Here is a 56032-nt window from a genome sequence, read left to right on the forward strand (position 1 = left end):
CACCCGTCCCATGGATGGCATAGCCGCCATGGAAGAACACCGAATAAGGCATCGGCGACATATGGTATTTGCGCGAATACCACATCCGGGCCAGGCGCTGCGGCCGATAGGTGCCACGCGGCGTGAAATAGCCGGGACGCGCCGTGGACACGGTCCACCGGTAAACCGACAGGCCATATCTGACCGTCATCGTCTGCGACGACACGTCGATATTCGCTTCCAACATGGCCGCATGGCTGGCGGCCGGCGCGCCAAACAGCGCGGTTGCCAACATCGCCGCTGCGACTAGAAAAGACTTCTTCATGCGACCAAACCCCTTTGATTGCCCTTGCCTGTCTGCCCTCACGATGTTTTTCATCTTTTTAATGGCAGGTGAACGGGATAACACACACTCCTTGATCAATTCCCCAATCCAAAGCAGCGAATTTGAACGATTTCCCGCGATAGTTGCCGCAACGACACGTCGCACGGACTTGATTGCCGGCGGGCTTGCAATGCAGCGCCGATCGCTGCTCAACTCTCCCGATGAACGAACGACTCTTGCAAGCAATCGATGAAAGGCGCGACGACGTCGTCGCGCTGACCACGGACCTAATCCGGTTTCCGACCATCAATCCGCCCGGCGAAGCCTACCGGCCATGCGCCGAATATCTTGGCGCGCGATTGAAGAAGAGCGGTTTTGAGACCGAGTTCATCCGCGCCGAGGGTACGCCCGGCGACAGCGATCGCTACCCGCGCGTCAATGTCGTGGCCCGGTTCGACGGCCGCTCACCCGGCGCCTGCGTTCACTTCAATTCGCATATCGACGTGGTCGAGGCCGGCGACGGCTGGACAGTCGATCCCTTTGCCGGCGTCGTCAGGGACGGCAAGGTCTATGGACGCGGCGCCTGCGACATGAAAGGCGGCCTCGCCGCCTCGATCATCGCCGCCGAGGCCTTCATGGAGGTCTATCCCGATTTTCCCGGCGCCATTGAGATATCGGGCACGGTGGACGAAGAATCCGGCGGCTTCGGCGGCGTCGCTCATCTGGCTGGGCTCGGCTATTTCTCGAAGCCCAGGGTCGACCACGTCATCATCCCCGAGCCGTTGAACAAGGACCGCATCTGCCTTGGCCACCGCGGTGTCTGGTGGGCCGAAATCGAGACCAAGGGCGAGATCGCGCACGGCTCGATGCCGTTTTTGGGCGACAATGCGGTGCGCCATATGGGTGCGGTGCTACGGGCTTTCGAGGACGAACTGTTTCCGGCGCTCGACCGCAAGATGACGCGCATGCCGGTCGTGCCCGAAGGTGCAAAACGCTCGACCATGAACATCAATTCCATCCATGGCGGCCAGACCGAGGATTTCCGGCCCGGCCTGCCCTCGCCCAACGTGCCCGATTCTTGTAGGCTGACCATCGACCGCCGCTTCCTGCTCGAGGAAGATCTCGCAACGGTCAAAGGCGAGGTGACCGGCATTCTCGAACGGCTGAAGCGCGACCGCAAAAAGTTCGACTATGAAATCCGCGACCTGATGGAAGTGTTGCCGCTGATGACCGAGCGCGACGCGCCGGTGGTCAAGGCTGTTGCGCAAGGCATTCATGCGATCTTCGACCGCGAGCCCGACTATGTCATCTCGCCCGGCACCTACGACCAGAAGCACATTGCCCGCATCGGCCATATCTACGACTGCATCGCCTATGGACCCGGGATTCTCGACCTTGCCCACCGGCCGGACGAATGGGTCGGGATTTCGGACATGGTGGAATCGGCCAAGGTGATGGCGATCGGGCTCAACGTGCTGCTGCGCGGCACAACCGGATGAGTGGCCCGCGGCGCAAAAACATTTCTCCTGGCGCGACGCGACAGCACGAAACGCAATTTACTCCCGCGCGAAATCACGCTTCTATCCCAAGGCTTGAGCATTTGAGCACATGGGGAGTTCAGCGATGAAACTGTGGAAGACCCTTCTGGCCGCTGCCGTGCTGGCGGTCGCAACCGCGACCTCGGCGTTTGCCGCCCGGACCGACCTCGTCATCGGCATTCCGCTTGAACCCCCGCATCTCGACCCGACGGCGGGAGCGGCCGCGGCCATCAGGGAGGTCACCTACGCCAATGTCTTCGAGGGCCTTACCCGCATCGGCCCCAACAGCGAGGTCCTGCCGGATCTGGCCGAGAGCTGGACCATTTCCGATGACGGCAAGGTCTACACCTTCAAGCTGCACACCGGCGTGAAATTCCACGACGGCGCCGATTTCAGCGCCGACGACGTGAAGTTCTCGCTCGACCGTGCCCGCGCGGAAAACTCCCTCAACGCGCAAAAGCAGCTGTTTGCCGCCATCGACAAGGTCGAGGTGGTCGACCCCGCCACCGTGAAGGTGACGCTCGCCCACCCGCAGGGCTCGTTCCTCTACAATATGGGCTGGGGCGACGCGGTGATCGTGTCGCCGAAATCCGCCGATACCAACAAGGAGAAGCCTGTTGGCACCGGCCCCTTCAAGTTCGACAGCTGGGCCAAGGGTTCATCAATCACCCTGGTGAAAGCTGAGCATTACTGGGGCGCCCCTGTTTTCCTTGAAAAAGTCGAGTTCCGCGTCGTTCCCGATGCGGCGGCGGCCGTGCCGGCGCTGCTTTCGGGCGACATACAGGCTTTCCCCTTCTTCGATCCCGACAGCGTCGCTCAGGTCAAGGATGATCCCCGCTTCAAGGTCGTGGTCGGCGCGACCGAAGGCGAGACCATCCTGTCCATCAACAACAAGCAGCCGCCCTTCGACAAGCTGCAGGTGCGGCAGGCAATCTCCTACGCGCTCGACCGCAAGGCGATCATCGACGGCGCCTCGGCCGGCCTCGGCCTGCCGATCGGCTCGCATATGTCACCGGCCAACAAATATTATGTCGACCTCACCGGCCGCTATCCGCACGACGTCGCCAAAGCCAAGGAATTGCTGAAGGAGGCGGGACTGGAGAACGGCTTCAAGGCCACACTGAAGCTGCCGCCGACGTCCTATGCCCGACTCGGCGGCGAGATCATCGCATCGCAGCTCCGCGACGTTGGCATCAACCTCGAAATCATCCCGGTCGAATGGGCGCAGTGGCTGGATCAGGTGTTCACCAAGAAGGACTACGACCTGACCATCGTCTCCCACACCGAGCCCAACGACATCGATATCTATTCGCGCAAGGACTACTACTTCAATTACGACAACCCCACCTTCAACAAGGTGATTGCCGATCTGGACGTGACGTCCGACGAGGCCAAGCGCAAGGAATTGTATGCGCAAGCGCAAACAATCCTGGCCGACGATGCGGTGGTCGGCTTCCTCTACGAACTGCCAAAGGTCGGAGTCTGGGACGCCAAGCTGCAAGGGCTCTGGGAAAACGCACCGATCCCCGCCAACGACCTGACAAAGGTGAAGTGGAGCGAGTGAGGGTGGTAGCCAAAGGGCGCCGCTTGCGCTCCGTCATACCCCCCTCTGCCCTGCCGGGCATCTCCCCCTCAAGGGGGGAGATTGGCAATCTCAACGTTGCCGCCGACCATGCAACGTTGGCGATTGGTGAAAGTCGTGGTGAGAGAGTGATCTCCCCCCTCGAGGGGGAGATGTCCGCCAGGACAGAGGGGGGCGCCGTAGAACTCAACCGTCACCGGTTGTTCGCCTTAGACGACGCTCCGGCCCCTCACCTCCCATGACCGCCTACCTCCTCAAACGCCTGGCCATCTCCCTCGCCACCCTGCTGCTGGCCTCTATGGTCGTCTTCGCCGTGCTGGAGATCCTGCCCGGCGACCCGGCGCGGCTGATGCTGGGCATGAACGCCAGCGCCGACCAGGTGGAACTCCTGCGCAACCAGATGGGGCTCAACGCGCCGATGGTCTGGCGTTATCTGCACTGGGTTGGCGGCCTGCTCAGCCTCGATTTCGGTCGCTCCTACACCTATTCGGTGCCGGTCATCGATCTCGTGCGGGAGCGGCTTGCCGTCTCGCTGCCCCTGGCGCTGATCGCGCTGGCGCTCTCCACCATCATCGCGATACCCGTCGGCCTGTTTTCCGCCAGCCGGCGCGGCCGGGCCGGCGACACGATTTCAATGGGTGCGGCCCAGCTTGGCGTCGCCGTGCCAAATTTCTGGTTCGCGCTGATGCTGATCTATGTCTTCGCCGTCTGGCTGCGGCTGGTCCCGGCCGGTGGCTTTCCCGGCTGGGGAGCCGGCGCCTGGCAAGCCTTGAAATCCCTGCTTCTTCCTGCGGTGGCCCTTGCCTTGCCGCAAGCAGCCATCCTGGCGCGCGTCACCCGTTCGGCGCTGATCGAGGTGCTGAACGAGGACTATATCCGCACCGCCCGCGCCAAGGGCCTGCCCTACCGCACTGTCCTGTGGCGCCACGCGCTGCGCAACGCCATGATCCCGGTGCTGACCATTCTGGGCCTGCAATTCGCCTTCCTGCTCGCCGGCACCATCATCATCGAGAATGTTTTTTATCTCCCCGGCCTCGGCCGGCTGGTGTTCCAGGCGATAACCCAGCGCGACCTGATCGTCGTCGAAAGCGTCGTCATGCTGCTGGTCGCCGCCGTCATTGCCGTCAACCTCGTCGTCGACCTCTCCTATGCGGTCGTCGATCCGCGTCTGAGAAGCCGGCAATGACCCTCCACGTCGACATCCCCGAAGAGACATTCAGCTCCATCCTGGCCAAGGCATTCAGGAACACAGCTTTCGTCACCGGCTTCGTCATCACCTTGCTGATCCTGGCGATGGCGGTCGTGTCCTATATCTGGACGCCTTACGACGTGACGAAGCTGGTCATAGCGGACAAGACGCAAGGCCCTTCGCTGGCGCATTGGTTCGGCACCGACCATTTCGGCCGTGACATCCTGTCGATGATCATGGTCGGCGCCCGCAATTCGATCGCCGTGGCGCTGGTCGCGGTCGGCATCGGCATGGGCGTCGGCGTGCCCCTCGGCGCCTTTGCCGCCGCACGCAGCGGCTTGGTCGACGAAGCGCTAATGCGCATCAACGATCTCGTCTTCGCCTTCCCGGCGCTGCTGTCGGCCATCATGATAACAGCCATCTTCGGGCCGGGCGCCGTCAACGCCATCCTCGCCATCGGCATCTTCAACATCCCGGTCTTTGCCCGCGTCGCCCGCGCCGGCGCGATGGCGATCTGGCCGCGCGAATTCATCCTTGCCGCTCGTGCCGCGGGAAAGAGCAGCACGCAGATATCGATCGAACATGTGCTGCCCAACATCGCCACGCTGCTCCTGGTGCAAGGCACCATCCAATTCGCGCTGGGCATCCTCGCCGAAGCCGGACTTTCCTATCTCGGCCTCGGCGCGCAGCCGCCCATGCCGAGCTGGGGCCGCATGCTGTTCGACGCGCAGACCCGCATGGTGGTCGCGCCATGGATGGCGATCTTTCCCGGCATGGCGATCGTCATCACCGTGCTCGGCCTGAACCTCCTTGGCGACGGCATCGCCGACATTCTCGACCCGAAATCGCGGCGGCAGCGATGAGCTTGCTGGAGATCGAGAACCTGTCGCTGGCGATCGGCGACACGCCGATCCTAAAGGGGATCGAACTCTCCGTCGCGCCCGGAGAGGTGCTGGGACTGGTCGGCGAATCCGGTTCGGGCAAGTCGATGACCGCACTGACGCTCATGCAACTCCTGCCGCATGCCGCACGGGCCACAGGCCGCGTCGCATTCGACGGCATCGACATCCTCGCCGCAACCGAGGACCAGATGTGCGCGCTGCGCGGCTACGACATCGGCATGGTGTTCCAGGAGCCGATGACGGCGCTCAATCCGGTCAAGACCATCGGCGAGCAGGTGGCCGAAGGCATACGCTGGCACACCAAGGCCACGCGCGCGGCCGCCGAAGAACGGGCGCGACAAATGCTCGACCGCGTCGGCCTGCCCCAGGCAAAATTCCCGCTGTCGCGCTATCCGCACGAACTCTCCGGCGGCCAGCGCCAGCGTGTCGTCATTGCCATTGCCTGCGCGCTGAAGCCGAAGCTCTTGATTGCTGACGAGCCGACGACAGCGCTCGACGTTGTGCTGCAGGCACAGATCCTCGACCTCTTGCGCGACCTTGTCGCGGAGAGCCGCATGGGCCTGCTGCTGATCTCGCATGACCTGGCCGTGGTGACCGAGATGGCGGACCGTATCACCATCCTGCGGCGCGGCGAGGTGATGGAGGCCGGCGACACGGTGCGCACGCTGTCCGAACAGCTCCACCCCTACACACGCCAGCTGGCGCAGGCTTCGATGCATGTGCCGGCGCGCGCCAAGGTTCACGCCGTCGGATCGGCCAAGCCGCTGCTTGAGGTCGAAGGCGTGACGCGCGATTATCCGGGCCGGCGCACCTCTCTGTTCCAGCGCGCGCCCGCTATCCGCGCCGTCGACGATGTCTCCCTGTCAATGGCGCCGGGCCAGTCGGTGGCGCTGGTCGGCCGCTCCGGCTGTGGCAAGTCGACGCTCGCGCGCATGATCCTTGCGCTGGACCGGCCGAGTTCGGGCACCATCCGGTTTCGTGGAGAAACCATCACCGGCAAGAGCGAAGCCGAGTTGAAGCCGGCCAGGCGCGACATGCAGGTCGTCTTCCAGGACCCCTACGGCTCCTTCGACCCGCGCCAGAAGGTCGAAAGACTGGTCGCCGAGCCCTTGCATTTGCTGGAGAAGAAACCGACGCGCGCCGATTGTCGCGAAATGGTGGCGCATGCGCTGCACGAAGTCGGTCTCGATCCGCGCGACATGGACAAGTACCCACACGAATTCTCAGGCGGTCAGCGCCAGCGCCTGTCAATCGCCCGCGCCATCATCACCCGACCGAAACTGGTCGTCGCCGACGAGCCTGTCTCGGCGCTCGACGTCTCGATCCGCGCGCAAATCCTCGATCTGTTCGCCGAGCTCAACCAGAAGCTCGGCATCGCCTATCTCTTCATCACCCATGACCTGACCGTCGCCCGTGCCATCACCGACGAGGTCCTGGTCATGCATGACGGCAAGATTGTCGAGCGCGGCAAGACGAACGAGGTGCTCGACCATCCGCAATCCGAGGCCGCCAAGGCACTTGTAAATGCCGCGCCTGACCTGCACCGGGCGATCGCCCGAAAGATTCAAGAGCAAGGATGAGTGAGGTGTTAGGCCCTATTCTTCCGGCTTCACCACATCGACGGGACTGATATCGAGCAGGTCGAGCGTGCGGCGCAGCAGGCGCACCTCGCTCTCGGCCAGTTGCGAATCCGCCTTGGCGATCTCCGCCATGTGCTGCGCCAACTGCTTGCGCCGTTCGACATCGAGATCGCGAAACAGCGCAATCGCCTGCGAGCCATTGGTCTCGTAGCCGAACTCGTTGAGATATTCGATGACCGCATCGATGCTGGTTTCCGGAATGTCGAACGCATCCTTGCAGATGCGCCGGAAGGCAATCATCTCGCTCTCGCTGACGGTCCCGTCGGCCAGGATCATGCGAAACAGCATCAGCAGTTCCGCCGAGAGCACCGGATCGTCCGCGACCTTGCGCACGCCCGGGTCGCCATCGAAGATCGAGCGTATCTGGTCCAGCAATGCGAATGCCATCAGGGCCTCTTTCCGGTCAATACAAATCCAGGCGCGACGCGCTGGAATAGAAGTAGCGCGGAATCGGCCTTGCGCAAACAGGGCGGTCGTGGTCGAACGCCACTATCCAGCCGACCGGACGTCTCCGCATATCAGATGATCGACCTCACCACCCAGACAATCGCCATGCTCGCCTTCGCCGCCTTTGCCGCGGGCTTTGTCGATTCGATTGCCGGCGGCGGCGGGCTGATCACCATTCCCGCGCTGCTGCTCGCCGGTTTCTCGCCTGTCGAGGCGCTTGGAACCAACAAGCTGCAAGGCATGTTCGGCTCCGGGTCGGCGACCATCCACTATGCCTCAAAGGGGCATGTCGACCTGCGCCGGCAAGTGCCTTCGGCGCTGCTGGCACTGGTCGGGAGTGCCATAGGCGCCTTGCTGGCAACCATCGTGCCTGGCGACGTCCTGCGCGCCCTCTTGCCCCTGGTGCTGATCGCCATTGCGCTCTATTTCGCGCTCAAGCCGAACGTGAATGACGTTGACCGGGCCGAGCGCCTGTCGCCATTCCTGTTTGGACTGACCCTTGTGCCGGCGATCGGCTTCTATGATGGCCTGTTCGGCCCCGGCGCCGGTTCCTTCTATATGCTGGCCTTCGTCGCGCTTGCCGGCTACGGCGTGCTCAAGGCGACGGCGCACACCAAGCTGCTCAACTTCGCCTCCAACATCGGCGGCTTCATTGTCTTTGCCGCCGTCGGCGTCATCTCCTGGAAGATCGGCCTGATGATGGGCGTTGCCCAGTTCCTGGGCGCCCGCCTCGGCGCCAGCCTTGCCATGCGCATCGGCGCCAAACTGATCAAGCCACTGCTGGTGGTCGTCTGCCTGGCTCTAGCGGTGAAGCTGCTGGCCGATCCCGCCAACCCGCTGCGTGTCATGATTGGTGTGTGATCACGCGCCTGTTACAATGCCGCTGTTCGAATCATGTTGAGGAGGAGCCAAGCATGAATCTCAGCGCACCCACACAGATCGTTTTCATCATTGCAGTTGTTATCGCCATCATCGGCGTTCTGGCAGCTCTCGGCATTGTGGCGTTCATTCCCCTGGCCTCGGTCTGGATCGTGACCATCGCATTCGTCGTCCTGGCCATCGGCTGCCTGATGCGCGGCGCCTGACAGAGTTTCCCTTGAAGTGGGGACGGAGAGCGCCCGGCCAAAAGCCGGGCGCTTTTGATTCTGAGCAAGGGTCTGCTAGATTCGCCGGGCAGAAGGATGGCCAATGCCGATCGAGATGGAGCACCGGAAAGAACAGGACCGCTCCATAGCAGGGCGTTTCGAGATGCGCCGGCGCCTTCCCGATGCAGCGCTTGATGGTATCGTCACCGACATTTGCGGCTATCGCGAAACCGCAGTGGGCCATTTCCGCAATGTCGAATACGCATCGCTGACCGTTCCGCTGGTCATCAGCTTCGCTGAACCCTTCGCCATCGGCCTCGGCAAGGCGCCCGGGGACAATGACCGCTTCGCCAGTTTCGCCGCCGGCCTCTTTGCCGGGCCGGTGCTGATCGAATCCTTCGGTGCCGCCTGCTGTGTCCAGGTCAACTTCACCCCGCTTGGGGCGCGCCGCTTCTTCCGCCTGCCAATGAGCGAGTTGACCGACAGCATGGTCGTGCTCGACGACGTCTTGGGCACCGAGGGCATGGCGCTGCGCGAACAGCTTGGCAATGCGCCGGACTGGGCAGCGCGTTTCGACCTTGCCGAAGCCTTCGTCGCCGCCCGTCTTGCGAATGCTGCCGAAACGCCGCTGGAAATCGCCTGGGCCTATGACCGCATCATCACATCGGGCGGCCGGACCCGCATTGCATCGCTCGCCGAACGACTGGGCTGGAGCCGCAAGCATCTCGCCGAAAAATTCACCGACGCAACCGGCATCGGTCCCAAAACCCTGTCGCGCATCGTGCGCTTCAACCGGGCGCTCGGCCTGTCGCGGCAGTCGGCTGTCGACTGGGCGGATATCGCCGCCGATTGCGGCTACGCCGACCAGGCGCATCTGGTGCGCGAGTTCCGAGTGCTTGCCGGCGAGACGCCAACAGCGCTTGTCGGCAGGTAACATTTCTTCAAGACCCTGGAACGGCCTTTGTCCAGAGTGGGTTATCGACCAACCCAAATGAAGGAGGTTCCCATGCCCATCACCACTGAAGCCCCTCGGCTCTACCCTGCTTTGCGCTACAAAAATGCGGCGAAAATGATCGACTGGCTCTGCAAAGCCTTCGGCTTCAGCGTCCGCGCCCGCTACGGTGAAGGCGATATCGTGCACCACGCCGAACTGGTCTTCGGCTCCTCGATGATCATGCTGGGCACGGTGCGCGACGACGATTATGGCAAGATGGTCGGCGAGCCCGGCACAGGCGGGGGCAAATCGATCTATATCGCCGTCGACGATGCCGATGCCGCCTATGCCAAGGCCAGGCAGGCCGGCGCGACGATCATCCAGGAATTGATCAACCGTGACTATGGCAGCCGCGAGTTCATCTGCCGCGATCCGGAAGGCGGTGTCTGGTCGTTCGGCACCTACTGGCCGAAGGCGGGCGAAAAGGCATAGGTCCTAACGAGCCAATGCAAAAATCGCGTCGCAGTCGAGATGGCTTTCCAGCTCGGCGGCGACCTCGTCAAGCGCCCGCTCGACCTCGGCGCGATAGTCGATGCTGCCGCCTTTGATGCCGAGGCTTTCAAGGAATTTCCCGCGAAAGGCGTCGGCGCCGAACAGGCCGTGCATATAGGTGCCGATCACCTTGCCATCGGCCGAGATCGCGCCGTCATCGATGCCATTGATGACGGCGGATGGCCGCAGTGTATCCGGTCCGGTGGTGCGGCCGAGATGGATTTCGTAGCCCACGAGCGGCAGGCCGAACGGAACCGAGCGCGCGCTGACATTGCGGACCGTCTTCTCCGGCTCCATCACCGTTTCGATATCGAGCAGGCCGAGCCCTTCTGCTTCAGTGACACTGCCTTCAATGCCGTCAGGATCGCGCACGGTGCGGCCAAGCATCTGAAAACCGCCGCAAATGCCGACGACATGGCCGCCCCGTTTGCGGTGCGCGGCAAGATCCCGGTCCCAGCCGTTCTCGCGGAATCTTATGAGATCGCCGATCGTCGACTTGGAGCCGGGAATAACCACCAACCCGGCATCAGCCGGCAGCGGCTTACCGGGCGGCACGAACACCACCTCCACCTGCGGTTCAGCCTTGAGCGGATCGAGATCGTCGAAATTGGCGATGCGGCCAAGCATCGGCACCGCCACCTTCAGCGCGCGTGCCTCACCGGACGCCAGCCGTTCAAGCACCACGGAATCCTCCGAAGGCAGCCGCGCCGCCGCCTTCAGCCACGGAACGACACCGAAACAGCGCCATCCCGTGAATCTCTCGATCGCCTTCAGGCCGTCATCGAACAGCGAGATATCGCCCCGAAACTTGTTGATGAGATAGCCGACGATCATGCGCCGGTCCTCTTCCGGCAGGATCAGATGCGTGCCGGCGACAGAGGCGATGACGCCACCTCGATCGATATCGCCGACCAGCACCACCGGCACATTGGCACGCGTGGCAAAACCCATATTGGCGATGTCGCGGCTTCTGAGGTTGATTTCGGCCGGCGAACCGGCGCCCTCGACGATGACGAGATCGGCGCCCTCGCCGACCTTGCCCCAGGAGTCCAGAACGGCATCCATCAGCCGGCCCTTCAGCGCCTGGTAGTCGCGCGCCCGCTCCTCTCCGAACACCTTGCCCTGGACGATGACCTGCGCGCCGACATCGGTCTGCGGCTTGAGCAGCACTGGATTCATGTGGACTGACGGCGCAACGCCACAAGCGATCGCCTGCAGCCATTGCGCGCGGCCAATCTCGCCGCCACCATGGTTGCTGTCGCCGGGAATATCGGCGACGGCGGCGTTGTTCGACATGTTTTGCGGCTTGAACGGCCGCACCCTCAGTCCGCGGTTCCTGGCGGCCCTGCACAACCCCGCGACCAGCACCGTTTTGCCGACATCGGAACCCGTGCCTTGCAGCATGATTGCTTTGGCCATCAGCGCCGGCCCTGCGTCGTGCCACCGGTGATCGTGGATTTGGCCGCAAGCGGCCCGCCGCGCCAGATATAAAGCGCCAGCAACGGCTCTTTTCCGGTGCGCATGGCGTGGTTGACATTGGAAGCGTGGTGGACGACCTCGCCGGCCTCCCGCTCGCGAAAACCGCCCTCACCCATCCGCCATTCCGTGCCGCCAGTCAGCGGAATGTAGATCTCCTCGGCGACATGATGGTGGTCGGGATAGACGATATCAGGTCCAAGGATCAGCAAGCCGGCAGCAACCTCGTCATTGGCGAAATGGCCACGCGTGCCGAACATTTCCAGCCAGCCGTAATTGTCGATGAACGCCTGGCCGAAGTCAGCCTCGCCATAGGTCTGTCCCCAGCGCAATGCGTTGCGCTGTTGCGCCAGCAATTGCACCAATGGTTTCGCGGCCGGCGGGGCCAATTCCGCGGCGCGATCGAGATGGCGCAGGCAGGTAAGCGGTCGCGGCTCCAGTGCACGGGCAGTCATGTCCCAGCCGATCCGCGCCACGGCGTCGCGTACCAGGGCGTTGTCCACGCAAGCGAGATAGGCGTGGAACCGTCGCAGCAGTTCATTGAATTCTGTCGTCACGTCTCGCTCCGGACATACATTGATGCACAGCCGCTCTGCGGAGGTCGGGTTGCGCGGCGGCATCATTGGTCTAGATTGGTGCGCGCGCAAAGCCAAAAACAACAGGCCAGCAAGCCAACCCCCAGCCGGGGAAACACAGGGAGCACGCCATGGACGCCGCGGTCGATGCGAGCACCAGCCAATTCGAACTCAACGAGGAACAGCGCGCCATCCAGGAGATGGCGCAGGCCTTCGCCGCCGATCATGTCGCGCCAAATGCGCTCGACTGGGACCGCAGAAAGCATTTCCCGGCCGATGTGATCCGCGAAGCCGGGCCGCTCGGTCTCGGCGGAATCTATGTCAGGGACGATGTCGGCGGCTCCGCGCTTGGCCGGCTGGACGCCGTGCTGATCTTCGAGGCGCTGTCGCACGCTGACCCTGCCTTTTCGTCCTTCATCTCGATCCACAATATGGTGGCGTCAATGATCGACCGTTTCGGCAATGACGAGCAGCGCCAACGCTTCTTGCCGAAGCTGACCTCGATGGAATGGCTGGCGAGCTACTGCCTGACCGAACCTGGCTCGGGCTCCGATGCGGCGGCGCTCAAGACCCGCGCGGTCAAGAATGGCGGTGACTACGTCCTCAACGGCGCAAAGCAGTTCATCTCGGGCGCCGGCGACAGCGACGTCTATGCCGTCATGGTGCGCACCGGTGCCGACGGGCCAAAAGGCATTTCCACCATCGTCGTGCCGAAAGATGCGCCCGGCCTCTCCTTTGGCGCCAACGAGCACAAGATGGGCTGGCACATGCAGTCGACCCGCCAGGTCATCTTCGAGGACTGCAAGGTGCCGGCGGAGAACCTGTTGTCGGGTGAAGGCGCAGGTTTCGGCATCGCGATGGCCGGGCTCGATGGCGGCCGGTTGAACATCGCCGCCTGTTCGCTGGGCGGCGCCCAATCGGCGCTCGACAAGGCGCTGTCCTACACCGCCGAGCGCAAGGCCTTCGGTTCGAAGATCAACCAGTTCCAGGCGCTTCAGTTCAGGCTGGCCGACATGGAGACAGAGCTGCAGGCAGCGCGCATCTTCCTTTATGCTGCAGCCTCCAAACTCGACCGCAAGGCACCGGACGCCGGCAAATGGTCAGCAATGGCCAAGCGCTTCGTCACCGACACCGGCTTTACCGTCGCCAACGATGCGCTGCAACTGCTCGGCGGCTACGGCTATCTGCACGATTACGGCATCGAGAAGCTGGTGCGCGACCTCAGGGTGCACCAAATCCTCGAAGGCACCAACGAGATCATGCGCGTCATCATTGCGCGGGCGTTGATTGGCCGCTGAAGCCAGCAAACTTCGGGAGAGAGACAGTGACAACGATCGCCTTCATCGGCCTCGGCAATATGGGCAATCCGATGGCTGCCAATCTGGTTAAGGCCGGGCATCAAGTGCACGGTTTCGATCTAATGCCGGAGAATTTGACGATCGCTCGCGAGCATGGCGTCGTCATCATGGCCAATGCGCCTGCTGCGGTGAAGGACGCTGATGTCGTCATCACCATGTTGCCTGCAGGCAAGCATGTCGTGTCGGTCTATGAAGATATCGCGCCCAAGGCAAAGACAGGAGCACTGTTCATCGATTCCTCGACGATCGACGTGGAGTCGGCGCGCAAGGCGCATGCCACAGCAGCCAAACACGGTTTGTTGTCGGTCGATGCGCCGGTTTCGGGCGGCACCGGTGGCGCCACCGCCGGCACGCTGACCTTCATGGCGGGCGGCTCCGACGATGCATTCGCCGCCGCAGAACCGGTCGTGAAGCCCATGGCAGGGCGCATTGTCCATTGCGGCGGCGACGGCGCCGGCCAGGCGGCCAAGATCTGCAACAACATGATCCTCGGCATTTCCATGATCGGCGTCGCCGAGGCCTTCGTGCTGGCGGAAAAGCTCGGCCTGTCGCATCAGGCACTGTTCGACGTCGCCTCGACCTCGTCGGGCCAATGCTGGTCGCTGACCACCTACTGCCCGGTGCCCGGCCCGGTGCCGACCTCGCCCGCCAATCGCGACTACAAGCCCGGCTTTGCCGCGGCATTGATGCTGAAGGATTTGAAACTGGCCCAGGAAGCAGCACAAGGTGCTGGCGCCGTCACCCCCCTGGGTGCCGAGGCGGCACAGCTCTATGCGCTGTTCAACGCGCAGGGCCATGCCGGCGCCGACTTTTCCGGGATCATTAATTTTCTACGCGGCGCCAATCCATAAGTTGCCAATACAATTAGGTTTTTACGCCTGCCTTGCGAGAAACTTGCCAAATTTAGATTTGCTTAAGCTCTCGATAACCCGGCGGTAACGATGTCACTATAAAACGGACTGCGAGGCGGACATATCGCATCCGCCCGGCGCTCCGGATCAGGTCTCGCGTACCGGAGCCCGTTAGTTTCGCAAAGTGTTCGAGTAGCGAAGCGCCATGCGTATCTGGCAAAGCCGCGTTCCCGATGGAGCGCGGTTTTTGCATTTTGGCCTGCCGCGCGTTTACTCCGGACGATTGTGCTCTTGTTTCTCACATGCGCCCGCGCGCGCCTTCCGGATCATAGGGCGTGTCGGGGATCACCTTTGCCGCGCGGCGCTCGCCGAGGATCGAAACCTCGAGCTCGGTACCGGGCGACACAAGGTCCAACGGCAGCAGCGCGAGTGCGATGTCGTGACCAAAAGTATAGGAATAGCCCGCCGACGTGATGTGGCCGACGAGCTTGCCTTGACGGTAAACCCCCTCGAAAGCGAATGCGCTCGCACCATCCGTATCGATCGACAGCGTGGCGATGCGGCGCGACTCGTGCTTCTGTTTTGCGACCAGTGCAGCCCGACCGATAAAATCGCCCTTGTCCAGGCTGACGAAGCGGTCGAGACCGCTTTCCCAGGCTGATATCTCGATATTCATGTCGCGATACATCGCCCGGTAGGATTTATCGAGACGCAGCGATTCCAGCGCTTGAAGTCCGACCAGCCTCAGCCCGTGCGCCTCTCCTGATGCCAGCAGCGCATCCAGCAAATGCCGCTGATAGCAGAGCGGGTGATAGAGTTCCCATCCGAGTTCGCCGGAGTAGTTGACGCGCAGCAACCGCACGTCGCTGGCCATGCCGATGGTACCGGACTGTGCGCTGAACCATGGGAAGGCTTCGTTGGAGAGGTCGATCTCCGTCAGCGGCTGCAATATGTCGCGCGCCTTCGGCCCAACGATTGTGAAGCTGCCGCGATCCTCGGTGACATTGCGCAGCTGCACGCTGCCATCCTTCGGCAGCAGCCGGCTCAAATCGTCAAGATTCCAGCGCTCGGCGCGCGGCGTCGATATGAGATAGAATAGGTCGCTCCGCAGCCGCGCCACCACATACTCGGCCTGCACGCCGCCAGCCGTCGTCAGGTGATGGGCAAGGGCGACACGACCGGGACGCGGCAGCTTGTTGGCCAGGATTGCGCCGAGCCACCCGCCGGCGCCCGACCCGCTGACCTCGAACTTGGTCATTGGCGTCATCTCGACCAGCCCGGCGGCCTGGCGGACAGCCTGGACCTCCTCGCCGACGTAATTCCCTTTGGCAGTCCAGCGCCAGCTGTAGACGTTGCGCGCTTCAACACCTTTGGGCGCGAACCAGCTCGGCATCTCCCAGCCGTTCAACACGTCCCACACCGCGCCGAGCTGGCTCAGGCGGTCATAGGACGGCGCCGTCTTCTGCGGTCGCGCCGCCGGCATGTCCTGGCCTGGATAGTGCTGTGCGGCGTGGGTGCCCCAGGCTTCCCTGACCTTTGCCCGGGTCCAGTTCTTGTTGGCGTATTGGCCGAATCGGCGGGGATCCAGCTCCGCCGTGTCGATGCTGTTGCCGCCCTCGACGATCCGTTCAGAAAGGTAATAGCCGATCGCTCCGCCCCAAAGGATACCCCCCGGCACCCCTTCGGCGAGCCAGACATTCTCCACGCCCCAAGCCTGCCCCATCAACGGCAGCTCATCGGCCGTCATCTGGAAAGGTCCCCGCACATTGCGCTTGATGCCGACACGCCCGAGTGCCGGGACCAGTTCGGTCGCACGCTCCCAATTCCAGGACACGGCATCGAAATCTTCCTCAAGCAGATCGGCGCCGAACCATTCCGGGACGCCGTTTTCGGCGAACAGCTTGAGCTGCTCGGTCCGCTCATAGGGGCCGAACATCAGCCCGTCGCCCTCTTCGCGCAGATAGCCCTCGTAACCCTCGTCCCGGAGGATCGGCATCTCCGGAAGGCCAAGCCGCTTGCGCTCCACAACCTCCGGAACCGCCTCGGTGATCCAGTACTGATGCACGATCGGGATAGCCGGAATGTCTAGCCCCAGCATGGCGCCCGTCTGGCGTGCGTAGTTGCCGGTTGCAAGGATGACGTGTTCGCAGACGATGTCGCCGCGGGTGGTCTTGACCTTCCACTCGCCGCTCGCCATCCGCTCGAAACCCACGACTTCGGTGCCAAGATGGACCTTCGCGCCGAGGTCGCGCGCACCCTTGGCCATGGCCTGGGTAACGTCCGCCGGTGCAATGTGGCCGTCATCTGGGTGGTAGAGGGCACCCAGCATGCTGTTGTTGTCGAGCAGCGGCCAGATCTGACGCGCCTCCGCGGGCGATACGATCCGGGCGCGCACGCCCTGGACCTCGGCGACATCCATATAGCTTCTGTATTCGTCGAGCCGGTCGCGCGTGTTGGCAATGCGCAGTTGGCCGCATTTGTGCCAGCCGACCTTCTGGCCCGTCTCGGCCTCCAGGCCCTCATAGATTTCGATCGATCGGGCGATCATGCGGCCGACATTGCGGCTGCGCGCGTAAGAGGGAATGAGCCCCGCGGCATGCCATGTCGAGCCGGCAGTGAGCTGTGTCCGCTCCAGCAATGCCACGTCGGTCCAGCCGCGCTTTGCCAGGCCATAGAGAATGCCGGCCCCCACGCAACCGCCACCGACCACGACCGCACGGAGGGAACTCACCATAGGCACGTGTCCTTGTATGAGATGTCACCGATCCAACTGGACGCGCGTGTATAGTGCCAGACAGCACCTGGTTTTTCAGCACATTTCCTTGCCTGAAGCACAGCAGCAATCACCAGGCCGTTGGGCCACGACGCTTGGGGCAGCCGACCGTCACGCCGGCAGAGGCCAGCGTGTTGTTGCATTTTGCTTGCTATATTCCGATCGCAGCATTCGGGATCGGAACGTGGTCCTCGTTGAGCAGAACGATCGGCGCGTCCACGCCATCCACCCTGACGACAAGCAGGCGAAGGCTCCACGTTCCCGCCGTCCTGATCGCGGTCGAGTACGCCGTGCCCTTGGCCTTGGCGCCGTGAACCGGAATGCTGAACTGCGCGCTGCCCGCTCCATTGGCGTTGACGTTGAGACCGCCGCCAACCCAGAAACCGTCGGTTACGCCGTCGCCGAGAGCAGCCTTGACACGGTCGTCGGCACGCAGCCTGTCCATCGTCATGTGGTAGGCATCGCTGCCTTTCAGAACGTAAGGTATGCTGCCGACCGCCGTAGCGCAGCCGCCGATCCCGACCACCCAGACGACAAGCCCGGCAATTGCCCAATTGCGTTGCGTTTTGCGAAAATGTTCCGCATCGCGCCAGGCACGGTTCTGCCAGGCCCAGCGGCTGCCACGTGCGCCAAGCACGAAGATCATGATGAGGTTGACGACAGGGATCAACGCCAGCAGGGCGATGAAAGTGCTGTTGCCTATGCCCCAGATCCAGTTGAGGAAGAAGGCGCCCCAGTTCCAGCGGTCGAGTTCGGCTGGAATTTCAGCCGGTTGGTTGATTTGTTGTCCGGCCATGATGTCCCCCATCGGTGCGCATACCGATTTGGTTCTAGCGCAAGATCTCAACAATGCGCAAAATCAAAGTTGCACTGCGAACGCTGTGTTGCGGTCTTCGCATCAAGCCTTTGTCGACAGCCGGCGAAAATTCGCCTTCACCGCGCGGCTGGCCGGCTTCAGCGCGGCGCTGACCGACCGTTCCGCCGCAACGCCGTTGAACAGCGACGGTGTGCGGCCGGAGAGAACCTCCGGCCAGAAGCGCGACGCCGATTGCAGCAGCGACATTTGCGCCGCAAATGCCCCTTCCGTCATGGCCGCGGTCTTCTCGTTGACCGCGCGCGCCGTCTCTGTCCCCCAAGGCTCTCCGCTGCCGGCGTCCATCGCCATCAACGGCAGGCGCATCATCGCCACCAGTGGCGCCAGCATCAAATCCGCGCCGATGCTGGCCGCTTCTTGCACGCGTCGGCTCTTGCCAGTCATTTTCATGAAAACAAACCCCTTGTTGCGGCCGACGCGGCCGCTGCCTGACACACTACGCGCCGTGAGTGGAATTCGTTCCCTATAAGGACAGCATCTTTCCCAAGCTGGGCGTTTCCGTGGAGGAAACGCCCAGCCGAGCTTCTTACCGCTTGCGCAGATCGGCCTGTGCCAGATCCAACGCTTTGCCGATGCGTTCGCAGGCCATGTCGATCGTGTCGCGAGTCCAGATCAGCGGCGGTGACAGGATCATCGTGTCGCCGGTGGCGCGCAGCATCAGGCCGTTGGCGATCGCATGATCGCGTACAACAACCGCGGCACTTCCCGACGGCAGGAACCGCTCCTTGGTCGCCTTGTCCTTCACGATCTCGATCGCGCCCATCAGGCCTATCGAACGCACCTCACCGACCAGATCATGCCCGGCGATGCGCTCCTGCAAGGCCTTGGCGAAATAAGGCCCGGTGTCGCTCCTGACGCGGTCAACCAGGCCCTCCCGCTCGATGATCTCAAGGTTCTTCAACGCCACGGCGCAGGCCACCGGATGACCCGAATAGGTGTAGCCATGGTTGAACTCGCCGCCCTTCTCGACCAGCGTCGAGGCGATGCGGTCGCCGACCAGCAAGGCAGACAGCGGCTGATAACCCGAGGTCAGCGCCTTGGCCGTGGTGATGGTGTCCGGCTCGATGCCGAGCGTCTGCGCGGCGAACCACTCGCCGGTGCGGCCATAGCCGGTGATGACTTCGTCGAGCATCAGAAGGACATCATATTTGCGGCAGATGCGCTGCACCTCCGGCCAATAGCTGACCGGCGGTATCTTCACACCACCCGCCCCCATCACCGGCTCGCCGATGAAGGCGGCAACCTTGTCGGCGCCGGCTTCGAGGATCGCGTCCTCGACGGCCTTGGCCGCTCGCAGGCCGAAATCGTGATCGCTCTCGCCGGGCAGCGCCAGCTCATAGGCATAGGGCATCATCACATGGACGATGTTGGGCACCGCCCCGTTGAGCTGCTTGTGCATGCCATCCATGCCGCCAAGCGACGTGCCGGCGACGGTTGAGCCGTGATAGGCCATCTTGCGCGAGATGATGCGGTTCTTTTCCGGCTTGCCTTCCAGCACCCAGTAATGCCGTACCAGGCGCAGCGCCGTGTCGTTGGCTTCCGAACCGGAGGAGCCATAAAACACCTGGTTGACGTGCTTCGGCGCGATCTCGGCCAGCTTCTTGGACAGCAGCACAGGCGTCGGCGTCGAGCATTTGAAGAAGGAATTGTAGTAAGGCAGTTCCTTCATCTGCGCGTAGGCGGCATCGGCCAGTTCATCCCGGCCATAGCCAATGTTGACGCACCAAAGGCCAGCCATACCGTCGAGGATTTCCGCCCCTTCGGAATCATAGATGAACGGCCCGTTGGCGTGGGTGATGATGCGCGAACCGGTCTCGCGCAATTCCTTGTGATCGGTGAAGGGATGAAGATGGTGCGCGGCGTCAATCTGCTGAAGCTGCTTCAGCGAATAATTCTGATAGGTCATGTCTCTGATCTTTCCTCTAAAATCATTCCGGCGATGCCGGGGCGAATTCGTCAGAGGCAGGCAGGTGGCGAATAGCCGATGCGGGCGCACAGCCGCAAAAGCTCCGCGCGCAGCGTGCGCGGTGACGGTGTCACCGCGACCCCGAACGTGCAGACAAAGGTCATAGCAGGAGCCATGGCCGGCACCTTAGAGCAATTCCAGGAAAAGTGTGAAGCGGTTTTCCGTCCGGAATTGCGTCAAAGAGGTGGAGCTTTTCAACGTTTCGTCGAAACGATGAATTGCTCCGGAGCAAAGGCTGGCCAAGGTGAACCACCCTTTGCCTGAATAGGTCTATGCCTTGGCGGTCAGCGCCCGCTGCAGGAAGACATATTTCATCGCCGTCTGTGCCGCTTGCGGGCGGCGGTCGCCGCGTCCGCCATGGCCGCCTTCGGTCTCCTCGAAGAACAGCGTCTTTTCATGCCCCGCCTCCTGCAAGCGGGCCGCCATCTTGCGCGCGTGGCCGGGATGGACCCGGTCATCGGCGGTCGACGTTGTCAGCAGCACCGATGGATAGGCGACATCGGCCTCGACATGCTGATAGGGCGAATAGGCGGAAAGCCATTTGGCGTCTTCCGGCTTTGAAGGGTCGCCATATTCGGCCATCCAGGAGGCACCGGGCGGCAATTGCGTGTAGCGCAGCATGTCGAGCAGTGGCACCTCGATGATGACGGCGCCAAACAGTTCCGGATGCTGCGTCAGCGAAACGCCGGTCAGCAGGCCGCCATTCGAGCCACCCTGGATGCCGAGCGATTGAGCCGTGGCAATGCCGCGCCTGACGACGTCCTCAGCCACCGCGGCAAAATCGTCAAAGCCGTTCTGGCGATTGCCCTTCAGCGCCGCCTGATGCCAGGCCGGGCCGAACTCGCCGCCGCCGCGAATGCAGGCCTGCACATAGGCATTGCCCTTCTCCAGCCACAGCCTGCCGCGCACGCCGGCATAGCCGGGCAGCAGCGGCACTTCGAAGCCGCCATAGCCATAAAGCAGCGTCGGCACCGGCCCCTTCCGGTCGCGCCGCCTGACGACGAAATATGGGATCATCGTGCCATCCTTCGAGCGCGCCTCGAACTGCTCCGAGACCAACGGCGCCGCGTCGAAACGCGCCGGCTGCGACTTCACCGTCGCCAGCGTCTCGCCATCGTCATCGGACCAGATGATCGAGCTTGGCGTCAGGAAATCGGTGAAGGAGAAGGAGACGGTCGAGCCGAAATGCTCGGCATGGCTGATGCCGACAGTGCCGTTTTCTGGAAGGGCGACAGGCTTCAGCGACCAGGCGCCATCCCTGCGCTCGCTGACAAGAACTTTGCCGCGCACATTGTCCATCAGGCTGATGAACAGGCGGTCCTGCGTACGGGCAATGCCGGCAATCGATACGCGATACGCCGGTGCCAACAAGATCTCGATGGCGCCAAAACTGCCTGTTTCGATCCAGTGCGCGAAATCGAGCGAGTAAAGCCCGTCCGGCTGGCAGGCCGTGCCGTCCGGCGCCGTCCATGGCGTGCGCACCCCGAACACCAGTTGGTCCTTGAAAAGCGCCGTATCAGTGACGTCGTCTGGCAAGGGAATGCGCCTGTTTTCACCCGACGGAAGATGCAGGAAGCTGTGCGATGCGAAGAAGTTGAGCGTTCGCGCCAGGAACAGATGGCGCTTGTCGCCGTCGAACTCGACGCCCGCTCCGACGGCGAGATCCTGCTTTTCGGCCTCGAAGATCGGCGTCGCCTCCTCCAGCTTCGTGCCGCGCTTCCACAGCTTGATCACACGCGGATAGCCGGACTCGGTCTTGTCAGCGTCCTCGAAGGCCGCCGAGACGATGACCGTGTCCTTGTCCAGCCAGCTGAAGCCCGATTTCGAGGCCGGTGCGCGAAACCCGCCTTCGATAAAGGACCTGGTCTCGATATCGAACTCGCGCATCTCGCTGGCATCACCGCCATCCGGCGACATGGAGAGCAGGCAGAGGCTGAAGTCCGGATAGAGCCGGCTGGCGCCGCTGAACACCCATTTGATCCCCTCCTTCGCCGCAAGCTGGTCGAAGTCAATGATCGTTTCCCACACCGGCTTCTCGGTCTTGTAGGAAGCCACCGTCGTGCGGCGCCACAGGCCAAGCGCATTGGTCTTGTCCTGCCAGAAATTATAGACGTGGCCGCCAATGGCATTTCCGACGGCGATGTTGTCCTCGGCCGTCATCAAATCGAGCGCGGTCTGGAACGACGCCTGATAGGACGGATCGCCCTGCAATTGCCCAACCGTAATTTCGTTCTGACCATGCACCCAGTCGAGCGACTGTTTGCTGGTCCGGTCTTCCAGCCACAAGAACGGGTCTTCAGAGCTGGATTCTGGCTTGGCGATAGGCTTGGTCATGGAATCTCCGATAGGCAACACTTCGGCATGCAACATCGACATGCCGCGTCCGATATTCAATAGGGAGGAACTCAGGCCAGGGATTCAGGGCTTCCCCAACAACCGAACCGGCCACAGTCATGCCTTGCTGCTCCGGCGTACCGACGAGCGATAGAGCGCGAAGATCACCAGCAAGGCGTCGAGGCCGATGATCACGATCGGCAGGCCCAGTGGACCAATCCCCTGCATGAGCAGGCCGGCACCCGGTGGGCCGACAATGCCGCCAACACCCCACAGCAAGGCGAAGGCCGCATTGCCGGTGACGAGCAGTGTGCCCTTGAACCGGCTGCCGAGTTCGACCAGCGCCATCGTATAGACGCCGTAGCCGACCGCGCCCATCACCAGCAGCACGCCCCAGATCAGCGGTGTGATGATCAGCAACGGCAGCAGAACAGCGCAGACGGCCGTCGCCATGGCGCAGGCCAGCATCATGGGGCGGGCACCGAACCGCTCCGCCAGCAGGCCAAGCGGGATCTGCAGCAGGATGTTGCCCAGGGAAAGCGACATCACCAGCGCGGCGAGGATCGCTTCCGGCAAGCCATAGCCGGCGCCGAAGACCGGAACCAGCGCATAGGTGCTTAGCTGGACGGCGCCCGAGACCAGCACAGCCAGCAGCAGCGCCGGCGCCAGCCGGGCAAAACCGACAAAACTGCCGGCAGGCTGGCCGTCATCCTCGAAGCCGGTGAGTTTTGAAGAAACAAGATGCAGAATGACAGCACATAGCAAGAAACCGCCGACACCGACGCCGAAGGGAGCCCAGCCCGACGTGCCGACCAGCGTCAAAGTAAAGGGGCCGGCCGAATAGCCGGCACCCATCAGCGTGTTGAAAACGCCCATCACCCGGCCGCGCCGGGATGGTGACGCCAGCGACAGTGCCCAGACCTCGCCAAGGATGTAGAGCGGGTTGATGACGACGCCGACGATGAAGCGGATGAGGTACCAGGCCACCCAATTCTGCAGATAGCCGATGCCCAGGAAGCACAGCGCACCGATCAGCGAACAACCGATAGCCAGACCGCGCGCGCCGACCAGCCGCACCGCCGCTGGGACGAACGAGGCCGACAGGATCAACCCAAGCGGCATCATCGCCGCCGACAGGCCGATCAGCCCGGGCGATATGCCTTGCTTCTGCATCAGAAGCGTGAACAGCGGCGAGCTCAGCCCCTGCGCGGCGCCGAACATGGCAAGGGCAGCAGTGACGCCGGCAAGCGCCGCCCACTGCGTTCCCGCTTCGCCTTCGCTCGAGCCGGTCGCGACCATGCTGTCATCCATGTGAGGTGCTGGCCATCAGGCCAGCAGGCCTCAACAGCTACTGGTTCGACCAGAGGAAAGGAAGGGCCGGACCGGGAGATCCGTTTGCACCAATCGATCCGTCCGCTCGGCCGAAGCCGAATGGGTTGCTGATTGAATGGTGGTTGGTGCCCGGACCGGCGATGCTACGGAAAATAGCGGGCAAGCGCGCCCTTTTTGCCGTTTGCGTAGGGCACCAGCCAATGGTCGTCGATGTCGATTCCGTAGTCCTTCGATGGCTTGCCGATCTTGCGTCGCCAGGCACGGAATTTGTAGTGATCGAAGACATCGAGGACGTGCACGGCATAGGCTGCGGCAAACGTCTTGTCGCCTTCAACGATCACCATGTTCTCGTCATTCTCGTAGGACGCCTTATAGCCAAGGTTGTGGCTGCCCGTGATGACGGTAGGGTGATCGCCCATCGGATCGATAACCACTATCTTGTCGTGCACGATGGCAAAACCCGCCCTCAACGCCTCGGCTTCGAAATCGCCAGCGATCGTGCCTTTGGTCAGATTGGCCGCCCTGACAATCGACATGTTCGGCGCATCGCCGACATTGTCGGGGAAGACGAATGGGGATTGGCCGTCATTGTTGGATTTCTTTGTCACCGGATCCCTGGTCGAGGGAACGTAGTTCGGCATGGCCGACGCCTCGCTGATAACGCCTTGAACGATCAGCGCCTTATTGGCTAGACCGGCCAATTTGGCTTCGTTCACGATCGAATTCTCGCCCTTTTGCGCTGGATTGAAGACGAGAAAAAATATCGCCTGCTTGGCAGCCTGCATGCGTGTGAAGACATCCGTCAGGTCGACGGGACGGACGGTGAGCGTCTTCTTGTTGCGCAGGGGGTCATTCGGCGAAAACCACACCGTAAGACCATCGATCGGCACGGTGGCGCCGTTGAGTGGGTTTGGCATGTGGTTTTCCGTGCGGAACGGCACACTCTGCGTCTGCACGGCGTGCCCAGGGGCGTCCGTGCTCGGCAGCGGCGGGAGCACATCGGCCTTCATGCGTTCCCAATAGGCGTTGTACACTGCGGCCATGTCGGGGTCTTCGCGGATGAACGCGTTGTTCGACTGGCTGCAGATGCCTGTCGTGGTCCAGTTGGTGCTGCCGGTCAGCACCGCCTGGGGCACGCCTTGCGGATCACGATAGACAGCGAATTTGTTGTGGCCGATGTGGTTGTTGTTGAACATCCGATCGGTCACCACGACGCCCTCATTGTGCAGACGATCGCGAAGCGGTTTGTTGCCCGCGTCCCAACGTTTGGTATCCGCATCTTTCGCCGAGTTCGACAAAATGACCTCGATGCAGTCCTTGGCGTTAACGAGCGCGTCGCACAATTCGTCATCGCCGAGTTCATACAGCGCGAGACGAACCGTCCCGCCCTTCGTTTTCGCCCGTGTCAGCAGGTTGGTCAGCACGTCAGGCACATCGCCATGCAGATAGGCGCGGATCTTGCTGTCGCGACGTTTCAGTTCTTTCTGAATTCCTGGAATGTCGCCAACCTTGATGCCGGCCTCCTGCAACGCATGCGACATCCATTGCGTCGACAGCACGCCATTGGTGAAGGCGACACGCGCCTTACCGAACATCTGCCCCAGGAAGATCGGCGGGCTGACGGCACCCTGGCCGAGATAGCCGAGCGGCCGCGCCGGTCCGGTATAGGCGTTTTTCCCGTCGACGACCTGATCGGGACGTACCGGCACGGGATCGAGGCCTGGCTTCATGTCGCCAACAGGACGCACCCGGTAGGCGATCATCTCACCATCCGGCCTGACGTCGATACTGTCGCGCCGGCGCCGCACGGTCAGATCGCGCCAGAATGTCTTCTGAACCGGCCACACGCCGGTGTCCTGGGGGATCCATCTTGGATTGCGCTGCCCCTTGAACGGCACCCAGGACGCCAGGCAGCGCTCCTCGCCTGTCGCGGGATAGAGGCGAACGATCTCAAAACCGAGGCAATCCGGGATCATCCCGTCAAGATCCCAGGAAATAAACGCGACTTCGTTGTTTGTCGCGGCACGCACTTTGACGACATCAGGCATGGCTGTCCCTCCAAAAAGCTCAATGCGAAAGTATGTCAGAAGTAAAAGACAGTACTGTAACGCACATCAAATTACCATCCAACCGATCGGCTGCACTCAGGCCCTCTGCCGGTGCACCGGTTCGGCCAAGACGAATGTCGCTGCGACGCAGCTGCCGTTCCGGCATGTCGCTTCCCTCGCCCTAGTGGTCGCCGCCTCCGCAATGGCCGGCGGGCCGCCGGTCCATTATGCCGGCCGCTATCGCCATCGTACGAGGACCATCATGACCGCCGCCCTACAACCCCTAGAACCGGCCCAGGCACCCGACCGTGCCCGCCGTGGCGGCCGCGCCGGAAAGCGTGCCGGAGGCTCGGCCGCGTTCGAGCAGCCGGCTTACCGGCAGCTGAGAAACCCGCTGACGCCGACCAAGCTGGTCTCCGATGACGAACTGGAATCGATCCACCTCGCCTCCTTGCGCGTGCTCCGGGAAATCGGTGTCGACGTGCTGCACGACGAAGCCCGCCGCATCATGAAAGCGCATGGCGCAGATGTCCGCGAAGGCTCGGAGCGCGTGCGCTTCGACAGCGACATGATCCTCGATCTGGTGTCGAACTGCCCGTCGGAATTCACCATCCATGCCCGCAATCCCGCGCACAATGTGCGATTCGGCGGCGACAATCTGATCATCTCGATGATGGCCTCGGCGCCCAATTGCTCCGACATCGATCGCGGCCGCCGGCCTGGCAACCAGGCGGACTACCGCAACTTCCTGCGCCTGGCGCAGATGCACAACATCCTGAACTGCACCGGCGGCTACCCGGTCGAGCCGACCGATATCCATCCGTCGGTCCGCCACCTCGAATGCGTCCGCGACCTCGCCACGCTGACCGACAAGGTGTTCCACATCTATTCGCTGGGCAAGGAGCGCAATGTCGACGGCATCGAGATCACCCGCATCGCGCGCGGCATCAGCCACGAGCAGTTGCTGGAAGAGCCGTCCGTCTTCACCATCATCAACACCAATTCGCCGCTCAAGCTCGACGTGCCGATGATGGAAGGCATCATCCAGATGTCGAGCAAGGGCCAGGTCGTTATCGTCACGCCCTTCACCCTGTCGGGCGCCATGGCGCCGGTCACCATCGCCGGCGCGCTGGTGCAGCAGAATGCCGAGGCGCTGTCCGGCATCGCCTTTGCCCAGATGGTGCGCAAGGGCGCGCCTGTCGGCTATGGCGGCTTCACCTCCAATGTCGACATGAAGTCCGGTTCACCAGCCTTCGGCACGCCGGAATATATGAAGGCGCAGCTTGTCGGCGGCCAGCTTGCCCGCCGCTACAAGATCCCCTACCGCACCTCCAACACCTGCGCCGCCAACACGGTCGACGCGCAGGCGGCCTATGAAAGCGTCTTTTCGCTGTGGGGCGCCATCCAGGGCGGCGGCAATCTGATGATGCATGCGGCCGGCTGGCTGGAAGGCGGTCTGCGCTGCTCTTATGAGAAGACCATTCTCGACATCGACCTGTTGCAGATGGTGGCCGAATTCCTGACCCCGCTCGATCTCTCCGACGAGGCGCTCGGCTTCAACGCCATCCAGTCTGTCGGCCCCGGCGGCCATTTCTTCGGCACCCAGCACACGCAGGACCGCTACAAGACCGCCTTCTACTCACCGATCCTTTCGGACTGGCGCAATTTCGAGACCTGGGCGGAAGCCGGGTCGCCGACGGCGATGGAAAAGGCTAACCGGGTGTGGAAGGAACGGCTGGCGTCCTACGAAGAACCCTACATGGACCCGGCGATCCGCGAGGAACTCAACGCCTTCGTCGAAAAGCGTACCGCCGAAGGCGGCGCGCCAACCGATTTTTGATCGGCTGCGGTCTGGCGTCGTCACACCGCAAACCAACACATCTGATTCAGTTTACACAAAAACGGACCTATCTTCATGAAATCCCACGTTAAAGCGGTTGTCATTGGCGGCGGCGTCGTTGGCTGCTCGGTTCTCTACCACCTGGCCAAGGCCGGCTGGACCGACATCATGCTGATCGAGCGCTCAGAGCTGACCTCCGGCTCGTCCTGGCACGCGGCGGGCGGCTTCCACACACTCAACGGCGATCCCAATGTCGCCAAGCTGCAGGCCTATACGGTGCAGCTCTACAAGGAGATCGAGGAGATCTCCGGCCAGTCCTGCTCGCTGCATCTAACCGGCGGCGTGATGATGGCCGATACGCCCGAACGCATGGACTTTCTGCGGCTGGCCCACGCCAAGGGCCGCTATCTCGGCATGGACACCGAGCTGATTACCCCATCCGAAGCCAAGGCAATGTTCCCGCTGATGGATGAGACCAATTTCGTCGGCGCCATGTGGGACCCGGTCGAAGGCCATCTCGACCCCTCCGGCACCACCATCGCCTACTCCAAGGCGGCCAAGAAACTCGGCGCCGAGATCGTGCTGCGCAACCGCGTCGTCGACCTGACGCAGCAGCCGGACGGCACCTGGAATGTCGTCACCGAGCAAGGCACGGTTCATGCCGAGCATGTCGTCAATTGCGGTGGCCTGTGGGCGCGCGAGATCGGCCGCATGGTCGGCGTCGAACTGCCGGTTCTGGCCATGGAGCACATGTACCTGCTCACCGAGCCGATGCCGGAGGTGGAGGAGTTCAACAAGTCGACCGGCCGCGAGATGATCGGTGTGCTCGACTTCAAGGGCGAGATCTACACCCGCCAGGAGCGCAACGGCATCCTGCTCGGCACCTATGAAAAGGCCTGCAAGCCGTGGTCACCGGTCAACACCCCCTGGGATTTTGGCCATGAGCTGCTGCCGCCGGATCTCGACCGCATCGCGCCGTCGCTGGAGATCGGCTTCAAGCATTTCCCCGGCATCGAGAAGGCCGGCATCAAGCAGATCATCAACGGCCCCTTCACCTTCGCGCTCGACGGCAACCCGCTGGTCGGTCCGGTTCAGGGTCTGACCAATTTCTGGTGCGCCTGCGCCGTCATGGCCGGCTTCAGCCAGGGCGGCGGCGTCGGCCTCGCTCTGTCCAACTGGATGGTGCATGGCGATCCGGGCTTCGACGTCTGGGGCATGGATGTCGCCCGCTTCGGTGAATGGGCCGGCCTACGCTACACCAACGCCAAGGTGCGCGAAAACTATTCGCGCCGCTTCTCCATCCGCTTCCCCAATGAAGAGCTGCCGGCGGCACGCCCGGCGCAGACGACGCCGCTCTACGACACCATGCTCGCCAACAACGCCGTCATGGGCGACAGCTGGGGTCTGGAAACCCCGCTGTGGTTCGCGCCAAAGGGCAAGGAGCCCAGGGATATCGTCTCCTTCCACCGCTCCAACGATTTCGGCCCGATCGGTGAGGAAGTGCGCGCCACGCGCGAGCGCGTTGGCGTCACCGAGATCGCCAACTTCGCCAAATACGAAGTGTCGGGAGCGGGCGCGGAAGAATTCCTCAACCGCCTGATGACCAACCGCATGCCGAAGACCGGCCGCATCGTGCTGACGCCGATGGTCAACGAATTCGGCAAGCTGATCGGCGACTTCACCATCGCCAAGGCGGGCGAAGACCGCTTCATGATCTGGGGTTCGTCGGCCGCGCAGAAATACCACATGCGCTGGTTCGAAAAGCATCTGCCGAAGGACGGTTCGGTGCGCATCCACCGCTTCGACCAGACGCTGGTCGGCCTGTCGATCGCTGGGCCGAAGTCGCGTGACCTCCTGCAGAAACTGGTCGATGTCGACATCTCGACCAAGGCGTTCCGCTTCATGGATTTCCGAGAGATGGCGGTCGGTGGCGCGCCCTGCCTGGTCAACCGCATCACCTACACCGGCGATCTCGGCTACGAAATCTGGATGGCGCCAGCCTATGAGCGGCTGGTGTACAAGGCAATCAAGGACGCCGGCGAGGAATTCGGCCTCGTCGATTTCGGCATGCGCGCTTTGCTGTCGATGCGTCTGGAAAAGAACTTCCCGACCTGGTTCCGCGAGCTGCGGCCGATCTACGGGCCGTTCGAAGGTTCGATGGACCGGTTCATCAAGCTCGAGAAGAATGATTTCATTGGCCGTGAAGCCGCCGCCAAGGAACAGGCGGAAGGTCCGAAGCTACGCCGCGTTTCCTTCATCGTCGACGCTGCCGATGCCGATGTGATGGGCGACGAGCCGATCTGGGCCAAGGTCAGCAAGGATTACGGCACGGTGGAAAAGCCGCATGGCTACGGCGCGCCGCGTTTCGATACATCCGGCAAGGAAATCCGTGGTTCCAAGGCTGCTGAAGGCGCGTCCGCCGTGCGCGGCATCGTCGACGGCGACTGGCGCGTTGTCGGCTGGGTCACGTCGGGCGGTTATGCCCATTATGTCCAGAAGTCGATGGCGCAAGGCTATGTGCCTGCGGCATTGGCCGAGGACGAAAGCGCGGGACTGTTCGAGATCGAGATCCTCGGACACCGCCGTCCGGCCCGCATCAACGTCGAAGCGCCCTTCGATCCAAGCGGCGAGAAGATGCGGACCTGAGGTTACGGTGTGAGCCAGACATCGGGCGGGAGCTTCGGCCGCCATCGCAAGATCATGCCGTTCGAGCCAGGCTCGATCGAGGCCTTGCGCGACGCCTCCCGCCAGAAGGCGGCGTCACTCAACCAGCATGTGATGGGCTATGGCGCCCAGGCTGAAGCGGAATGGGCGGTGGCGGGCATTGCCGCGCCCGATCTGCCGGCGATGCGCAAATACCGGCTTGAGCGCATCCGCGCCGAGCTGAAGCGGCGCGGCTATGCCGGCGCCCTGCTCTACGACCCGGTCAACATCCGCTACGCCACCGACAGCACCAACATGCAGCTGTGGGTGGCGCACAACCCGACGCGGCATTGTTTCGTCGCCACCGAAGGTCCGGTGGTGCTGTTTGACTATTTTTCCTGCGAGCATCTGTCCGACCATTCCGGCGTCGTCGATGAGGTGCGGCCGGCGGTGTCGTGGATGTATCTCTATGGCGGCGAGCTGACCGAACAAAAAGTCCGCCGCTGGGCCGCCGGCATCGCCGATCTGGTGAGAGAACATGGCGGCGGCAACAGCCGCATCGCCGTCGACCACCTCAATCCCGAAGGCGTCGAGGAACTCGCCCGCCTTGGCATCTCCATCGGCAATGGCGAAGCGGTGATGGAAAATGCGCGGCTGATCAAATCACCTGATGAAATCCTCGCCATGCGCCGCGCCATCGTCGCCTGCGAGGCGGCGATGGGCGAGATGGAACAGGCCTTGAAGCCGGGCATCTCCGAGAACGAACTCTGGGCAGAACTGCACCGCGGCAACATCGCGCGTGGCGGTGAATGGATCGAGACGCGGCTGCTGGCCTCCGGCCCGCGCACCAACCCGTGGTTCCAGGAATGCTCGTCGCGCATCATCGAGGCAGGCGACCTCGTCGCCTTCGATACAGACCTGATCGGCCCCTATGGCTTTTGCGCCGACCTGTCGCGCACCTGGCTGTGCGGCGATATAAAGCCGACCAACGAGCAGCGCGACCTGTTCCGTATTGCCGCTGAGCAGATCGTGCAAAACACTGAAATGATGCAGCCCGGCATCTCGTTTCGCGACCTTGTCGAGCGCTCGGTCGTGCCACCGGGAGACTGCTTCCCGACCCGCTACGGCGTGCTTTACCATGGCGTCGGCCTGGCCGACGAATACCCGACCTTGCCGCATGCCAGCGACTGGACGTCAGACACACCCGACGGCGTGATCGAACCCGGCACGGTGTTGTGCGTGGAAAGCTATATTGGCAGGCTTGGTGGCCGTGAGGGCGTCAAGATCGAGGAGCAGATCCTGATCACCGGGACCGGCAACGAGCAGCTTTCAACCTACCCGTTGGATGCGAGGCTGCTCGGCTAGGCCGGCAAGGGCCTCGCGCATGGCCCGGACTGTCTTTTCCGGCGTCGTCCTGGCGGTGATGAACGGCAGGCCCTTGCGCCGTGCCGTCCAGCCGACAACAGCCACTTTCCGAGCCGCTGGTTCGAAACGCTGCGCCAGCGCCCAGCTTTCACAGTCGATCGCCGCGACATCCGCCCTGCCCTCGGCCACAGTGACGATGGAGCCGCGATGGCCACCACTTTCGCTGCGCGATGAAAAGATATCGAGGGTTTCGCCGGCCGCTTTCAGGTCCCGCGTCAGTGCGATGATACCCGACATGGAATCCAGGCTGTTGAAGGTGAAATGCTTGCCACGGATGAGATCAAGCGGAAGCACGGCCTTGCCGTCGGCGGCTGACCGAACCTCGTCGCCCTCGCCTGCCCGCATCACCAATGCGCTGGAATAGAACTCGCCTTGCCCACCCTCATAGGCGTCGTAGCTCGGTTGGCCAACCACTTGCACATGGCTCGACAGACCAAGTTCCATCGGCCCCCAGCACGTCTGCACGAACAGCAGCGCCGGGTGCAGCCACAATTTATGGAAATCGAGCTCATCTGGCGGCAGCGTCGCCGGATCGGGTGCGATCAGCTTGCCCTCGGCATCGCGGATACCGCCGGGCACCGGCGGCAGGTCGCCATTGCGGCGCACGATGGTCTGCGGCGCATCAATCCCTTTTTGCCGTAAGGCGTCCCGAAATTGGGCCCACTGCGCGTCGACCTCGCGGCGCACTTCAGGCCAGTCATACATCGGCAATGCCGCAATCAATTCACTCATGCCGATATCAAATCATCATGTCTGGAGAAAGGATCGCAAAAACGCGGCGCCGAAGCAGAATTCGACGACACGGGTTCGGGCTCGGGATTATTCCTTTGGCGGCTCGGCCGGAACCGGTGCACTGCCAAGCCCATTGATGCTGCGCGCCCGGATGCGTGGCTTGAACGCCCGGCCATGCTCAGCCGCACGCCGCAGCACCGGATGCACGATCGGCTCCTTCGCCTTGAAGGCATAGGCCTTGATCAGTGCGAAATAGTTCGGGTAGGCATAACCATTGTTCATCCGCAGCCACTCGTCACGACGGTCGCGAAACAGCTTGGGCAGCTTGTACCAGGCCACCGTCGGCGTCTTGTGGTGAACGAAGTGCAGATTGTTGTTGAGGAACAGGAACGACAGCGGCGAACGCTCGATGATCACCGTGCGGCCTTCCGGATGCTCGGACCATTGATGCTCGGCAAAAGTGCGGATCGCAATCAGCGACTGGCCGAGCCAGACCGGCGCCAGAATGTAGAGCCACAGCGGAATGCCGAAGCCGAACTGCACGATCGGCGCCACGATGGCGAGACCGATCGCATGCAGCAGCCAGGCTTTGCGGCTCGCCTTGTCGCCGGCAACAATATGCTTGGCATCGTCGATGAAGAAGCCGACGCAGGACAGCCAAGGGCCGAGCAAGAAACGGCCGGCCATGGTGTTGTTGATCTTGAGCAGGAATTTCATCGTCGGCGGCAAATCGTCATGCTGCCACAGCGCCTGGTAGTAGCTCTCGGGATCGTCGAGCGGATCGGTCAGCCGCTCATCGGCATGGTGGCGCAAATGCAGCGTCTTGAAGCGGCGGAACGGCCACACGAGGCCGATCGGCAGGAAGACGAAGGCTTCGTTGATCAGCGCACTGCGCGTCGGATGCCCATGCAGCACTTCGTGCATGATCGACGACTGCAGTGCCAAGACAAAGCCGAGAATGAGGAGAGCCAGGATCGGGTAAGACGGCCAGAGCAGGAACCCGGCGGCGAGCCACGTTCCGTAACAGAAGACTGCGAGGACCACGGTCGGCCACTCGATGGCCGCTGCGCTGCGTCGCTTGATGCTCTTGCCTGCCATGCTATCGACCACTGTCCCTCAGTCGCCGGAACCCCAATTGGCTCCTGACAGCATAGTGTCAGGAGAAATGATTCCACTCAACGCGACAAAGTGCACAAAATGTTGCCATTGCGCATTTTTGGCTGCATATGTTGTATATTGTAAACAACCTTAGGGATTCATTTACGCATGGAGAGCCTGATCGGCGACCTCAGCGCAAATTTTTCCTAAGACCGCGCGGAGAACGAACGGTGGACAAACGCGACCTGTCAGCAATCTTTCGGGAGCGGTTGAAGCTGCTCCTGACACGATCCGACCTCAACCAGTCGGCATTCGCGTCAGCAGTGGGCATAGATCGGTCGGCGCTGTCGCAGCTGATGTCCGGTGCCTCGACGCGCCTGCCACGCGCCGAAACGCTGCTCAACATCGCCGCCGAATTCAAGGTGTCGCTGGACTGGCTGCTTGGCCTCAGCCAGGACGAAGGCGTCACCGGTGAAATCCGCGAAAGCCTGGAGATCGAGGAAGCACGCGACGGTTTCGACCGCACGCTGCTCGCCAAATGGTTCGCCGAAGCGGCGGGCACCAAGATCCGCTATGTGCCAGCCGGCATTCCCGATCTTCTGCGAACGCACGCGCTCGTCGACTACGAAGCCAACATCACCAACCGGAGCCGTCTGACGCAAGCTAACGAAACCCAATACCGCATCGAATACAACCGGCGTCCGGAGACCGACATGGAGGTCTGCATGCCGCGCCACACGCTGGAGATTTTTGCGCGCGGCCTCGGCGTCTGGGACCGTTTTCCGGAGGCTGACCGCCGGCAGCAGCTCGCCCATATGGCGACGCTGCTCGACGATCTCTATCCGACCTTTCGCCTGTTTCTTTATGATGGCCGCATGCGCTATTCGATCCCGCTTACCATCTTCGGACCCTACCGGGCTGCCATCTATGTCGGCGACATGTATGTCGTGCTGAACGCCACGCAGCCGGTCCAGGCGCTGACCCAGCATTTCGACAATCTGATCCGCGTTGCCGACATCAACCCGCACGAGGCCGCCGCCTTCGCGCGCAATCTGGCCGGCATGTCGTTTCCATCAGGCTCTGTCTGATCGACCGCAACCGTGGTCATTGGAGTCCCTGCCCCCTACACAGTCGGGGCCAGAAACCATTGCCGAAGGACAATCCATGCCAGAGCCACGCCGTATCGTCGTCCCTCCCCAGTCGGGCCGCTCCATTCGTGTTTCGCGCGGCGATCTCGTGCGCATCATCGACCCGCAGGGTCAGCAGGTCGCCGATCTCTGGGCGTTTGCAACAGCGGATCAGCTCGACTGGCTGAGCACGTCGCAGACCCGCGACATCACCGAGCGCCTTTTCCCCGGCATTGGCGACCATTTCTACAGTGCCGCCGCCAAGCCGATGCTGACGCTGGTCGAGAACGCATCGCCTGGCCCGCATGACATGCTCTACCCCGCTTGCGACTCGGCCCTCTACGAGCGAGCCGGCTTCCCCAACCACCCGAATTGCCGGGACAATCTGATGCAGGCGTTGGCCAGCGAGGGTATATTGCTGCCCTTTGCCCCCGATCCCGTCGATCTCTTCCAGAATTCCTTGCCGCAGCCGGACGGACGGCTGGTGGTCGAGGCCTCGATCAATCCGCCTGGCGGCAATGTGACGTTGCGCGCCGAACAGGATTTGCTGCTGGTGGTTACCGCCTGTTCGGTCGACTATTACCCGACCAATGGCGGGGTCTGCACCGAAATCGCCGTCGAGATCACATCCGGATCGTGAACAACGGCTTCAGCCGGAAGGTTGCGGCAAAACATTGACTAGACATAAAGACTTCTTTATATCCTTATTCGAATTCGAAACACGAAAGCCAATCCGATGACGACGACCAATCCGATCGATGCGCTGCTGGCTGAAAAGGGTGTGCTGCTGGCCGATGGCGCCACCGGCACCAATCTGTTCGCGATGGGCCTGGAGGCCGGCGAGGCGCCGGAGCTGCTCAACGAAACCGCGCCCGACACCATCACCAGCCTGCACCAGAACTTCGTCGATGCCGGCGCCGACATCATCCTGACCAACTCCTTTGGCGGCACCCGCCATCGGCTGAAACTCCACCATGCGCAGGACCGTGTGCATGCGCTGAACAAGCGCGCCGCCGAGATTGCCCGGGCGGTTGCCGACAAGGCCGGCCGCAAGGTGATCGTTGCCGGCTCCGTCGGCCCGACCGGCGAATTGCTGGTGCCGCTTGGCGCCATGACCTATGACGAGGCGGTCGGGGCCTTTGCCGAACAGATCGAGGGACTCAAGGAAGGCGGCGCCGAAGTCGCCTGGATCGAAACCATGTCGGCGCCCGACGAAATCCGCGCTGCCGCCGAAGCAGCGATCCGCGTCGGCCTGCCCTACACCTATACCGGGTCGTTCGACACTGCCGGCCGCACCATGATGGGCCTGTTGCCTAAGGATATCCACGGCGTCGTTGACGGCCTATCTGAAGCACCGCTCGGCGTTGGCGCCAATTGCGGCGTCGGTGCCTCGGACATCCTTGCCTCGCTGCTCGACATGACCGAGGCGAAGCCGCAGGCGACAGTGATCGTCAAGGGCAATTGCGGCATTCCCGAATTCCGCGGTACGGAGATTCACTATTCCGGCACGCCGGAACTGATGGCCGACTATGTCCGCCTTGCGGTCGACGGCGGCGCGAAAATCATCGGCGGCTGCTGCGGCACCTCGTTCCAGCACCTAGCCGCCATGCGCACGGCGCTCGACGCCCACACCAAGGCGGATCGTCCGACTGTCGCTGCGATCGTCGAGCGCATCGGTCCGATGCGCAACAAGGTGGCGACGGAAAACACCGCCGAGACCAGCGAAGCGCGCCGCGAACGGCGGCGCGGCCGCGCCTGAAGCTTTTTTGATTATTCGCTGTTGTCGGCGTAGCTCGACTGCGCCGACTTGAAGTCGACCACATTGTCGCCGCGCATCGTCATCAGTGCGCCCGAGGCGCCTGGATCCGTTATCTGTTCCAGCATGGCGCGGAAGCGGTCGTTGGTCAGTGCCGACATTGCGGTATTGCGCGCCTGTGCGACATTGTCGCTGATACGCTTGGATTCGGATGATGGCGCTGATGAAACCGACGAGGTTTCCCGTGCCGGCGGTATCGGGTTGGCGATAGTCCTGATCTGCAATTCCGGCTCCCTCAAGCCCCGTAGACCTTTCCGGTGTAACAAGAGGGAGTTGCGATCCGGTACTGGAAATGCCGCGCAATTTAACGATCCAAGCAGATCGCTGCAAACCTGAGATGTCGCCGTCGTTGGGGCGGCTAAATCAACGGCGGAAAAAGCTTGCGCAGGAACCCATTGAACCAGGCGGCTTGCGCCGCATCGTGCAGGACCATGAGGCGATCCTGCTCCTCGCGCGTCTGTGCGCCCGGCTTGTCATAATTCGCTGTCGGGCGGTTCTGCACCCGCTGAAATCCTATTGGCGTTACCTCCGCATGGAATTGCAGGCCGTACACCTTGTCGCCGATACGGAAAGCCTGATTGGGGAAAAGGTCGCTCGAGGCAAGATGCTGGGCGCCCTCCGGCAGTTCGAAGCCATGCCAGTGTGATTGCGTCACATGGATCGGCGCAGGCAGGAAATCCTCAGCTCCGGCAGCGGGATAAAGTGGATAACAGCCAAATTCGTTTACCCCGCCTGCCGGCGGACCGACATGCGCGCCGTGAAGCCAGGCAATTTGCTGAGCGCCCTGGCAAATACCGAGCAATGGGATACCGGCATTCATGCAGAAGTCGATAAACCGGTACTCGTCCATCAAAAACGGATGCAGCACCGTATCGTAGACATTGTACATGCCGCCGTAGACGACGCCGCCTGCGACACCCTCATCCGCATCCAGCGCCTCTCCGGCATAGGCACGACGCAAGACCGGCTCGTAGCCGTTTTGCCCGAGATAAGTGAACACGCGGTCGTCCGCTGGTTCATCGCTGTGTCGCACCAGAATAATACGCTTCTTCATGGTCCTGCCTTTCCCCTCGCCAGAATGGGTGGCGCAAGAGAGCCGCGCAACAAAAAAAGGCCGGCAAGGGAATAACCCCTCGCCGGCCTGCCTCACCCGCCCGTAGGCCGGTTTCCCGTATCAGAACGATCCCATCTGAAAGAAACCGGCCGTCATCGCCACTACCGGTTACCGCCCAGCGCCGAGGCAAGGCGCACGAGTGAGAGGAACTCTGACCTGTACCCAAACGGGTCGGCTCCTCGGGCGGCAGTGGCAATCTCCATGATCTTGTCGTAACCGAACTTCGCGGTCGCATCTTCGTCGCGCAGCTTCTGGCCGAAGGCCGCAACCGCAACGGAGAAGCGCTGGTCGGTGCTGGCCTGGTCAAAGGACGCCACCTCGTTGGCTGATGTCACCGGCGTGGTGATCAGCTTCGAGACGTCCTCGGTCGGCAGCTTGTAGCGGATCTTGACGAAGGCATATTCGTCCGCATTGGCGACGCCGCCATTGTTCACCGTCGCCTGGCCGTAGCGCAGCGGGTCGATCTGTTCGCCGCCGCTGCCCTTCGGCGTGATCTCGTAGATCGCGGTGACAGAGTGGCCCGAGCCGATATCGCCGGCGTCGACGCGGTCATTGTTGAAATCCTCGCGGTTCAGCGCCCGCGTCTCGTAGCCGATCAGGCGGTATTCCGAGACCTTGTTGGGGTTGAACTCGACCTGGATCTTCACATCCTTGGCGATCGGGAACAGTGTCGAGGAAGCATCCTCGACCAGCACCTTCTCCGCCTCCGCCAGCGTGTCGATATAGGCCGCGGTGCCGTTGCCGTTCTGGGCGATGGTCTGCATCATCTGGTCATTCAGATTGTCGTGGCCGAAGCCGAACACCGACAGGAAGACACCGGACTTGCGCTCCTGTTCGATCAGGCGCTTGAGATCATCATCGTCGCTCTGGCCGACATTGAAGTCGCCATCGGTGGCCAGCATCACCCGGTTGACGCCGTCCTTGATGAAGGATTGCTGGGCAAGCTTGTAGGCCTCCTTGATGCCTGCCTCACCGGCCGTCGAACCGCCCGGCTGCAAATTGTCGATGGCATTGAGGATCTTGTCCTTTTCGGCAGCCTTGGTCGGCATCAGAACGGTGCCGGCCTCTCCGGCATAGGTGACGATGGAGATCGTGTCGTCGGCCTTCAGCTTGCTGACCAGCAGGCGGAATGCAGACTTGAGCAGCGGCAGCTTGTCCGGCTCGTCCATCGAACCCGAGACATCGATCAGGAACACCAGATTGGCCTTCGGCTGCTCGGTCGGCTTGATGTCGAAGCCCTTGATGGCGACATGCATCAGCTTGGTGTGCTCGTTCCACGGCGTCGGCATGACGCTGACGGTCGAGTTGAACGGCGTCGACGCCGAGTCCGGCCCCTTCCAGTCATAGGGGAAGTAATTGATCATCTCCTCGACCCGTACCGTGTCGGCCTGCGGCACGGACCCTTCCTTCAGCGAACGGCGCACGAAGGAATAGGAGGCGGTGTCGACATCGATCGAGAAGGTCGAGACCGGGTCTTGCAGGGCCGCATGCACCGGATTGGTCTTGACGCCCTCGATGCGATTGCGGTTTTCCTCTTGCGGCGCGATCTGGTCCGCCGGCGCGGTAGGCAGCGGCGCCATCAGCTTGGATTCATCAGCCGGCATGCGGGCAACCCGCGATGGCGCGTTTGTCGTGCCGTCGAGCGCGAACTCGCCTGTCGGGGCCGGTGCTGGCTTGTAAGCCCGCAAAGTGGCCGACTCGGGTTCGTTGACTGTTGCCGGGGCCTGATTCGGCGTCACGTCACGCGTGCGTCCATCCTGCTGCGCCACGCCGCCTGCGGCAGTCGTCTTCGGCTGCGGCGGCGAGGCTGGTGGCGCAAGAGCATCGCTGACATCGCGGCTTTCCACATCCGCGTCGGCCTTCTTGTCCTTCGCCAGTTCCGTCGGAGCCTGCTTCGGCTCGGCGGCGATCGGCTTCAAGGTCGCCGGCTTGTCGGCCAGCGTCTCTGTGACCTTCTGGTCGCCGCCGAATTTGGGCGGCTGCTCCCTCAGCAGATGGAAGGTGGCGTATCCGGCGATCGGCAGGGCGACAAGCCCGGCAAGGGCCGGCGTGGCAATGAGTTTCTTTTGCATGATCTCGCTCCAGAGCTTTTGTGCTCGCTCTGTGAGACGAAGGCCGCCGACCGATCCTTGGGTGACAGCGGAAATATTTTCCTGATCATAGGCGCGCAGGGCGGCTTCGAAGGCGCGCGCCTTGGCGCTCTCGCCTGGTGCCGGTACTGCTGCGTCGCGCAGCCTGTTGAGTTCGTTGTCGTCGACCATGGTCACACTTCCCCGGCTGAGCGCATCAGCGTCTTCAGCCGTTTCTTCGCTTCATGGATGTGCCAGGAAACCGTCGTCTCCGAGATCGCCATCGCCTCGGCGGCGGCCGCGTGGCTCCAGCCCTCGCCATAGACCAGCAGCACGGCGTCGCGCTGCTTGTCCGGCAATTGCCGTACAGCCGCCCAGAGTGCCTCGACCGGATCCTCGCTCTCGGCCGGGGCCTCTCCCGAGATCAAGGCATGGACGCCGTAAGCCTCGGTCTTCACCGTCTCGCGCGCGGTCTTGCGCATCATGTCGCGCGCCGCATTCATCGTCACGGAATAGAGCCATGTCGTGAAAGCGCCACCGCCGCGATAGTCGCGGATCGCCTTGCCGAGCCGGACGCAGACCTCCTGGGCGATGTCTTCGGCATCGGCCTTCTTGCCGCACCAGCGATAGGCGGCGCGATAGACGAAGTCGTAGTGACGCTCCAGCAATTTGCCGAAGGCCCCTCTGTCTCCGCCCTTCGCCCGCCCGATCAGTTCGGCGTCGGAGGCTTCGCTCTCATCCAGCATCATCGCCATCATTTGTCAGTTGGACGAAGGCTAATGGCCAATCCTTTGGGTTATGGAAAGATTTTTTTCAGCTTGGTGCTTTGACGCCCGGATCGCCCGCTGGGGCGGCTTCACATCAGGCGCAAGAAAGCGTGACCTGTCGTCATCGGCCATGGCGCTGGCAATTCCATCTCGACTCGGGTCTCTGGTTCTCTTGCTCATGCTCCAACAAAGAGATGGCTGCCGCCAGAACGTTGAACATGTCGGAACCGGAAACACCACCTGCCCCTAGCTGCTCGCAGCTGTTCTGGATTTTCACCCGCATCGCCTTGACGAGTTTCGGCGGTGGATTGAGCGGCTGGCTGCTGCGGGAGTTTGTTCAAAACCGCAAGTGGATGACGCAGGAAGAATTTCTCAACGGCCTGTCGATTTCCCAGGCGCTGCCGGGCGTGAACGTCAAGAACATGGCGGTCTGGATCGGCTACCGGCTGCTTGGCTGGCGTGGCGCCATCATTGGTTTTGTCGGCATCATCGTCCCGCCTGCCATCGTCATTGTCCTGTTGGGGACACTATTCTCCTCCTTGTCGCGCTATCCGCTGACGCATGTGGCATTGACGGGAGCCGCAGCGGCCGCTGTCGGCCTTTCGCTGTCAATGGGCATCACGGCCGCGCGAGCCTTGCCTCGAAACGCCTTTCCCATTGCGATCATGGCAGCCACATTCGTTGCCGTCGCACTTCTGCACTGGCCGCTTTTCTGGGTCGTCCTCGCCGCCGGTTTTGTGAGCGTAGCCTATGCCTACGCCAGGGCAGGTTGATGAGCGACAACCCACACACTTCGTTGTTGCTGAGCCTGCTGGCGGTATTTGCTCCGCTCTCCCTCGTAACCATCGGCGGCGGACAGAGCGCCATTGCCGACATCAACCGGCAGGTCGTTGACGTCCATCAATGGATGACCCAGGCGCAGTTCGTCGATGCGTTCGCCATCTCGCGCATGGCTCCGGGGCCGGGCTCCCTGCTGGTTACGTTGATTGGCTGGCAAGTCGCGGGTTTTTGGGGCGCTGTCGTTTCAACCGTGGCGATTTTCGGCCCAACCACCTTTCTTATCTACGCGGTCGCTCATCTGTGGTCCCGCAACAGCGGCGCGCGCTGGAAGCGAGCGCTGGAGACCGGGCTCCGTCCCGTCGCCGCGGGCATGATCCTGGCTGCGACCTACGTCTTGCTGCAGGCCATCGATGGTGGCTGGTTCGCGCGCGCAGTGGCATTCGCATCAACGGCCACACTGCTTTGGACCAGGGTCAATCCGCTCCTCCTGATCGGCGCGGGTGTTGCTATTTTCATCGCGCTTCATGCGATGAGCCTTGTCTAGGACACCACAGCCTATGCGGCTTGCCCTGCCGCCCAGCCCGACGACCAGGCCCACTGGAAATTGTAGCCGCCAAGCCAGCCGGTAACATCGACGACTTCACCGATGAAGAACAGGCCCGCCACGGATTTCGCCTGCATCGTCTTCTGATCCAGTGCGTTGGTGTCGACCCCGCCCAGCGTCACCTCGGCAGTACGGTAACCCTCGGAACCGGCCGGCTTGATGCGCCAATCATTGACTGCGGCGGCGACGGTTTTGATCTGCGCGTCCGACAGATCGGCCAAATTGCCATCGATGCCGGTCCGCTCGGCGATCGATTGCGCAAGCCGCTTCGGCAGGTGATTCGCCAGCACTGTCTGTACCGCTTGCCGCCCATTGCCGCGCCTTCCGCTGCGAATGATTTCGCCCACATCCATGCCCGGCAGCATGGCGATGCGGATTTCATCGCCCTCACGCCAATAGGACGAGATTTGCAGGATGGATGGTCCACTGACACCGCGATGCGTAAACAGCATCGCCTCCGAGAATCGCGTCTTGCCGCAGGCAACCTCCGCGTCGACGGCATTGCCGGTCAATGGCGCCAGCCGCTCGAGCGTTTTGGCGTCGAAGGTCAGCGGCACCAGCGCCGGCCGCGTTTCGACAATGGCAAGGCCAAACCGTTCGGCAAGCTCATAGCCGAAACCCGTCGCGCCCATCTTGGGGATCGACTTGCCCCCGCAGGCAACGACAACGGACTGACAGATGACCAAGCCAGTGGAGAGGGTAAGCATGAACCCTTCCAAGGTTTTACGGACATCCTTGACCTCGGCAGAGAGTGCCAGCTCGACGCCCCTGCCCTGCATCTCACCGACCAGCATGTCGATGATCTGGCGCGCGGAACCATCACAAAAGAGCTGTCCCAGCGTCTTCTCGTGATAGGCAATCTTGTGCCGCTCGACGAGCCCGATGAAGTCGCGTTGCGTGTAGCGGCTGAGCGCCGAAATGCAGAAATGCGGATTGCCCGAGAGAAAGTTCTTCGGGCTGGCGTGGATGTTGGTGAAATTGCACCGGCCCCCGCCGGAGATGCGGATCTTCTCGCCAGGCATCGCGGCATGATCGAGGATCAGCACCGAACGGCCACGCTTGGCCGTCTCCACGGCGCACATCATTCCGGCGGCACCAGCGCCGATGATCACGACATCGTAGGATTGCATCAGGCGAACCATTCCCGCTCGGCCCCCGCTCATTCAGGGAGCCGCCGCTGCCTGATACCGCGAACGGTTCGGGCAGCCAACAGGCAAGAACAGCGGCGCGAAAACTCAGATCAGCGTTTCGGCGAACAGCGCCGTCAATCGCTTCCAATGGCGCTCAGCACCGGCTTCGTTATAGACGCTGTGATCCGGCACGCACCAGCCATGTGCCATGCCGACATAATTCTCCAGCACATGATCGACTTCGGCATCCCTGAACGCCTCGGCGAGGCGCGTCGACTGTTCCGGCGGGAAGCTTCTATCGACGCCCGCCATGCCGACATAGACGCGCGCCTTGATGGCGGCAGCCTTGCGGTGCGGGCTGTTCGGCGCATCGCTGGCGAGATTGCCGCCATGGAAACTGGCGGCGGCCTTGATCCTGTCCGGATAGGTCGCGGCGGCATTGATCGCCCGCGCGCCGCCCATGCAATAGCCGACGGTGCCGATCGGCCCGGTAACGCCTTCGGCAGCGAGTGCATCGAGAAAGGCGGCGCTGTCGCTGATGGTCATCTCCTGCGTCGTGCCGGTGACCAGCGCCATCAGCGCTGCCTTGGTCTTTTCCTCGGTGAAGGCGGTCTTGGCATCGAACGGGCCGTAAGGCGCGTTGCGATGGAAAAGGTCGGGCACCAGCACCGCATACCCCTCGCCCGCCAGCCGTTCGGCCATCCCGTCGAGCGCCGGGCGCGGACCGAACGCGTCCTGGTAGAGAATGACACCGGCCTTGGCCGGGGAAGCCTTGGCCGAGCGGAACAGGCCCGCCTTGGCCGTACCGTCCCTCGTCTTGATCTGAAGGTTCTGCTTCGTCATTGCCTGCTCCGCTTGTCAGTTGTGCGATACATATCCGCACATACGACAACGGCAAGACATTGCCTGAACACGAAGGTCAACATTTCGTGCAGGCTGGCGTGCGGATCAACCTTGACCGTCGGCACGCACGGTCCTGGCGCCAACATGCAGCGCACGTCCGGCGCCGAACCCCATGATGGCAGCACCCAGTCCAAGTGCGACGAAGAGGAACGCCGATTCCGAAAAACTGCCGGTCCAGCCGCGGATTAGGCCCACCAGCAGCGGGCCGAACGCCGCAAGCACATAACCCACACCTTGCGCCATGCCCGAAAGATGCGCCGCGACATGAGAATCCGGCGAACGCAGCACGATCAGGGTCATGGCTGCCGCGATCAGGCCACCCTGCCCGATGCCTTGCAGAACCGCCCAGAAAAGCACGGTCGAGACCGGCGCGAACAAAATGCCGAGCAAGCCAACAACCGCGATGCCGACGAGCACCACGTTGATGCCGCGCTGGTCCTTCAGCCGCACGGCGATGGACGGCACCGCGAGGCAAGTGATGACCTGCGCCATGACGGATAGCGAAACGATGGCGCCGGCCGTCGCCCCGTCGAAACCGCGCTCGCGCAGGATCGGCGCCAGCCAGCCGAAGATGCAATAGGCAAGCGCCGACTGCAGCCCCATGAACAGCGTCACCTGCCAGGCCAGGCGATCGCGCCAGAGCCCGACGACGCGAAAGCCGCGATGGCTGACCTGCCGCCGGCTACCCAGCGCCTGCGGGGTCCAGATCAGCAGCACGATCAATGTCGGCACCGCCCACGCAGCGAGCGCACCCGACCATGAGCCGGTGACAAGATGTTCGATCGGCAGCGTGAAGCCCGAGGCGGCGGCCGAGCTGGCGCAGAGCGCCATGGTGTAAAGCCCGGTCATGACAGCGGCCTTGTCGGCAAAATCGCGCTTCACCAGCCCGGGCAACAGCACGTTGCCGATGGCGATCGCACCGCCGGCAAGGAAAGTGGCCACAAACAGCAACGGAACGGATTCGAACCAGCGCAGCCCCGTTCCCAGTACCAGCAGCGCAAGCGCGCCAAGCAAGGTGCGCTCGGCCCCATAGCGCTGGGCCAATCTTGGCGCGAAGGGCGCAAACAGACCGAGGCACAAGACCGGCAATGTCGTCAGCAGGCTGGCGCCGGTCGTCGAGAGCCCGGTTGCCTGCATCACCTCGGGCAACAGCACCGACAGGCTGGAAAACAGGAAGCGCAAGCTGAAGGCGATCAGCACAAGGCTTGCGCCAAGCACGATACGCGCGGCACGGCTGCGCAGTTCAGGCGGCTGCAGCGGCGGCTGGCTATCGGCTTCGGCATCGATGAGTTGCAGCCCCGCGACGGCATCGGCCCTCGGGTCGGACTGGCGAAAAACCTGGTTCATTGGGAAAGCAGTCTTTCAAGTTGGGCAAGCACCGGCGCCATGAAAGCGCGGACAGCGGCAACCGCACGGTCCGGATCGTTCGCGGCGATGGCGTCGACGATTGCCGCGTGCGCCTGCTGATCCGGCTCGGGCAGCTCGCCGTCGATGGTGGCATGGATGGTTTCGGTGATGGCGGCGGTGAAGAAGTCGTAGAGCTCCATCATCGCCCTGTTGCCGGACGCCGCGACGACCGATTTGTGGAAGGCAAGGTCGCGCCGGATGAAGGCATCGCTGCCGCCGTCGGCAACGGTGCCGCGCTCGGCAAGCAGTTGGCGCATCCGGTCGAGATCGGCCGGCGTGTGGCGCAAGGCGGCAAGCCGCGCCGCCTCCAGGTCGAGCGCTGCCCGCGCCTCCCATTGGTCGCGCAAGCCGGTGCGCTTGACGCCGTCAAGCGCGGCTGAGGAATCGACGGTAGAGCGTACATAGGTGCCCGACCCCTGGCGCGTATCCAGCAGTCCTTGCGAGACGAGCACTCTCACCGCCTCGCGCACGGTACCACGGCTGACCGACAGAAGGTCGGCAAGGGCCGCTTCATTGGGAATACGCGCGCCGACGCCCCAGCGGCCGCCGAGGATTTCAGCACGCAGGCTTCCAGTCGCGCTGTCGGTAAGATTGGTTCGGATAGCGGGCTGCATTGGCCTATTCATCAAGTCATCGGATGACTTGATGAATAGGCTCGCTTCGGGCAGCCGTCAAGCTACTGATCGAGATAGCAGTTCACCAGCCGTGGACTCGGTCAGTTGGCAGCCCGTGAAAAGCTCGCCATGTGAAACGCCTGACCTTCCGGCGGATAGCGGTAGGCAGTGCCATAGGGACAGGCATTGCGGTCGAGGCAACCGCCATCGCGGCACGGCCCGCCATTCGCTCCCCGCACATGTGCCAGGCAGGACTGATAGGCGAAGCCTTCCCTGGAATAGGCGTCGACCGGACAGGATTTCAGGCAGGGTTTCTCGACGCAGGCATCACAAAGGTGGATTGCCTCGCGAGCCTCCGGAAGCGCAATCTCCTCCTCGAACAGCAACGCGCCGCGATAGGCATGCCAAAGCCCGTATTGCGGATGCATGAGGATGCCGAGAGGCGACTGCTTTAGTCCCTCCGCCCGCATCGCCCATTGCTGGAACGGCAGATAGGGCTTGTCCGAAGGCGAAACCGCCCGCGCGCCAAATGCCTGCGCTACGTCGCCGATGACCTGCCGAGACCAGCTGTCGAGGGGATTGGCGATTGTCTGTGGCTGCCTCTCGCGCCAGCGCAGGAAATGCGGCCAGGGCGCCGCGCCCGCCTGCCCGACCAGCAGCACGGACCTTGCCGGCCCGCCAGTAGCGCCCGTTGTCGGTGCTTCGCCTGGCGCAAAATTGAAGCCGCCACGAAGAATAAGGCCGTTGGCAAGAAGCGCCGCAGCGATACTGTCAACGCTGCCGGCGCGCGCAATCATCCCTTCTTGACCGGATCGGAGAAAGCGCTCCGCCAGACTTCCTTGTGGATGATGTTGGCGACTTTAGCCCCGCCTGATTCGGGCTCCTTTCAAGTGAAGGCGTCGGGCATCGACCCCTTCTTCTTGGCGATGAAGTCTTTCAGGGCCTCGTCGATGCTCGGATCGAGATACGGCGCCTCGTAGCTTTCCAGCCAGCGGCGAGCGAGGTCGTTGGCACGCTGCGGCGCGGTCTTCTCGCCTTCGGCCAGCCATTGTTCGTAGGAATTATTGTCGGCGATGTTGGAGCGGTAGAAAGCGGTCTGGAAATTCGCCTGCGTGTGGTCGCAGCCGAGATAGTGGCTGCCCGGTCCGACCTGGCGGATGGCGTCCATCGCTTGGCCATTCTCCGACAGATCGACGCCTTCGGAGAATTTCTGCGTCATGCCGAGCTGGTCGATGTCCATCATGAATTTTTCGTAGCAGGACGCCAGCCCGCCTTCGAGCCAACCGGCCGAGTGGAGGACAAAGTTGGTGCCGGCAAGGATGGTCGAATTCAGCGTGTTGGCGCTTTCATAAGCCGCCTGCGCATCCGGAACCTTGGACGCGCACAGCGAACCGCCGGTGCGGAACGGCAAGCCGAGGCGGCGTGCGAGCTGTGCGGCGCCATAGGACACCAGCGACGGCTCCGGCGTGCCGAAGGTCGGCGCTCCCGACTGCATCGAGATCGACGAGGCGAAGGTGCCGAAAAGCACCGGCGCGCCGGGACGGATGAGCTGCGTGAACGAAGCACCGGCCAGCACTTCGGCCAGGACCTGCGTCAGCGTGCCGGCAACCGTCACCGGGCTCATCGCTCCGGCCAGGATGAACGGCGTGACGATGCAGGCCTGGTTGTGGCGCGAATAGACCTTCAGCGCGCCAAGCATTGTTTCGTCGAACACCATCGGCGAGTTGGCGTTGATCAGGCTGGTCAGCACCGTGTTGTTCTCGACGAAGTCGTCACCGAACACGATCTTGGCCATGGCCACGGTGTCCTCGGCGCGCTCCGGCGCGGTCACCGAGCCCATGAACGGCTTGTCGGAATATTTGATGTGGCTGTAGATCATGTCGAGGTGGCGCTTGTTGACCGGCACATCGACCGGCTCGCAAACCGTGCCGCCCGAATGGTGGATCGACGGCGCCATATAGGCGAGCTTCACGAAATTCTGGAAATCCTCGATCGTCGCATAGCGCCTGACACCGTCGAGGTCGCGCACGAAGGGCGGCCCATAGACCGGCGCGAAAACGGTGGCGTTGCCGCCGATCTGCACCGAGCGCTCGGAATTGCGGGCATGCTGGGTGTAAATGGACGGCGCGGTCTTGAGCAGCGAGCGGCACAGCCCCTTCGGGAAGTGCACGCGCTCGCCCTTGACGTCGGCGCCGGCCTCTTTCCAAAGCTGCAGCGCTTCCGCATCGTCACGGAAGATGATGCCGATCTCTTCGAGCACCGTGTCGGTGTTCTTCTCGATCAGCGCCAGCCCTTCCTCGTTCAGCACCTCATAGACGTTGATCTTGCGCTTGATGTAGGTGAGCTGTGTGCCTGGACCGCCGCCCGAGCGCGCCGCCCTGCGGGCCGCAGCCCCGCCGCTGGCGCCGCGCCCACGCCGCGCGTTTGACGCTTCCTGGTCGACTGCCGCGTGTTCGCTCATGATCGCTCTTCCCTGAATATGGCCTGCCTGACGATGGCTGGTCCGTAACCGTTGCTGCCGCATGGCGCGGCTTTCGCCGGATCGTAGCCATGCACCCTATTCGAAACGGCCCGTCCGCGCCAACGCCTGTCGCAAAATCGACAAGAAAACCAATAGATTTTCCAGTCGCTTTCCTTTTGCGGGAAGTCGCAAATCAGCTATGGATGCATGCCCCTAGCGGGTTAGGTATGAACGCGAATATTTTGTGCCTTGCGACGCAGTCGCGATGCCGGCAGGAGCTCGATACATATGGCCGACGACGAGATCATCCTTTCCGAACTTTCCGACGATGAGTTGGTGCAGCAGATGCACGACGATCTCTATGACGGGCTGAAGGAAGAGATCGAGGAAGGCACCAACATCCTGCTGGAGCGCGGCTGGATACCCTACAAGGTGCTGACCGAAGCGCTGGTCGAAGGCATGCGCATCGTCGGCGAGGATTTTCGTGACGGCATCCTGTTCGTTCCGGAAGTGCTGTTGTCGGCCAACGCCATGAAGGCCGGCATGTTCATCCTGCGCCCGCTGCTCGCCGCCACCGGCGCGCCGAAGCAGGGCAAGATGGTCATCGGCACGGTCAAGGGCGACATCCACGACATCGGCAAGAACCTGGTCGGCATGATGATGGAAGGCGCCGGCTTCGACGTTATCGATCTCGGCATCAACAATGCGGTCGAGAAATATCTCGACGCCATCGAAAAGCATCAGCCCGACATCATCGGCATGTCGGCGCTCTTGACCACGACCATGCCCTACATGAAGGTCGTCATCGACACGATGAAGGAAAAGGGCATCCGTGACGACTATGTCGTGCTGGTTGGCGGCGCGCCGCTCAACGAGGAATTCGGCAAGGCCGTCGGCGCCGACGCTTATTGCCGCGATGCCGCGGTAGCCGTCGAGACCGCCAAGGATTACATGAAGCGCAAGCACAACATGCGCGCTTCGGCCTGATCGGTTCAGCAAGGCGCCTGGCCAACCATCAAAGCCGCGCCTTGCAGCGCGGCTTTTTCGTTACCAGATGAAGGGTGACCGCGGCAAACAAAGCCGGTTCGATTGAAATCATGGCCAAGGTGCAAAAAACGCAATCGGATCAAGCAGGCAGGCTTCTGGTCATTGCCTGCGGAATGATCGCGCGCGAAGTTCTGGCCGTGAAGGGGCAGCTCAAGCTCGACCATCTGGAACTGACCTGTCTTCCCGCGGAATTCCACTTTTACCCCGACCGCATCGCGCCCGCCATGGACAAGGCGATCGAGAAGGCCAAGGCCGAGGGCTACGAGCATATCTTCGTCGGCTATGCCGATTGCGGCACCGGTGGCCTGCTTGACCGCGTTCTGGAGAAGCATGGCGTTGAGCGCATGGCCGGCCCGCATTGCTTCGCCTTCTATCAAGGCATGGAGGCCTACGCGAAAATCGCCGATGACGACATGATGTCCTTCTATATGACGGACTTCCTGTGCCGTCAGTTCGATGCCTTCTTCATGAAGCCGCTCGGCTTGGACAAGCACCCGGAACTGATCAAGGACTATTTCGGCAACTACGAGAAGCTGATCTATCTCGCACAGACCAACGATCCGGAGCTAGACAAGGTCGCGGAAAAAGCGGCGGCCCTGCTCGGCCTTGCCTATGAGCGGCGCCCGACCGGCTATGGCGATCTGACAGGCGAACTCGCGCGGGTCGCGGAAGTCGCCTGAGCGCCATTTGCCCTAGGCTGGCCCATTCTCCACCCGCAGCGCCGCCAGCACATCGGCAAAGCTGGTCGTGCAGACAAAGCCCAGCCTGTCCCTAGCCCGCGACGCGTCATAGACGCGGTCGATTGAGGAAAACATCGTCCAGCCCTTTCGCGCGTAGAGCGCCTGGAAGTCCGGAAAATACCGCGCGACGACCGACGGGGCGTCGGCGATCAGCGCCGCGCAGTCTTCAGGCCGAAACGGTGTTGGCGTGCAGACGATAAAGGTATCGAAGCCGAGTTGCGGCGCTTTCTCCAACGCAGCGACATGGGCCTGCGCCGCATCTTGCACCGTCAGCCTGCGAAACAGCAACTCATTGGCCTTGGTGTTGGCATCCGACTGTTCGATCGCATGCGCCATGTCATCGGCTTCGGGAAAGAAGCGGGCCGTGCGCAGCACGACCACCGGCAGACCATGCTGAAGATGATAGAGGCGGCAAAGATGTTCGGCTGAAAGCTTGGTGACGCCATAGATGTTGCGCGGCTCGGGCGACATCGCTTCCGTCAGCCAGGCGGCCTTGCGCGCGCCGCCGCTAAACCCGTCGCGTATCGCTTGCGAAATCATCAGCGAGGTCGTCGAGGTGAAGACGAAGCGCTGCACGCCGTTCGCCACCGCTGCGTCCAGCAGGTTGAGCGTGCCCTGCACATTGGTGGCGACGAAATCGCTGTTGGCGCGGCTCTCTATGTTGGGTTTGTGCAGAGCGCCGCTGTGAATGATGGCTTCGATTCTGTTGTCACGAACGGCTCGCATGACAAGCTCACGATCCGCAATCGAGCCGACAATTTGGGTCTCTGTCGATGCGACAGGATCAAGTCCCGTCACCTCATGACCAAGGCCGCGCAGCAGCGGCGCCAGTGCGCTGCCCAGCCAACCCGACGACCCCGTCAGCAAGATTCGCATTCGTCACACCATGATTTTGACCGGCAACGCTGTTAAGCACGGATGAAAGGCGCAAGCGACCCGATTAGTCAGGCACCAACCTGCAGGGGCGCAGCTCCAGACATCAACTGCCACTAGCCTCGGGAGCCCCGGATGATCCTTCGCCCACTGCTTGCCGCCATCGGCCTGTTCTGCTGCACCTTGCCCGCCCTTGCCGACGGCCAGCTGCAGAAAATCATCACTCCTGCCGACAAGGCCCGGCTCGACAAATATGACGAGACCCGCAAGGCGGCGCTCGCCGAGGCGAAAGCAGGCGACCCTGCCGATGTCCAGCAGCTCGATGCCTTGTTGGCCAAGCCGCTGGTGTCCTTCTCCGACAAGGACCTGACCGGCAACTGGCAATGCCGCACCATCAAGGCCGGCGAGACCAGCCCGCTCGTCATCTATGGCTGGTTCAAGTGCAAGGTGACCGACGATGGTTCGGGCTGGCGGCTGGAAAAGATCAGCGGTTCGCAGCGCACCAAGGGCCGCTTCTTCGACGATGGCGAGAAACGCGCGATCTATCTTGGCGTCGGCTACGTCAACAGCGATCCCGCAAAACCCTATGGCAGCGGCCCGCAGACCGACCAAGTCGGCTATGCCTTCCGCACCGGCGCCAAGGAATGGCGCATTGAATTTCCCGCGCCCTACTATGAATCGAAGCTCGATATCATCGAATTCAAGCGTTGAGCCGTACCGACCGCCGATCACCAAGGATTAACCCGGACGCTCTAGCATAACGGGCGCCGGGATCCGGCATCGGTTGCATCTTTCCGGCGCGCACCATGGAACCCCAGAAGTCTAACATCGTCGTCGTCACCGAAGGTGGCCCGCACATCTGGGCGGTCATCAACGCCATCGTCGACAGCCTGGGTCCTGTCAACGTTATCCTCGAAACGCCTGAATCCAAAAAGCAATTGCTGGTCAGGCGCGCCCGGCGCCAGGGTTGGGTCTCGGTCATCGGCCAGTTGGGCACGATGGTGCTGACGCGCCTGGGAAAGCGCTTCTTCGCCGGTCATGCCGAGCAGATGATCGCTGAGCAGAAAATGCAGACCGAGCCGAAACCGGGGCAGTCGATCATCCATGTCACCTCGGCCAACGCGCCGGAATGCCTGGATGCCATCGCAAGGCTCCAGCCGGGTGTCGTGTTTCTCGCCGGCTGCCGGATGCTGACCCGCGACACGCTGTCGAAAATCGCTTGTCCCGTCATCAACTACCACGCCGGCATCACGCCCAAATACCGCGGCATGAACGGTGGCTACTGGGCGCTGGTATCAGGCGACGCGCAAAATTTCGGCACCACCGTTCTGCTGGTCGATGCCGGCGTCGACACTGGCGGCGCACTGCGGCAAGCGCGCGGCAAACCCGAACGCGGGGATAGCATTTCGAGCTATGCGCTGCGGCAAGCCTCGTTCTCGCGCGACATCTGCGTGGAGGCGGTCCGCGATGTACTGGCTGGAAAACGCGCCACCATCGATCCAGGCCTGCCGTCACGGCAATGGTATCACCCGACGATCTGGTTCTACATCTGGACGGGCCTCCGAACCGGCATCTGGTAGGGTCTTGCCGGCCCGGAACCGGGCAAGGCACGACGGCTTTTTCGGCGCGTCGGACCCGTCGCAGGCGCACGTCACAAACGAATAAACACACCTTTCATTTTACGACATTGAAATGCGTCGCTTTTGAATGCGCGCGCGTCGTCCCATAACAAGCGGCCCCACTGCGCATGCGGCAATGCTCGATAGTTCGAGGAGCGAGAATTCATGGCCGATCTTATCGTCGTCTACTGGCGCGACATCCCTGCTCAAATCATCGTCAAGAAGGGCCGGCAGAACGCCAAGCGCGAACTGCCTTTGCGCTTCACCGAGGCGATCGACATGTGCGCCATGCGCACCGGCGCCGGCGGCACCGACGACTATCTGGCCGAATGGCGCAAGGCCGATCCGATCCCTGTTGGCGACGATCTCGAAGCCGAGGTTGAAAAGGCTTTTCAGGACCTCGACATGAAATATGACCGTGAGCGGCTGGTCGCTCTGGTCAAGGCGGGCGGCAAAGAAAATGTCTGAAACCACTCCTGTCAAAAATGATGGGCCGGCGGTTACCCAGGCCACCCAGGTCAAGAAGGCAGCGCCGAAATCCGACTACAAGCCGGCCGATGTGTCGCCGCAGCGGCGCGTGCAGCGCTCGTTTGCGATCAGGCTGTGGTCGATCCGCCATTCCCGCTTGCTCGAATGGTTCTATGCGCGGTTTGCCGACACCTTCCTGTTGCTGCACCCGCTTTGGAAAGGCCTTGGCTACGGGCGCGTCGAGGCGCCGATCAAGTTCGTTGAAAAACGCGTCAAAGGCTTCATGTTCGACTGCCGCATGTGCGGCCAGTGCATCCTGTCGTCGACCGGCATGTCGTGCCCGATGAACTGCCCCAAGCAGCTGCGCAACGGTCCGTGCGGCGGCGTGCGCGCCAACGGCAATTGCGAGGTCGAGCCCGATATGCCTTGCGTCTGGGTCAAGGCCTGGGAAGGCTCCAAGAACATGGTCAACTCAGACAAGATCCTGACCGTGCAGAAGCCGGTCGACCAGTCGTTGCGCGAAACCTCCGCCTGGCTGCGTGTCACCGCGCAGGCGGCGGCAGCCCGCGAAGCCGCGGCCGCCCCCAAGACCGGAGCCGCGGCATGATCGGCCACCAGCGCGACGAGAACCCGGCCGGCATTCACCTGCCGCTCGACCCCCTGCCCGGCCACACCTCGCGCGGCCGGCTCGAGCGCGTGCTGCGGCGCGGCGAGTTCGCGGTGACCACCGAGCTCAACCCGCCCGACAGCGCCGACCCGGAAGACGTCTATAACAGGGCGAAGATCTTCGATGGCTGGGTCGACGCCATCAACGCCGTCGACGCCTCAGGCGCCAACTGCCACATGTCGTCGGTCGGCATCTGCGCGCTGCTGACCCGCATGGGCTATGCCCCGATCATGCAGATCGCCTGCCGTGACAAGAACCGCATCGCCATCCAGGGCGACGTGCTGGGCGGGGCGGCGATGGGCGTCGCCAACATGCTGTGCCTCACCGGCGACGGCGTGCAAGCCGGCGACCAGCCCGGCGCCAAACCGGTGTTCGATCTCGATTCCATGTCGCTGCTCGAAACCTGCCGCATCATGCGTGACAACGGCAAGTTCCTGTCCGGCCGCAAGCTCACCACGCCGCCGCAGCTGTTCCTGGGTGCGGCCGTCAATCCGTTCGCGCCGCCCTTCGACTTCCGCCCCATCCATCTCGGCAAGAAGATCGCCGCCGGCGCGCAGTTCGTGCAGACGCAGTATTGCTTCGACGTGCCGATGTTCAGGACCTTCATGCAGAAGGCCCGCGATCTCGGCCACACCGAGAAGGTGTTCGTGCTGTGCGGCGTCGGCCCGCTCGCTTCGGCCAAGACAGCCAAGTGGATCCGCTCCAACGTGCCGGGAATTCATATCCCGGACGCCATCATCAAGCGGCTGGAAGGCGCGCAGGACCAGAAGAAGGAAGGCAAGCAGCTCTGCACCGACATCATCAACGAGGTGAAGGAAATCCCAGGCGTCGCCGGCATCCATGTGATGGCCTACCGCCAGGAGGAATATGTCGCCGAGATCGTCGATGAATCGGGCGTGCTGAAGGGCCGCCAGCCGTGGAAACGCGAGATCCGCCGCGACGACCAGATGGTCGCCGACCGGCTCGACCACATATTGCATGACGACATTACCGAAACGCAGGTGGACATGGTAAAGACCGCGCACTGAAAACGCGGCCGATCACCAGACCCTGGAACGAAACCAGAGACGATATAAAGAGCACTTTATATCAAGGCGGAGAGACTTCATGACCCGGACCATCGTCGCCTCGGCGACACGCGAGATCATCATCGGCTTCGACCAGCCCTTCTGCGTCATCGGCGAGCGCATCAACCCGACCGGTCGCAAGAAGCTCGCCGCCGAGATGATCGCCGGTAATTTCGAGACCGTGATCAGGGACGCTCTGGAACAGGCCGCCTGCGGCGCCACCATGCTCGACGTCAATGCCGGCGTCACTTCGGTCAACCCGAACGAGACCGAACCCGGTCTTCTCGTGCAGACGCTGGAGATCGTCCAGGGTCTGGTCGATTTGCCGCTGTCGATCGACTCCTCGGTCACCGCCGCGATCGAGGCGGCATTGAAGGTCGCCAAGGGCCGCCCGCTGGTCAACTCCGTCACCGGCGAGGAAGAAAAGCTCGAAGCCATCCTGCCGCTGGTCAAGAAGTACAACGTCCCCGTGGTCGCCATCTCTAATGACGAGACCGGCATTTCGATGGACCCGGACGTACGCTTCGCCGTCGCCAAGAAGATCGTGCAGCGCTGCGCCGATTTCGGCATTCCGGCGCACGACGTCGTCGTCGATCCGCTGGTCATGCCGATCGGCGCGCTGGGCGATGCCGGCCGCCAGGTGTTCGCGCTGCTGCGCCGTCTGCGCGAAGAGCTCAAGGTCAACACCACCTGCGGCCTCTCCAACATCTCGTTTGGCCTGCCGCACCGCCATGGCATCAACGCCGCCTTCATCCCGATGGTGATCGGCGCCGGCATGACGTCAGCGATCATGAACCCGGTGCGTCCGCAGGAAATGGAAGCCGTGCGCGGCGCCAACGTGCTCAACGGCACCGACGAGAACTGCACCAACTGGATCCGCACCTATAAGGACTACAAGCCGGCCGAAGGTGGCCAGGCGGTCGCGGCGCCGACGCAGGTCAACGCACCGGGCGATGGCGCTGCCGGCGGTCGCCGTCGCGGCGGCCGTGAAGCCCGCATGGGTCGGGGATAAGCGCGCAATCGTGAGCCGAGCTGCAAACCACGCTGAACCGATCGCATCGTTGATGCGGCCGGACCGGCCTGCTTTGCGCTCAAGCCATGCCCAATATGGCGTCGAACACTGCCATGCCCGCCCACGATCCGAATATGCCGGTCACGCCGCCTATGATGAGATCATCGTCATAGGCGGGCCAGCCTCCGTGCAGCACCAGCACCGCGACGATCGCGCCGAGAATACCGGTGGCCAGATATTGCGGATTGC

At 62.6% G+C, this 56032-nt stretch carries 53 protein-coding genes (2 of these 53 only partly in view); 27 read left to right on the forward strand and 26 right to left on the reverse strand.

The features are described from left to right. Window positions 1-304, reverse strand: the 5' portion of a protein-coding gene (locus A3A9_RS0127835) for a L,D-transpeptidase (protein WP_027061567.1). 128 nt of this gene lie to the left of the window's left edge; only the first 304 of its 432 coding nucleotides appear in the window; the start codon lies at window positions 302-304; the stop codon falls past the left edge of the window. Window positions 305-525: 221 nt separating this feature from the next. On the opposite strand from A3A9_RS0127835, the gene A3A9_RS0127840 reads away from it, so the two are divergent. From A3A9_RS0127840 to A3A9_RS0127860, 5 genes are all read left to right on the forward strand, one after another. Continuing rightward, the gene (locus A3A9_RS0127840; protein ID WP_027061568.1) at window positions 526-1803 is read left to right on the forward strand and encodes an acetylornithine deacetylase/succinyl-diaminopimelate desuccinylase family protein; all 1278 of its coding nucleotides are present in this window, start codon (window positions 526-528) and stop codon (window positions 1801-1803) included. A 124-nt stretch (window positions 1804-1927) separates the two neighbouring features. Next, window positions 1928-3406 carry an ABC transporter substrate-binding protein gene (locus A3A9_RS0127845; protein ID WP_027061569.1) on the forward strand — a complete coding sequence of 493 codons (1479 nt, stop codon included), beginning with the start codon at window positions 1928-1930 and terminating at the stop codon, window positions 3404-3406. Between the two features lie 256 nt (window positions 3407-3662). Beyond that, the gene (locus A3A9_RS0127850) at window positions 3663-4610 is read left to right on the forward strand and encodes an ABC transporter permease (RefSeq protein WP_027061570.1); all 948 of its coding nucleotides are present in this window, start codon (window positions 3663-3665) and stop codon (window positions 4608-4610) included. Further along, the gene (locus A3A9_RS0127855; RefSeq protein WP_027061571.1) at window positions 4607-5476 is read left to right on the forward strand and encodes an ABC transporter permease; all 870 of its coding nucleotides are present in this window, start codon (window positions 4607-4609) and stop codon (window positions 5474-5476) included. Before A3A9_RS0127850 ends, A3A9_RS0127855 begins: the two co-directional genes overlap by 4 nt. Next, window positions 5473-7095: an ABC transporter ATP-binding protein gene (locus tag A3A9_RS0127860; RefSeq protein ID WP_027061572.1), complete on the forward strand. Its 1623-nt coding sequence runs from the start codon at window positions 5473-5475 to the stop codon at window positions 7093-7095. The genes A3A9_RS0127855 and A3A9_RS0127860 overlap by 4 nt, the downstream gene beginning before the upstream one ends. A gap of 15 nt (window positions 7096-7110) precedes the next feature. Here A3A9_RS0127860 and A3A9_RS0127865 read toward each other — a convergent pair whose 3' ends face one another. After that, window positions 7111-7542, reverse strand: coding sequence for a TerB family tellurite resistance protein (locus A3A9_RS0127865; RefSeq protein WP_027061573.1), 432 nt, complete (start codon window positions 7540-7542; stop codon window positions 7111-7113). A 135-nt stretch (window positions 7543-7677) separates the two neighbouring features. Between A3A9_RS0127865 and A3A9_RS0127870 the strand changes: the two genes are divergently transcribed. The 4 genes from A3A9_RS0127870 (at window position 7678) to A3A9_RS0127885 (ending at window position 10113) form a co-directional block, all read left to right on the forward strand. Further along, entirely contained in the window at window positions 7678-8463 is a 786-nt protein-coding gene (locus tag A3A9_RS0127870) for a TSUP family transporter (RefSeq protein ID WP_027061574.1), read from the forward strand. Window positions 8464-8516: 53 nt separating this feature from the next. After that, window positions 8517-8687 carry a hypothetical protein gene (locus A3A9_RS45335; protein ID WP_080680744.1) on the forward strand — a complete coding sequence of 57 codons (171 nt, stop codon included), beginning with the start codon at window positions 8517-8519 and terminating at the stop codon, window positions 8685-8687. Window positions 8688-8790: 103 nt separating this feature from the next. Next, the gene (locus A3A9_RS0127880; RefSeq protein ID WP_027061575.1) at window positions 8791-9621 is read left to right on the forward strand and encodes a helix-turn-helix domain-containing protein; all 831 of its coding nucleotides are present in this window, start codon (window positions 8791-8793) and stop codon (window positions 9619-9621) included. 72 nt (window positions 9622-9693) lie between these two features. Further along, window positions 9694-10113, forward strand: a complete 420-nt coding sequence (locus A3A9_RS0127885; protein WP_027061576.1) for a VOC family protein — start codon at window positions 9694-9696, stop codon at window positions 10111-10113. Window positions 10114-10116: 3 nt separating this feature from the next. Here A3A9_RS0127885 and A3A9_RS0127890 read toward each other — a convergent pair whose 3' ends face one another. Both A3A9_RS0127890 and A3A9_RS0127895 read right to left on the reverse strand, forming a co-directional pair. Then, the gene (locus A3A9_RS0127890) at window positions 10117-11592 is read right to left on the reverse strand and encodes a cobyric acid synthase (RefSeq protein ID WP_027061577.1); all 1476 of its coding nucleotides are present in this window, start codon (window positions 11590-11592) and stop codon (window positions 10117-10119) included. Beyond that, entirely contained in the window at window positions 11592-12206 is a 615-nt protein-coding gene (locus A3A9_RS0127895) for a dimethylsulfonioproprionate lyase family protein (RefSeq protein WP_027061578.1), read from the reverse strand. Before A3A9_RS0127895 ends, A3A9_RS0127890 begins: the two co-directional genes overlap by 1 nt. Before the next feature lie 149 nt (window positions 12207-12355). On the opposite strand from A3A9_RS0127895, the gene A3A9_RS0127900 reads away from it, so the two are divergent. Both A3A9_RS0127900 and mmsB read left to right on the forward strand, forming a co-directional pair. Then, window positions 12356-13522, forward strand: a complete 1167-nt coding sequence (locus tag A3A9_RS0127900; RefSeq protein WP_027061579.1) for an isobutyryl-CoA dehydrogenase — start codon at window positions 12356-12358, stop codon at window positions 13520-13522. 26 nt (window positions 13523-13548) lie between these two features. Continuing rightward, on the forward strand, window positions 13549-14433 hold the full coding sequence (mmsB, locus tag A3A9_RS0127905) for a 3-hydroxyisobutyrate dehydrogenase (protein ID WP_027061580.1): 885 nt from the start codon (window positions 13549-13551) through the stop codon (window positions 14431-14433). A gap of 298 nt (window positions 14434-14731) precedes the next feature. Here mmsB and A3A9_RS0127910 read toward each other — a convergent pair whose 3' ends face one another. The 8 genes from A3A9_RS0127910 to A3A9_RS0127945 all read right to left on the reverse strand — a co-directional run bounded on the left by A3A9_RS0127910 (window position 14732) and on the right by A3A9_RS0127945 (window position 25760). Further along, window positions 14732-17167 carry a GcvT family protein gene (locus A3A9_RS0127910; RefSeq protein WP_027061581.1) on the reverse strand — a complete coding sequence of 812 codons (2436 nt, stop codon included), beginning with the start codon at window positions 17165-17167 and terminating at the stop codon, window positions 14732-14734. Between the two features lie 190 nt (window positions 17168-17357). Continuing rightward, window positions 17358-18002, reverse strand: coding sequence for a cytochrome c oxidase assembly factor Coa1 family protein (locus tag A3A9_RS0127915; protein WP_027061582.1), 645 nt, complete (start codon window positions 18000-18002; stop codon window positions 17358-17360). 102 nt (window positions 18003-18104) lie between these two features. Further along, window positions 18105-18470 (reverse strand): hypothetical protein, encoded by a 366-nt coding sequence (locus A3A9_RS0127920; protein WP_027061583.1) that lies wholly within the window; start codon window positions 18468-18470, stop codon window positions 18105-18107. A 136-nt stretch (window positions 18471-18606) separates the two neighbouring features. After that, window positions 18607-19986, reverse strand: coding sequence for an aspartate aminotransferase family protein (locus tag A3A9_RS0127925; RefSeq protein ID WP_027061584.1), 1380 nt, complete (start codon window positions 19984-19986; stop codon window positions 18607-18609). 50 nt (window positions 19987-20036) lie between these two features. Then, window positions 20037-20162 (reverse strand): capsid protein, encoded by a 126-nt coding sequence (locus A3A9_RS0127930; RefSeq protein WP_082222248.1) that lies wholly within the window; start codon window positions 20160-20162, stop codon window positions 20037-20039. A 154-nt stretch (window positions 20163-20316) separates the two neighbouring features. After that, window positions 20317-22380: a prolyl oligopeptidase family serine peptidase gene (locus A3A9_RS0127935; RefSeq protein WP_027061586.1), complete on the reverse strand. Its 2064-nt coding sequence runs from the start codon at window positions 22378-22380 to the stop codon at window positions 20317-20319. Between the two features lie 117 nt (window positions 22381-22497). Then, window positions 22498-23679 carry an MFS transporter gene (locus A3A9_RS0127940; RefSeq protein WP_033838840.1) on the reverse strand — a complete coding sequence of 394 codons (1182 nt, stop codon included), beginning with the start codon at window positions 23677-23679 and terminating at the stop codon, window positions 22498-22500. A gap of 176 nt (window positions 23680-23855) precedes the next feature. Beyond that, on the reverse strand, window positions 23856-25760 hold the full coding sequence (locus tag A3A9_RS0127945) for a phospholipase D-like domain-containing protein (protein WP_027061588.1): 1905 nt from the start codon (window positions 25758-25760) through the stop codon (window positions 23856-23858). A 262-nt stretch (window positions 25761-26022) separates the two neighbouring features. Between A3A9_RS0127945 and A3A9_RS0127950 the strand changes: the two genes are divergently transcribed. The 3 genes from A3A9_RS0127950 (at window position 26023) to A3A9_RS0127960 (ending at window position 31608) form a co-directional block, all read left to right on the forward strand. Continuing rightward, the gene (locus tag A3A9_RS0127950; protein ID WP_027061589.1) at window positions 26023-27600 is read left to right on the forward strand and encodes a trimethylamine methyltransferase family protein; all 1578 of its coding nucleotides are present in this window, start codon (window positions 26023-26025) and stop codon (window positions 27598-27600) included. 75 nt (window positions 27601-27675) lie between these two features. Continuing rightward, window positions 27676-30246: a GcvT family protein gene (locus tag A3A9_RS0127955; protein WP_027061590.1), complete on the forward strand. Its 2571-nt coding sequence runs from the start codon at window positions 27676-27678 to the stop codon at window positions 30244-30246. 54 nt (window positions 30247-30300) lie between these two features. Further along, on the forward strand, window positions 30301-31608 hold the full coding sequence (locus A3A9_RS0127960; RefSeq protein ID WP_051371213.1) for a M24 family metallopeptidase: 1308 nt from the start codon (window positions 30301-30303) through the stop codon (window positions 31606-31608). Here A3A9_RS0127960 and A3A9_RS0127965 read toward each other — a convergent pair. Next, window positions 31573-32400, reverse strand: coding sequence for a phosphate/phosphite/phosphonate ABC transporter substrate-binding protein (locus A3A9_RS0127965; RefSeq protein WP_027061592.1), 828 nt, complete (start codon window positions 32398-32400; stop codon window positions 31573-31575). The genes A3A9_RS0127960 and A3A9_RS0127965 overlap by 36 nt on opposite strands. 87 nt (window positions 32401-32487) lie before the next feature. Then, window positions 32488-33498 (reverse strand): fatty acid desaturase, encoded by a 1011-nt coding sequence (locus A3A9_RS0127970; RefSeq protein ID WP_027061593.1) that lies wholly within the window; start codon window positions 33496-33498, stop codon window positions 32488-32490. Between the two features lie 230 nt (window positions 33499-33728). Here A3A9_RS0127970 and A3A9_RS0127975 point away from each other — a divergent pair, with 230 nt between their 5' ends. The 3 genes from A3A9_RS0127975 (at window position 33729) to bmt (ending at window position 36384) form a co-directional block, all read left to right on the forward strand. Further along, complete coding sequence (locus tag A3A9_RS0127975; protein WP_027029454.1) at window positions 33729-34586, forward strand: helix-turn-helix domain-containing protein; 858 nt, start codon at window positions 33729-33731, stop codon at window positions 34584-34586. A gap of 76 nt (window positions 34587-34662) precedes the next feature. Continuing rightward, window positions 34663-35265 (forward strand): DUF1989 domain-containing protein, encoded by a 603-nt coding sequence (locus A3A9_RS0127980; protein WP_027061594.1) that lies wholly within the window; start codon window positions 34663-34665, stop codon window positions 35263-35265. A 96-nt stretch (window positions 35266-35361) separates the two neighbouring features. Further along, complete coding sequence (bmt, locus tag A3A9_RS0127985) at window positions 35362-36384, forward strand: betaine--homocysteine S-methyltransferase (protein WP_027061595.1); 1023 nt, start codon at window positions 35362-35364, stop codon at window positions 36382-36384. A gap of 11 nt (window positions 36385-36395) precedes the next feature. On the opposite strand, the gene A3A9_RS44920 is transcribed toward bmt, so the two are convergent. From A3A9_RS44920 to A3A9_RS0128005, 4 genes are all read right to left on the reverse strand, one after another. Next, complete coding sequence (locus A3A9_RS44920) at window positions 36396-36665, reverse strand: hypothetical protein (protein WP_027061596.1); 270 nt, start codon at window positions 36663-36665, stop codon at window positions 36396-36398. Window positions 36666-36799: 134 nt separating this feature from the next. Next, entirely contained in the window at window positions 36800-37495 is a 696-nt protein-coding gene (locus A3A9_RS0127995) for a glutamine amidotransferase-related protein (protein ID WP_027061597.1), read from the reverse strand. 161 nt (window positions 37496-37656) lie between these two features. Beyond that, a complete protein-coding gene (locus A3A9_RS0128000) occupies window positions 37657-39816 on the reverse strand; it encodes a VWA domain-containing protein (protein WP_027061598.1) in 2160 nt (719 codons plus the stop codon). 2 nt (window positions 39817-39818) lie between these two features. Beyond that, window positions 39819-40379, reverse strand: a complete 561-nt coding sequence (locus tag A3A9_RS0128005) for an RNA polymerase sigma factor (protein WP_027061599.1) — start codon at window positions 40377-40379, stop codon at window positions 39819-39821. A gap of 71 nt (window positions 40380-40450) precedes the next feature. Here A3A9_RS0128005 and A3A9_RS0128010 point away from each other — a divergent pair, with 71 nt between their 5' ends. Continuing rightward, on the forward strand, window positions 40451-41164 hold the full coding sequence (locus A3A9_RS0128010) for a chromate transporter (RefSeq protein ID WP_202596414.1): 714 nt from the start codon (window positions 40451-40453) through the stop codon (window positions 41162-41164). Beyond that, window positions 41164-41715, forward strand: a complete 552-nt coding sequence (locus A3A9_RS0128015; RefSeq protein WP_027061601.1) for a chromate transporter — start codon at window positions 41164-41166, stop codon at window positions 41713-41715. The genes A3A9_RS0128010 and A3A9_RS0128015 overlap by 1 nt, the downstream gene beginning before the upstream one ends. An 11-nt stretch (window positions 41716-41726) precedes the next feature. Here the strand turns inward: A3A9_RS0128015 and A3A9_RS0128020 are convergent, their stop codons facing one another. From A3A9_RS0128020 to A3A9_RS0128045, 6 genes are all read right to left on the reverse strand, one after another. Then, a complete protein-coding gene (locus A3A9_RS0128020; RefSeq protein ID WP_027061602.1) occupies window positions 41727-42905 on the reverse strand; it encodes an NAD(P)/FAD-dependent oxidoreductase in 1179 nt (392 codons plus the stop codon). Between the two features lie 105 nt (window positions 42906-43010). Next, complete coding sequence (locus tag A3A9_RS0128025) at window positions 43011-43748, reverse strand: dienelactone hydrolase family protein (RefSeq protein ID WP_027061603.1); 738 nt, start codon at window positions 43746-43748, stop codon at window positions 43011-43013. A 105-nt stretch (window positions 43749-43853) separates the two neighbouring features. Further along, on the reverse strand, window positions 43854-45155 hold the full coding sequence (locus tag A3A9_RS0128030; RefSeq protein ID WP_027061604.1) for a CynX/NimT family MFS transporter: 1302 nt from the start codon (window positions 45153-45155) through the stop codon (window positions 43854-43856). Continuing rightward, window positions 45152-45829 carry a FadR/GntR family transcriptional regulator gene (locus A3A9_RS0128035; protein ID WP_027061605.1) on the reverse strand — a complete coding sequence of 226 codons (678 nt, stop codon included), beginning with the start codon at window positions 45827-45829 and terminating at the stop codon, window positions 45152-45154. The genes A3A9_RS0128030 and A3A9_RS0128035 overlap by 4 nt, the downstream gene beginning before the upstream one ends. 101 nt (window positions 45830-45930) lie before the next feature. Then, entirely contained in the window at window positions 45931-46626 is a 696-nt protein-coding gene (locus A3A9_RS0128040; protein ID WP_027061606.1) for a 4Fe-4S dicluster domain-containing protein, read from the reverse strand. 89 nt (window positions 46627-46715) lie between these two features. Next, the gene (locus A3A9_RS0128045; protein WP_027061607.1) at window positions 46716-48290 is read right to left on the reverse strand and encodes a trimethylamine methyltransferase family protein; all 1575 of its coding nucleotides are present in this window, start codon (window positions 48288-48290) and stop codon (window positions 46716-46718) included. 288 nt (window positions 48291-48578) lie between these two features. Here A3A9_RS0128045 and A3A9_RS0128050 point away from each other — a divergent pair, with 288 nt between their 5' ends. Both A3A9_RS0128050 and A3A9_RS0128055 read left to right on the forward strand, forming a co-directional pair. Further along, complete coding sequence (locus tag A3A9_RS0128050) at window positions 48579-49277, forward strand: corrinoid protein (protein WP_027061608.1); 699 nt, start codon at window positions 48579-48581, stop codon at window positions 49275-49277. Between the two features lie 110 nt (window positions 49278-49387). After that, entirely contained in the window at window positions 49388-50017 is a 630-nt protein-coding gene (locus A3A9_RS0128055; protein WP_027061609.1) for a DUF1638 domain-containing protein, read from the forward strand. Window positions 50018-50029: 12 nt separating this feature from the next. On the opposite strand, the gene A3A9_RS0128060 is transcribed toward A3A9_RS0128055, so the two are convergent. Next, window positions 50030-50953, reverse strand: coding sequence for an NAD-dependent epimerase/dehydratase family protein (locus A3A9_RS0128060; protein WP_027061610.1), 924 nt, complete (start codon window positions 50951-50953; stop codon window positions 50030-50032). 132 nt (window positions 50954-51085) lie between these two features. Between A3A9_RS0128060 and A3A9_RS0128065 the strand changes: the two genes are divergently transcribed. The 6 genes from A3A9_RS0128065 (at window position 51086) to A3A9_RS0128090 (ending at window position 55783) form a co-directional block, all read left to right on the forward strand. Beyond that, window positions 51086-51661 (forward strand): DUF4893 domain-containing protein, encoded by a 576-nt coding sequence (locus A3A9_RS0128065; RefSeq protein WP_027061611.1) that lies wholly within the window; start codon window positions 51086-51088, stop codon window positions 51659-51661. A gap of 95 nt (window positions 51662-51756) precedes the next feature. Then, complete coding sequence (locus A3A9_RS0128070; protein WP_027061612.1) at window positions 51757-52530, forward strand: formyl transferase; 774 nt, start codon at window positions 51757-51759, stop codon at window positions 52528-52530. Between the two features lie 204 nt (window positions 52531-52734). Further along, window positions 52735-53037: a virulence factor gene (locus A3A9_RS0128075; RefSeq protein WP_027061613.1), complete on the forward strand. Its 303-nt coding sequence runs from the start codon at window positions 52735-52737 to the stop codon at window positions 53035-53037. After that, a complete protein-coding gene (locus A3A9_RS0128080; protein ID WP_027061614.1) occupies window positions 53030-53644 on the forward strand; it encodes a methylenetetrahydrofolate reductase C-terminal domain-containing protein in 615 nt (204 codons plus the stop codon). The genes A3A9_RS0128075 and A3A9_RS0128080 overlap by 8 nt, the downstream gene beginning before the upstream one ends. Further along, complete coding sequence (locus A3A9_RS0128085; protein ID WP_027029476.1) at window positions 53641-54732, forward strand: methylenetetrahydrofolate reductase; 1092 nt, start codon at window positions 53641-53643, stop codon at window positions 54730-54732. The genes A3A9_RS0128080 and A3A9_RS0128085 overlap by 4 nt, the downstream gene beginning before the upstream one ends. Window positions 54733-54811: 79 nt before the next feature. Further along, window positions 54812-55783 carry a methyltetrahydrofolate cobalamin methyltransferase gene (locus A3A9_RS0128090; RefSeq protein ID WP_027029477.1) on the forward strand — a complete coding sequence of 324 codons (972 nt, stop codon included), beginning with the start codon at window positions 54812-54814 and terminating at the stop codon, window positions 55781-55783. A gap of 79 nt (window positions 55784-55862) precedes the next feature. On the opposite strand, the gene A3A9_RS0128095 is transcribed toward A3A9_RS0128090, so the two are convergent. Beyond that, window positions 55863-56032: the 3' portion of a hypothetical protein gene (locus A3A9_RS0128095; protein WP_027061615.1), read on the reverse strand. Its footprint extends 91 nt past the window's final position; 170 of the gene's 261 nt are visible here — the last part of the coding sequence; its start codon lies off the right edge, out of view; its stop codon occupies window positions 55863-55865.

It is taken from the genome of Mesorhizobium loti CJ3sym, assembly GCF_000472785.1.
GTDB classification, from domain to species: domain Bacteria; phylum Pseudomonadota; class Alphaproteobacteria; order Rhizobiales; family Rhizobiaceae; genus Mesorhizobium; species Mesorhizobium loti_E.

What these genes read in the sequence shown, in the direction of transcription:
- A3A9_RS45335 (WP_080680744.1), top strand. Translation starts at nt 8,517, where the DNA reads ATGAATCTCAGCGCACCCACACAGATCGTTTTCATCATTGCAGTTGTT.
- A3A9_RS0127845 (WP_027061569.1), top strand. Translation starts at nt 1,928, where the DNA reads ATGAAACTGTGGAAGACCCTTCTGGCCGCTGCCGTGCTGGCGGTCGCA.
- A3A9_RS0128000 (WP_027061598.1), bottom strand. Translation starts at nt 39,816, where the DNA reads ATGGTCGACGACAACGAACTCAACAGGCTGCGCGACGCAGCAGTACCG.
- A3A9_RS0127885 (WP_027061576.1), top strand. Translation starts at nt 9,694, where the DNA reads ATGCCCATCACCACTGAAGCCCCTCGGCTCTACCCTGCTTTGCGCTAC.
- A3A9_RS0128055 (WP_027061609.1), top strand. Translation starts at nt 49,388, where the DNA reads ATGGCCAAGGTGCAAAAAACGCAATCGGATCAAGCAGGCAGGCTTCTG.
- A3A9_RS0127950 (WP_027061589.1), top strand. Translation starts at nt 26,023, where the DNA reads ATGACCGCCGCCCTACAACCCCTAGAACCGGCCCAGGCACCCGACCGT.
- A3A9_RS0127880 (WP_027061575.1), top strand. Translation starts at nt 8,791, where the DNA reads ATGCCGATCGAGATGGAGCACCGGAAAGAACAGGACCGCTCCATAGCA.
- A3A9_RS0127940 (WP_033838840.1), bottom strand. Translation starts at nt 23,679, where the DNA reads ATGGTCGCGACCGGCTCGAGCGAAGGCGAAGCGGGAACGCAGTGGGCG.
- A3A9_RS0128090 (WP_027029477.1), top strand. Translation starts at nt 54,812, where the DNA reads ATGACCCGGACCATCGTCGCCTCGGCGACACGCGAGATCATCATCGGC.
- A3A9_RS0128025 (WP_027061603.1), bottom strand. Translation starts at nt 43,748, where the DNA reads ATGACGAAGCAGAACCTTCAGATCAAGACGAGGGACGGTACGGCCAAG.
- A3A9_RS0128035 (WP_027061605.1), bottom strand. Translation starts at nt 45,829, where the DNA reads ATGCAGCCCGCTATCCGAACCAATCTTACCGACAGCGCGACTGGAAGC.
- A3A9_RS0127960 (WP_051371213.1), top strand. Translation starts at nt 30,301, where the DNA reads ATGCCGTTCGAGCCAGGCTCGATCGAGGCCTTGCGCGACGCCTCCCGC.
- A3A9_RS0127915 (WP_027061582.1), bottom strand. Translation starts at nt 18,002, where the DNA reads ATGGCCGGACAACAAATCAACCAACCGGCTGAAATTCCAGCCGAACTC.
- A3A9_RS0128070 (WP_027061612.1), top strand. Translation starts at nt 51,757, where the DNA reads ATGGAACCCCAGAAGTCTAACATCGTCGTCGTCACCGAAGGTGGCCCG.
- A3A9_RS0128085 (WP_027029476.1), top strand. Translation starts at nt 53,641, where the DNA reads ATGATCGGCCACCAGCGCGACGAGAACCCGGCCGGCATTCACCTGCCG.
- bmt (WP_027061595.1), top strand. Translation starts at nt 35,362, where the DNA reads ATGACGACGACCAATCCGATCGATGCGCTGCTGGCTGAAAAGGGTGTG.
- A3A9_RS0127860 (WP_027061572.1), top strand. Translation starts at nt 5,473, where the DNA reads ATGAGCTTGCTGGAGATCGAGAACCTGTCGCTGGCGATCGGCGACACG.
- A3A9_RS0128020 (WP_027061602.1), bottom strand. Translation starts at nt 42,905, where the DNA reads ATGCAATCCTACGATGTCGTGATCATCGGCGCTGGTGCCGCCGGAATG.
- A3A9_RS0127995 (WP_027061597.1), bottom strand. Translation starts at nt 37,495, where the DNA reads ATGAAGAAGCGTATTATTCTGGTGCGACACAGCGATGAACCAGCGGAC.
- A3A9_RS0127925 (WP_027061584.1), bottom strand. Translation starts at nt 19,986, where the DNA reads ATGACCTATCAGAATTATTCGCTGAAGCAGCTTCAGCAGATTGACGCC.
- A3A9_RS0127930 (WP_082222248.1), bottom strand. Translation starts at nt 20,162, where the DNA reads ATGGCTCCTGCTATGACCTTTGTCTGCACGTTCGGGGTCGCGGTGACA.
- A3A9_RS0128080 (WP_027061614.1), top strand. Translation starts at nt 53,030, where the DNA reads ATGTCTGAAACCACTCCTGTCAAAAATGATGGGCCGGCGGTTACCCAG.
- A3A9_RS0127865 (WP_027061573.1), bottom strand. Translation starts at nt 7,542, where the DNA reads ATGGCATTCGCATTGCTGGACCAGATACGCTCGATCTTCGATGGCGAC.
- A3A9_RS0127935 (WP_027061586.1), bottom strand. Translation starts at nt 22,380, where the DNA reads ATGACCAAGCCTATCGCCAAGCCAGAATCCAGCTCTGAAGACCCGTTC.
- A3A9_RS0128060 (WP_027061610.1), bottom strand. Translation starts at nt 50,953, where the DNA reads ATGCGAATCTTGCTGACGGGGTCGTCGGGTTGGCTGGGCAGCGCACTG.
- A3A9_RS0127890 (WP_027061577.1), bottom strand. Translation starts at nt 11,592, where the DNA reads ATGGCCAAAGCAATCATGCTGCAAGGCACGGGTTCCGATGTCGGCAAA.
- A3A9_RS0128075 (WP_027061613.1), top strand. Translation starts at nt 52,735, where the DNA reads ATGGCCGATCTTATCGTCGTCTACTGGCGCGACATCCCTGCTCAAATC.
- A3A9_RS0127855 (WP_027061571.1), top strand. Translation starts at nt 4,607, where the DNA reads ATGACCCTCCACGTCGACATCCCCGAAGAGACATTCAGCTCCATCCTG.
- A3A9_RS0128050 (WP_027061608.1), top strand. Translation starts at nt 48,579, where the DNA reads ATGGCCGACGACGAGATCATCCTTTCCGAACTTTCCGACGATGAGTTG.
- A3A9_RS0127840 (WP_027061568.1), top strand. Translation starts at nt 526, where the DNA reads ATGAACGAACGACTCTTGCAAGCAATCGATGAAAGGCGCGACGACGTC.
- A3A9_RS0127970 (WP_027061593.1), bottom strand. Translation starts at nt 33,498, where the DNA reads ATGGCAGGCAAGAGCATCAAGCGACGCAGCGCAGCGGCCATCGAGTGG.
- A3A9_RS0128030 (WP_027061604.1), bottom strand. Translation starts at nt 45,155, where the DNA reads ATGAACCAGGTTTTTCGCCAGTCCGACCCGAGGGCCGATGCCGTCGCG.
- A3A9_RS0127955 (WP_027061590.1), top strand. Translation starts at nt 27,676, where the DNA reads ATGAAATCCCACGTTAAAGCGGTTGTCATTGGCGGCGGCGTCGTTGGC.
- A3A9_RS0127965 (WP_027061592.1), bottom strand. Translation starts at nt 32,400, where the DNA reads ATGAGTGAATTGATTGCGGCATTGCCGATGTATGACTGGCCTGAAGTG.
- A3A9_RS0128045 (WP_027061607.1), bottom strand. Translation starts at nt 48,290, where the DNA reads ATGAGCGAACACGCGGCAGTCGACCAGGAAGCGTCAAACGCGCGGCGT.
- A3A9_RS0128005 (WP_027061599.1), bottom strand. Translation starts at nt 40,379, where the DNA reads ATGGCGATGATGCTGGATGAGAGCGAAGCCTCCGACGCCGAACTGATC.
- A3A9_RS0128040 (WP_027061606.1), bottom strand. Translation starts at nt 46,626, where the DNA reads ATGATTGCGCGCGCCGGCAGCGTTGACAGTATCGCTGCGGCGCTTCTT.
- A3A9_RS0127945 (WP_027061588.1), bottom strand. Translation starts at nt 25,760, where the DNA reads ATGCCTGATGTCGTCAAAGTGCGTGCCGCGACAAACAACGAAGTCGCG.
- A3A9_RS0128065 (WP_027061611.1), top strand. Translation starts at nt 51,086, where the DNA reads ATGATCCTTCGCCCACTGCTTGCCGCCATCGGCCTGTTCTGCTGCACC.
- A3A9_RS0127900 (WP_027061579.1), top strand. Translation starts at nt 12,356, where the DNA reads ATGGACGCCGCGGTCGATGCGAGCACCAGCCAATTCGAACTCAACGAG.
- A3A9_RS0127850 (WP_027061570.1), top strand. Translation starts at nt 3,663, where the DNA reads ATGACCGCCTACCTCCTCAAACGCCTGGCCATCTCCCTCGCCACCCTG.
- A3A9_RS0127980 (WP_027061594.1), top strand. Translation starts at nt 34,663, where the DNA reads ATGCCAGAGCCACGCCGTATCGTCGTCCCTCCCCAGTCGGGCCGCTCC.
- A3A9_RS0127920 (WP_027061583.1), bottom strand. Translation starts at nt 18,470, where the DNA reads ATGAAAATGACTGGCAAGAGCCGACGCGTGCAAGAAGCGGCCAGCATC.
- A3A9_RS0127870 (WP_027061574.1), top strand. Translation starts at nt 7,678, where the DNA reads ATGATCGACCTCACCACCCAGACAATCGCCATGCTCGCCTTCGCCGCC.
- A3A9_RS0128015 (WP_027061601.1), top strand. Translation starts at nt 41,164, where the DNA reads ATGAGCGACAACCCACACACTTCGTTGTTGCTGAGCCTGCTGGCGGTA.
- A3A9_RS0127910 (WP_027061581.1), bottom strand. Translation starts at nt 17,167, where the DNA reads ATGGTGAGTTCCCTCCGTGCGGTCGTGGTCGGTGGCGGTTGCGTGGGG.